This window comes from Streptomyces sp. H27-D2, from assembly GCF_035828615.1.
GTDB lineage: Bacteria > Actinomycetota > Actinomycetes > Streptomycetales > Streptomycetaceae > Streptomyces.
On record NZ_JAYMZR010000068.1, the window covers coordinates 1 to 41,486 of the forward strand.

At 71.4% G+C, this 41,486-nt stretch carries 38 protein-coding genes and 1 pseudogene; 16 read left to right on the forward strand and 23 right to left on the reverse strand.

Translation table 11 applies throughout. The features are described 5' to 3' along the window. Window positions 1–1,030, reverse strand: a pseudogene (locus tag QMK28_RS23595) (hypothetical protein); the annotation flags it as partial. A gap of 465 nt (window positions 1,031–1,495) precedes the next feature. Here QMK28_RS23595 and QMK28_RS23600 point away from each other — a divergent pair. After that, a complete protein-coding gene (locus QMK28_RS23600) occupies window positions 1,496–1,885 on the forward strand; it encodes a VOC family protein (protein WP_326441253.1) in 390 nt (129 codons plus the stop codon). A gap of 206 nt (window positions 1,886–2,091) precedes the next feature. Here the strand turns inward: QMK28_RS23600 and QMK28_RS23605 are convergent, their stop codons facing one another. After that, a complete protein-coding gene (locus QMK28_RS23605; protein WP_326441255.1) occupies window positions 2,092–3,468 on the reverse strand; it encodes a helix-turn-helix domain-containing protein in 1,377 nt (458 codons plus the stop codon). 199 nt (window positions 3,469–3,667) lie between these two features. Between QMK28_RS23605 and QMK28_RS23610 the strand changes: the two genes are divergently transcribed. From QMK28_RS23610 to QMK28_RS23620, 3 genes are read left to right on the forward strand one after another with little or no spacing between them, the layout of a single operon-like run. Next, the gene (locus QMK28_RS23610) at window positions 3,668–4,669 is read left to right on the forward strand and encodes a Gfo/Idh/MocA family protein (RefSeq protein WP_326441257.1); all 1,002 of its coding nucleotides are present in this window, start codon (window positions 3,668–3,670) and stop codon (window positions 4,667–4,669) included. Beyond that, complete coding sequence (locus QMK28_RS23615) at window positions 4,666–5,922, forward strand: DegT/DnrJ/EryC1/StrS family aminotransferase (protein WP_326441260.1); 1,257 nt, start codon at window positions 4,666–4,668, stop codon at window positions 5,920–5,922. The genes QMK28_RS23610 and QMK28_RS23615 overlap by 4 nt, the downstream gene beginning before the upstream one ends. Continuing rightward, window positions 5,919–6,389: an NUDIX hydrolase gene (locus tag QMK28_RS23620; protein ID WP_326441262.1), complete on the forward strand. Its 471-nt coding sequence runs from the start codon at window positions 5,919–5,921 to the stop codon at window positions 6,387–6,389. The genes QMK28_RS23615 and QMK28_RS23620 overlap by 4 nt, the downstream gene beginning before the upstream one ends. 112 nt (window positions 6,390–6,501) lie before the next feature. On the opposite strand, the gene QMK28_RS23625 is transcribed toward QMK28_RS23620, so the two are convergent. Further along, on the reverse strand, window positions 6,502–6,747 hold the full coding sequence (locus tag QMK28_RS23625; RefSeq protein WP_326441323.1) for a DUF397 domain-containing protein: 246 nt from the start codon (window positions 6,745–6,747) through the stop codon (window positions 6,502–6,504). Beyond that, complete coding sequence (locus QMK28_RS23630) at window positions 6,743–7,645, reverse strand: helix-turn-helix domain-containing protein (RefSeq protein ID WP_326441264.1); 903 nt, start codon at window positions 7,643–7,645, stop codon at window positions 6,743–6,745. Before QMK28_RS23630 ends, QMK28_RS23625 begins: the two co-directional genes overlap by 5 nt. Window positions 7,646–7,925: 280 nt before the next feature. On the opposite strand from QMK28_RS23630, the gene QMK28_RS23635 reads away from it, so the two are divergent. Continuing rightward, the gene (locus QMK28_RS23635; RefSeq protein ID WP_326441266.1) at window positions 7,926–8,420 is read left to right on the forward strand and encodes an ATP-binding protein; all 495 of its coding nucleotides are present in this window, start codon (window positions 7,926–7,928) and stop codon (window positions 8,418–8,420) included. A gap of 83 nt (window positions 8,421–8,503) precedes the next feature. On the opposite strand, the gene QMK28_RS23640 is transcribed toward QMK28_RS23635, so the two are convergent. From QMK28_RS23640 to glgX, 3 genes are all read right to left on the reverse strand, one after another. Next, window positions 8,504–9,043 carry a GNAT family N-acetyltransferase gene (locus QMK28_RS23640; protein WP_326441268.1) on the reverse strand — a complete coding sequence of 180 codons (540 nt, stop codon included), beginning with the start codon at window positions 9,041–9,043 and terminating at the stop codon, window positions 8,504–8,506. A 375-nt stretch (window positions 9,044–9,418) separates the two neighbouring features. Beyond that, window positions 9,419–11,956 (reverse strand): malto-oligosyltrehalose synthase, encoded by a 2,538-nt coding sequence (gene treY / locus QMK28_RS23645; protein ID WP_326441270.1) that lies wholly within the window; start codon window positions 11,954–11,956, stop codon window positions 9,419–9,421. A 63-nt stretch (window positions 11,957–12,019) separates the two neighbouring features. Further along, entirely contained in the window at window positions 12,020–14,257 is a 2,238-nt protein-coding gene (gene glgX / locus QMK28_RS23650; RefSeq protein ID WP_326441272.1) for a glycogen debranching protein GlgX, read from the reverse strand. Window positions 14,258–14,687: 430 nt separating this feature from the next. Between glgX and QMK28_RS23655 the strand changes: the two genes are divergently transcribed. The 4 genes from QMK28_RS23655 to QMK28_RS23670 all read left to right on the forward strand — a co-directional run bounded on the left by QMK28_RS23655 (window position 14,688) and on the right by QMK28_RS23670 (window position 19,292). Beyond that, the gene (locus QMK28_RS23655; RefSeq protein ID WP_326441274.1) at window positions 14,688–15,530 is read left to right on the forward strand and encodes a Tat pathway signal sequence domain protein; all 843 of its coding nucleotides are present in this window, start codon (window positions 14,688–14,690) and stop codon (window positions 15,528–15,530) included. Between the two features lie 189 nt (window positions 15,531–15,719). Next, entirely contained in the window at window positions 15,720–17,048 is a 1,329-nt protein-coding gene (locus QMK28_RS23660) for a copper amine oxidase (protein ID WP_326441276.1), read from the forward strand. A gap of 94 nt (window positions 17,049–17,142) precedes the next feature. After that, window positions 17,143–18,390 (forward strand): SAV2148 family HEPN domain-containing protein, encoded by a 1,248-nt coding sequence (locus tag QMK28_RS23665; protein WP_326441278.1) that lies wholly within the window; start codon window positions 17,143–17,145, stop codon window positions 18,388–18,390. A gap of 203 nt (window positions 18,391–18,593) precedes the next feature. Continuing rightward, window positions 18,594–19,292, forward strand: coding sequence for a 3'-5' exonuclease (locus tag QMK28_RS23670; RefSeq protein WP_326441280.1), 699 nt, complete (start codon window positions 18,594–18,596; stop codon window positions 19,290–19,292). A 34-nt stretch (window positions 19,293–19,326) separates the two neighbouring features. On the opposite strand, the gene QMK28_RS23675 is transcribed toward QMK28_RS23670, so the two are convergent. Together QMK28_RS23675 and QMK28_RS23680 are read right to left on the reverse strand one after the other, a co-directional pair. After that, window positions 19,327–19,644 carry a hypothetical protein gene (locus QMK28_RS23675; RefSeq protein ID WP_326441282.1) on the reverse strand — a complete coding sequence of 106 codons (318 nt, stop codon included), beginning with the start codon at window positions 19,642–19,644 and terminating at the stop codon, window positions 19,327–19,329. A gap of 147 nt (window positions 19,645–19,791) precedes the next feature. Beyond that, entirely contained in the window at window positions 19,792–20,769 is a 978-nt protein-coding gene (locus tag QMK28_RS23680; protein ID WP_326441284.1) for a phosphotransferase enzyme family protein, read from the reverse strand. Between the two features lie 155 nt (window positions 20,770–20,924). On the opposite strand from QMK28_RS23680, the gene QMK28_RS23685 reads away from it, so the two are divergent. The 6 genes from QMK28_RS23685 to QMK28_RS23710 all read left to right on the forward strand — a co-directional run bounded on the left by QMK28_RS23685 (window position 20,925) and on the right by QMK28_RS23710 (window position 28,555). Beyond that, entirely contained in the window at window positions 20,925–21,851 is a 927-nt protein-coding gene (locus tag QMK28_RS23685) for a carbohydrate ABC transporter permease (protein WP_326441286.1), read from the forward strand. Window positions 21,852–22,018: 167 nt separating this feature from the next. Next, entirely contained in the window at window positions 22,019–22,810 is a 792-nt protein-coding gene (locus QMK28_RS23690; protein ID WP_326441325.1) for a carbohydrate ABC transporter permease, read from the forward strand. Next, window positions 22,810–24,132 carry an ABC transporter substrate-binding protein gene (locus tag QMK28_RS23695; protein ID WP_326441288.1) on the forward strand — a complete coding sequence of 441 codons (1,323 nt, stop codon included), beginning with the start codon at window positions 22,810–22,812 and terminating at the stop codon, window positions 24,130–24,132. Before QMK28_RS23690 ends, QMK28_RS23695 begins: the two co-directional genes overlap by 1 nt. Before the next feature lie 115 nt (window positions 24,133–24,247). Continuing rightward, window positions 24,248–25,495: a macrolide-inactivating glycosyltransferase gene (gene mgt / locus QMK28_RS23700; protein WP_326441290.1), complete on the forward strand. Its 1,248-nt coding sequence runs from the start codon at window positions 24,248–24,250 to the stop codon at window positions 25,493–25,495. An 85-nt stretch (window positions 25,496–25,580) separates the two neighbouring features. Further along, complete coding sequence (locus tag QMK28_RS23705) at window positions 25,581–26,693, forward strand: CDP-alcohol phosphatidyltransferase family protein (protein WP_326441292.1); 1,113 nt, start codon at window positions 25,581–25,583, stop codon at window positions 26,691–26,693. A 623-nt stretch (window positions 26,694–27,316) separates the two neighbouring features. Continuing rightward, the gene (locus tag QMK28_RS23710; protein ID WP_326441295.1) at window positions 27,317–28,555 is read left to right on the forward strand and encodes a S8 family peptidase; all 1,239 of its coding nucleotides are present in this window, start codon (window positions 27,317–27,319) and stop codon (window positions 28,553–28,555) included. A 136-nt stretch (window positions 28,556–28,691) separates the two neighbouring features. Here the strand turns inward: QMK28_RS23710 and QMK28_RS23715 are convergent, their stop codons facing one another. The 14 genes from QMK28_RS23715 to QMK28_RS23780 form a co-directional block, all read right to left on the reverse strand. After that, window positions 28,692–28,880 carry a DUF4236 domain-containing protein gene (locus QMK28_RS23715; protein WP_326441297.1) on the reverse strand — a complete coding sequence of 63 codons (189 nt, stop codon included), beginning with the start codon at window positions 28,878–28,880 and terminating at the stop codon, window positions 28,692–28,694. Between the two features lie 208 nt (window positions 28,881–29,088). Next, window positions 29,089–29,793, reverse strand: a complete 705-nt coding sequence (locus QMK28_RS23720; protein ID WP_326441299.1) for a HalD/BesD family halogenase — start codon at window positions 29,791–29,793, stop codon at window positions 29,089–29,091. A gap of 148 nt (window positions 29,794–29,941) precedes the next feature. After that, on the reverse strand, window positions 29,942–30,724 hold the full coding sequence (locus QMK28_RS23725; RefSeq protein ID WP_326441301.1) for a sirohydrochlorin chelatase: 783 nt from the start codon (window positions 30,722–30,724) through the stop codon (window positions 29,942–29,944). A 14-nt stretch (window positions 30,725–30,738) separates the two neighbouring features. Then, the gene (locus tag QMK28_RS23730; RefSeq protein ID WP_326441303.1) at window positions 30,739–31,662 is read right to left on the reverse strand and encodes an ABC transporter permease; all 924 of its coding nucleotides are present in this window, start codon (window positions 31,660–31,662) and stop codon (window positions 30,739–30,741) included. Further along, window positions 31,649–32,443: an ABC transporter ATP-binding protein gene (locus QMK28_RS23735; protein ID WP_326441305.1), complete on the reverse strand. Its 795-nt coding sequence runs from the start codon at window positions 32,441–32,443 to the stop codon at window positions 31,649–31,651. The genes QMK28_RS23730 and QMK28_RS23735 overlap by 14 nt, the downstream gene beginning before the upstream one ends. Before the next feature lie 54 nt (window positions 32,444–32,497). Next, window positions 32,498–33,604 (reverse strand): aliphatic sulfonate ABC transporter substrate-binding protein, encoded by a 1,107-nt coding sequence (locus QMK28_RS23740; RefSeq protein WP_326441307.1) that lies wholly within the window; start codon window positions 33,602–33,604, stop codon window positions 32,498–32,500. A 212-nt stretch (window positions 33,605–33,816) separates the two neighbouring features. Then, the gene (locus QMK28_RS23745; RefSeq protein ID WP_326441309.1) at window positions 33,817–35,163 is read right to left on the reverse strand and encodes a sulfate adenylyltransferase subunit 1; all 1,347 of its coding nucleotides are present in this window, start codon (window positions 35,161–35,163) and stop codon (window positions 33,817–33,819) included. Between the two features lies 1 nt (window position 35,164). After that, on the reverse strand, window positions 35,165–36,115 hold the full coding sequence (gene cysD, locus QMK28_RS23750) for a sulfate adenylyltransferase subunit CysD (RefSeq protein WP_326441311.1): 951 nt from the start codon (window positions 36,113–36,115) through the stop codon (window positions 35,165–35,167). Further along, complete coding sequence (cysC, locus tag QMK28_RS23755; protein WP_326441327.1) at window positions 36,112–36,657, reverse strand: adenylyl-sulfate kinase; 546 nt, start codon at window positions 36,655–36,657, stop codon at window positions 36,112–36,114. Before cysC ends, cysD begins: the two co-directional genes overlap by 4 nt. Window positions 36,658–36,686: 29 nt before the next feature. Beyond that, on the reverse strand, window positions 36,687–37,445 hold the full coding sequence (locus QMK28_RS23760; RefSeq protein WP_326441313.1) for a phosphoadenylyl-sulfate reductase: 759 nt from the start codon (window positions 37,443–37,445) through the stop codon (window positions 36,687–36,689). Further along, a complete protein-coding gene (locus QMK28_RS23765) occupies window positions 37,442–37,624 on the reverse strand; it encodes a hypothetical protein (protein ID WP_326441315.1) in 183 nt (60 codons plus the stop codon). The genes QMK28_RS23760 and QMK28_RS23765 overlap by 4 nt, the downstream gene beginning before the upstream one ends. Then, window positions 37,621–39,318, reverse strand: a complete 1,698-nt coding sequence (locus QMK28_RS23770; protein ID WP_326441317.1) for a nitrite/sulfite reductase — start codon at window positions 39,316–39,318, stop codon at window positions 37,621–37,623. Before QMK28_RS23770 ends, QMK28_RS23765 begins: the two co-directional genes overlap by 4 nt. Before the next feature lie 244 nt (window positions 39,319–39,562). Beyond that, window positions 39,563–39,646 (reverse strand): putative leader peptide, encoded by an 84-nt coding sequence (locus QMK28_RS23775; RefSeq protein WP_326441328.1) that lies wholly within the window; start codon window positions 39,644–39,646, stop codon window positions 39,563–39,565. A gap of 186 nt (window positions 39,647–39,832) precedes the next feature. Beyond that, window positions 39,833–40,402 (reverse strand): GNAT family N-acetyltransferase, encoded by a 570-nt coding sequence (locus QMK28_RS23780; protein ID WP_326441319.1) that lies wholly within the window; start codon window positions 40,400–40,402, stop codon window positions 39,833–39,835. Between the two features lie 43 nt (window positions 40,403–40,445). Between QMK28_RS23780 and QMK28_RS23785 the strand changes: the two genes are divergently transcribed. Continuing rightward, the gene (locus QMK28_RS23785) at window positions 40,446–41,387 is read left to right on the forward strand and encodes a carbohydrate kinase family protein (RefSeq protein WP_326441321.1); all 942 of its coding nucleotides are present in this window, start codon (window positions 40,446–40,448) and stop codon (window positions 41,385–41,387) included. Window positions 41,388–41,486: the final 99 nt, after the last annotated feature.

Sequence of the window (41,486 nt, forward strand, 5' to 3'; positions counted from 1 at the left end):
GCCCGGCCTCCAGCGAGACCTCGACCTCGTCCAGATCGCGCAGCCGCACCGGGTACCACCAGTCCGACGGCGGGGTGCCCGCCCGCTGCCGCCAGTCGGCGTAGCCGGCGCGCCGCGCGGCCTGGATGTGCGGGTCGCGCGGACCGCCGTCGGCCGGTCCGGGGACAGCGCGGGCGGTCGCGCTGGTCGCCACCAGCAGCAGCGGATCGAACGCGCCGGAGCGGGCCCGCCGGGTGCGCAGCATCAGCAGCGTCTCCAGGAAGCGGGCGCCGTCGTTGTGGTCGATGTTGTCCAGCAGCCCGAGGCAGTTGTGCGCCCGGCGACCGCGCGCGTAGCCGGCCCGCAGGTCGTCCAGGAACGCTTCGCAGAGCCGGCTGTCCACGAACACGGTGTCGGCCTCGGCGCGGCTTCGGCCTCGCCGGTTGAGCTCGATCAGCTCCTGTACGGCGTCGGTCGCGCTGCCCGAGCCGTACGAGGCCAGCGCCCGGTTGAGGAAGGTGCCCGACGGCATGTACTCGAAGCCGCGCAGCAGCACGCCGACGATCAGCTCCATCCCCGGCACCGGCGACAGCCCCAGGGTGTCGACGAGCCCGGCGATCCCCTCGCTCGCGTCGACCGCCGCGCTCCGGGTGCGGGCCTGCCGCAGCGCTCCGCGCAGCTCGCGGGTGGCCCGGGTGCGGTCGGTCAGCGAGATGTCCGGCTGTACGGCCAGCAGGCCGAGCAGCAGCCGGGGGAAGCGCAGCGGCTTGCTGCCGGGGTGCTTGCGGGCGAGCAGGAAGGCGAGGTGCAGGGCGACCTCGTGCGGACGCTGGACGGCGTTGCCGGCGAAGTCGATCCGGGCCGAGGGCGCGCCGCGGGTGACGGTGTCGAAGTGATCGAGCGCGAACGTCTTACCGCTGCCGGGGCGGCCCAGCAGCGCGATCACCGGAAGAGCGCGGTCCGCGCCGCCGGAGGGCCGCAGCCAGCACTCGTGCACCAGCGAGTCCACCTCCGCCAGCCCGGAGGGCGGCGCGTGCGAGGAGTGCGGCATGCGGTTCCCCTCTCGGCACGCGGGTCGCGTCGGGTGGTGGCGGGGCGGGCGGTGACGGAACGGCGGTGGCGGGGCGGGACCGGCGGGTCGCGCGCGTGATCGCGAGTACAGCATCGTGCCACGAATCGACGCGGTGAACACGGGGAATTGATGTGCTGCCGCTGATGCCCCCGGCAATTCCTTGGCGGGTCGTCAGATCGTGTCAGGTGGTGTCGTCCGATGCCAGACGGCGTCTGCCGGAGGGCGTCAAGGGGGGAGCAGTTGGCGGGGCGGGGCGGGGCGGGGCGGGGCGCTGGTCCGGGCCGAGGTGAGGCGGCGGAGCTGGTACGTCGCGGGAGGCAGCGGCGGTGGACGCTCCGGCGGCGGACCCTCCGGCGTAGGACAAAAGCCCGATGCCGACACGTGTCGTTCCGACGTAGCGTCAAGGCGTGCATTTCCAGCGGAATTCACTCCACAGGAGGTCTTATGCCCGCCAAGCTTGACCACACCATCGTGCACAGCACCGACCGCTTCGTCGCCGCCCGGTTCCTGACGGACCTGCTCGACGCGCCCGAGGCGAAGCCGAACGGCCCGTTCGCCGCCGTGCCGCTGGGGAACGGCGTCACCATCGATTACGCGGACTCGGTGGTCACCCCTGACCGGATCGTCTTCCAGCACCTCGCCATGCTGGTGTCGGAGGAGGAGTTCGACGGGATCTTCGAGCGCATCGGCAAGGCTGAACTCCCCTACTGGGCCGGGCCCGGTCACCGGGGGCGCAACGAGATCAACCACCGGTTGGGCGGTCGCGGCGTCTACGTCGACGACCCCGACGGAGTCGCGATCGAGTTCCTCACCCGGACCGAGGGCGAGGCATAGGTTCCAGGTCGTCGCGTCCGTGGCCTACGTGATGTACGGCCAGGCTGAGGTGTATCGACGACATCCGGAAAGCCGGGGATCAGTGCCGTGACGGAGTAGAGACCGGCGGCCCCGAGCACCGCCCGCCGGGATGGATCCATGTCCACGCTCCCCAGTTCGATCAGGCCGGCCGCGGTGTCCGGGGCAGCAGGAACGGCCGGACGTCGTCAGGTGAGGGCGCCGACGCGGGTGGCGAACGCGCGGACGCCGGGGAGGGTGCGGTCGTGCCGCATCAGGCCCTTGGTCATGTCCCGTACCGCGCCGCGGCGGACTTCCTGGGGCGCGGCGTGTTCGGCGGCCAGGAGGGCGCGGTAGCAGCGGTCGGGCTTGCCCCATTGGTCGAAGGCGCGGGCGACGTCGATCCAGTACCGCGCCTGGCGTTCGGTGGTGGGCAGGCGGACTGCGTCGACGCGGCGGGCGTGCTCGATGGCCTGGCCGGCGTCGCCGAGCAGGTGGCAGATGGAGATCTGGTGGAGGATCACCTGGCTGGGGCCGAAGACGGAGCCGTGCAGGGTGCTGTCCCGGCCGAGCCGTTCGGCGGTGCCTTCCGCCTCGGCGATCAGTGCGTGGGCGGTGTGGCGGTCGCCTTGTTTCGCCGCGGTGTAGGCGGCGGTCGCGTACAGGTCGCCCTGCACACTGAGCCGTTCAGCTTGGGGGGCGGTGCGGTCTGCGGCCAGCTGCTGCGCGGCGCGGACGGCGACCTCGGTGGCGCGGGTCAGGTGGCCCTGACGCCGCCAGGCGCTGGAGACCATGCGGTGGGCCTCGGCGACAGTCAGCGCGTCGGTGCCGCCGAGCGCGGCGGTCAGGGCCCGGTCGGCGGTAACGGCGGCCAGGCCGTCCTCGCCGAGCTTGATGCACAGCCTGGTCGCGGTGTTGTACAGCTCGGCGACCGCGGCGGCGGACTGCTCGGCTGCGCCTTGAGCGCCGAGGGCCTGGGCGAGGGCGATCCGGGAGGGCAGGGCGCGGGCGAGGCGAGTGTAGCGGCAGGCGCCGAAGTCGCGGCGGGAGGCGTCCACCGCGGCCGTCACCGCGGCCGGTGCGGGATCCGGGCCCGGGAGGGTGCCGGTCTGTCGGTACAGCAGCAGGTCTTCCAGGCCGGACAGGCTCGGCCGGGCGGCGGCCGGGGCGGGGCTGAGGGCCGTGCTGAGGGTGACCCCGGCCAGGCCGGCCAGAAGATTGCGGCGTCGCACCGGGTCCTCACCCTCCTCGCCGATCGGCTCTGCGGCCAGCGTAGTGGCGTCGAAGGCGAGGGGAGCGGCGTTCGGATACGGCATCGCCCGTTCGTGTCGCGGGGCGATGCCGAGCAACTGGGGCGGGATGCCCAGTGCGGCGGCGACCCGTCGGAGCAGGATCACGTCGCGCAGCGGCTGTTTGCCGCGCTCCATGCGGGAGATGGAGGCTGCGGTGTAGTCGACGGCCGCGCCGAGCTGGGACTGGGTGAGGTCGGCCGCACGGCGGGCCAGCCGGATCATCGCTCCCGGGTCGCTCCGGGCGATCGCGTCCCGCATGGGGGCCGAGCGCCAGATCGGATGCGCGGCGTCCATGGGCCTCACCTCCTACCGCTGTGATTCCCGCCGACGCCCCGAAAGACACGAGTAGTTGCACAGCGTTTACGCCGCGTGCAAACGGTGTGCGCGCTGCGGGGCCGTCCATGGCGCGGCTCTCACCGGCGCGGTGCCCTCGAAGAGAGCGGGCGGCCCGGACAGCGGGCTGCCCCTCTGGTGGACGAGGGGTGTGAACGCGATGAGTGTGCTGAAGAGGGCCGCCGTGGTGGGACTGGGCGGCCAGGCTCAGGAGGACCACCTGCCGGGGTTGGCCGACTGCCAGTTCGCCGGGCTCGTGGCGGTCTGCGACACCGATCCGGACCGGGCCGCCGCCCAGGCGGCGGCGTACGCGGTGCCCGGCTTCACCGATCTGAAGGTGCTGCTGGACGAGGCGCGGCCGGACTTCGTGATCGCGGCGGTGCCGCACCACGCCGGGCGGGAGGTCATCCAGGCGTGCGCGGCGGCGGGGGTGCACGTGATGAAGGAGAAGCCGTTCGCCACCGACCCGGGTGAGGCGGCCGAGCTGGCGGCGCTGTGCGCGTCTGCGGGCATCGAGCTGATGGTCACCGTGCAGCGGCGCTTCCACCCGATCTACACCGCCGCGCTTCAGCTGCTGGAGCAGATCGGCACCCCGTACCTGGTGGAAGGCCGCTACACCTTCCACTGCCCGGACCCGGCCGCCGGCTGGCGGGGCCGGGCCGAACTCGCGGGCGGCGGCTGCCTGATGGACATGGGCTACCACCTGATCGATCTGCTCTTCTGGTACCTCGGCCTGCCGGACCGGGTCCTGGCCGACACCTCCGCCCGCGCGGCGCCGGGCGTGGACTACGACGCCGAGGACACCGCCCTGGTTCACCTCGCCTACGACTCCGGCCTGTACGGCTCGCTGCTGATCTCCCGTTCGGCCGGCCCGAAGACCGAACGGCTGACGGTGACCGGGCCGCGCGGGGCGGTGGTCGTCGAGCGCGGCGCGGTGCGCTGGCTGGACCCCGCCGGAGCGCTCATCGAGTCGCTGACCCGCGAGCCGGCCTGGCCTGCCGCAGCCGCCGCGCAGATCGACTGCTTCTGCCGCGTCCTGGACGGGCAGCGGCCCAATCCCTCCGGCCCCTCGGCCCACTTGGCGCACGCCGCGTTCCTGGCCGCCGCCTACGCCTCCCGGGCCACCGCGACGACCTGCGACCCCAAGGAGTTCCTGGCATGAACGCCTCCCCGCTCGCCCTGCTGGGTGGCGAACCGCTGATCTCCACGGCCGGCCCCCACTTCAGCTGGCCGCCGATCACCGAGCAGGACCGTGCGGCGGTGGCCCGCCAGCTGACCGAAGCGGTCTCCATCCCGGACCGCTCCGGCGTCGTCGCCGACCTGGAGGACGCCCTGACGTCCTGCCTCGGCGTCCGGCACGTGATCACCACCTGCACGGGCACCGCCGCACTGCACTCGATGTACGCCGCCTGCGGGATCGGCCCGGGAGACGAGGTCATCGTGCCCGCCCTCACCTTCCACGCGACGGCGACCCCGCTGTTCCACCTCGGCGCCCGGCCCGTCCTGGCCGACGTGGACGAGCACGGACAGCTCGACCTCGACGACGCCGCACACCGGCTCACCGCGCGCACGAAGGCGGTGATCGCCGTCCATCTGTGGGGCCTTCCCGAAGACATGGACGCCCTCACCGGCTTCGCCGACCGCCACGGCCTGCTGCTGCTCGAAGACGGCTCGCACGCGCACGGGGCCACATGGAACGGAAAGCCGGTCGGGTCTTTCGGCGCCGCGTCTGCGTTCAGCCTCAACGGGCCAAAGCCGCTCTCGGCTGGGGAAGGCGGCTTCGTGGCCACCGATGACACCGACCTGTACTACCAGGTCCTGCTGCACGGCCAGTACAACAAGCGGTGCCGCTCCGAGATCCCCGCCGCCCACCCGCTCGCCCGCTTCGCCGTCACCGGCATGGGCCTCAAACTGCGCATCCATCCGCTCGCCGCCGCCCTCGCTCTGGCCCAGCTGCCTCGGCTGGAGGGCTACCTGAAGGGACGGCAGGCGATCGCGGAGCGGATGCTGGCCGCCCTGGAGCAGGTGCCCGGTATCGGGGTGCCGCAGATCGCGGCCGGTGCCCGCCCGTCCTGGTACGGGCTGCCGCTCCGGTACGATCCGGCCGCCCTCGGCGGCCTGCCGCCGGCGCGGTTCCTGGACGCGGTCCACGCCGAGGGCGCCACCGCAACGGACCGGCCGGGCTCGACCTGTCCGCTCAACACGCACCCGCTGTTCCAGCGTCCCGGGGCCCTACTGCCCGGCTACGCTGACCATCAGGGCCCCGGCGAGAGGGACTTCCCCGTCGCCGGACAGGTGCACGCCGGCACGGTGAAGCTCCCGGTATGGCACCGCGACCGGGACCAGCCCCTCGCCGACGCCTACACCGCGGCCCTCGCCAAGGTCGCCCGTCACCACAAGGACCTACTGCCGTGAACGCACCCGTCGACACCGCCCTCCTCGAAGACCTCGCCCGCGCCGCCGCACGCGAGGGCATCACCAAGACCGTCGTCGGCGCGGTCATCACCGAAGGAGACGGGAAGGTCCTGCTGCTGCACCGCACCGCGGACGACTACCTGGGCGGACTGTGGGAACTGCCCAGCGGCGGCGTCGACGGGGGCGAGACCCTCCTGCAGGCCCTGCACCGGGAAGTCCAGGAGGAGACCGGCCTGAGGGTCACCGAGGTCGGCGACTACCTCGGACACTTCGACTACCTCTCCCGCAGCGGCAAGCCGACCCGGCAGTTCAACTTCACCGCCACCGCCACCGCCACCGCCACCGGCACGGCGGTCACCCTCACCGAGCACGACGCCCACCAGTGGGCCGACCGCAGCCAACAGGACCAGGTGTCCAGCGCGGTGCGGACCGTACTGGACACCTGGCGTGGCCGCCGCGCCGCGTAGTCACCCCGGGGCACTCCCGGCGTTGAGATCCCGCAGAAGACGCTCTGTATCAGCACACGAATCGGACCTCCTCAATGTGGCTGAAGAGGTCCGCTTCGTGCGGGTGGCGCTGTCAGATGTCGACCATGCCGAAGTCAGCGCGCCCGGACTGGGCGAGGCCCACAAACGCTGACCAGGCAGCGGGAGACACGGTCAGGGCCGGTCCCGACTTGTCCTTGGAGTCGCGGACCGCCACTTCATCGCGCTCCGCGACGAGGTCCGCGATCTGAATGCAGTTGTTGCCGGTGTCGCCGCTGTAGGACGACGTGACCCAGGCGTCCTCGGGTGCGAGCTCGCTGGCTGGGATGTGAGTGTTAATGGCTCGTCAACTCTCTACTTAGCTTCTGCATGATCTCAGCGGTGTCCTCGGGCGGGAGGGCTGAGGCGGTCATGGTTTCGAATCGGCGGTTGAAGCGGCCGACCTCGCGAGGCTTGTCGGACGTCGACACCGCGCCCCACGGTGTGTCGATCTGCACCATCGGCGGCAGTCGCTCGCCCAGGTCCAGGATCGTGAAGTCGCTGGCGGATCGGTACCCGCCCCTGCTCCTCACCGGGAGCACCTGCACCTTGACGTGCGTGAGAGCCGACAGCTTCACGATCTCTTCGTACTGCTCGGACATCACCTCGGTGTCGCCAACCTGGTAGAGCAGCGCGGCTTCGGCGAGGATGACCCACAGCCTGACCGGATCGGGATCCCGGTGAATGATGGCTCTGCGCTCCATGCGCAACTCCACGTTGCGGACGATGGACTCGCTCGTCGTCTCCTCGACCGGCTTCCCGAGTTCCATGAGCGCCTTGGCGTAGTTCTCGGTCTGGAGCAGGCCGTACACGACGGTCGGGTGGTAGGCGCGGATTGCGTGCGCCTCCGTCTCCACCCCGACGAAGTTGGGCATCCCGGAGGGCATGAACGGGCGGAATTGCGTCAGCCAGTCCTGGCCTGAGGCGTCGCGGTTCAGCTCGACCAGCGATTCGACGAAGTCGGGGTCGTCGTCAATCCCGTACTTTTCGAGCAGCTTGCGCAGATCCCCGACGTTGCGGAAGTTCAGCGCGCCGGTCTCGATCCGCTGCAGCGTCGCTTCGGAGATCTTGAGGCCGTGCACCGCCTGCTTACGGGTGAGACCGCAGCCCCGTTCGCTGTTCTCGCAGTTCTCGCGCAACTTCCTCAGTTGCAGACCGAGTTGCAGACGTCGCCCGCTCCCTCCGCGCTTTGCTGCCACCTGTGCGCCCTCCTCGAAGCTCTGTGTCTGACGCGTGCCGCCGTGTGCAGAGTGTGGCACCCGCTGCGCCGCCTCCGCAGCCCCCTGTGCACGCGTCGGACTATGCCATGTTTATTCGTTTGAATATTCATGGGTGATTCAGTTGCAGATGAACCTGCCCGCACGACACGGTAGTTGAGTCAGCGTAAAGAAGCGGGCGAACGACGCGATGAACCCGGGCTCCCGGATCAAGGGGAGTTGACCGCGTCCTACCCCCAATGAGCTGCGAAGGACTCGGACTATGGCTCTCACTGCACCGGATAGGACCTTCAATGCGAGACGGCTCGGTGAGGGCGCAGACATCGCCCGGCTGCGGGTGTACGACGGGGTCGAGGTCAGCCTCGAACGCACCTCCGCACCCGGTGCGGAAATGGCCCGCGACGAGATGCTGTGGCCCGGACGAATGCGACGCATCAGCCACGCGCGACTGTGCTGGTGGGGCCTTCCCCATCTCACGGACAGTGCCGGCTTGCTGCTGACCGAACTGGTGACCAACGCCTTCCGATACGGGCAGGGCGCAGAGGTCGGCGTCCGGCTCTCCCGCAACGCCGAAGGGGTCCGCATCGAGGTGGCCGACGGATCGCCGACACGACCCCACGTGCGCATGTCTGCACCGGACGACGAAAACGGCCGGGGCATGTTCCTCGTGTCACAGGTCGCTGACGACTGGGGTGTCAGCGACGACGGCACCCGCACGTGGTGCACCATCACGGTCCCTGAGAAGCAGCCGCGATGACGGCCGCACGCCGGCTGGCCGAGGGCATAACGGAACTGCGGGATCCGCTCCGCGCATGGTTCGCGACGGGCGGTGGCACGAGATCACTCCGCGCAGAACTGCTTCTCCAGCAGCGTGACGCCGTACGTCTTCCCGCCGTCGCCGCTCTTCGAGGGCTGTTCGCCGACCACCGTGTATCCCGCGTCCTCGTAGTAGCGGCGGAGCCGCGTGTTGTCAGCCAGGCAGTCCAGCCGACACATTGCCCGGCCGGAGTCGGAGATCCGCCGCTCGGCTTCGGAGAGCATGATGCGTCCCGCGCCGGGCGGCGCTGTCTCTCGGTCGGTCATCAATCGGTGGACGTAGCCGGCGATCGGCGGTTGCTGTCCCCATGCGGCGGGGTCGTCCCACCACAGTTCCCACGCCCCGACGGTCGGCCCTTCCGGCCCCAGGGTGGCGATCCACACCTCCCCGCCGTGCAGGCGTGCCCGGAAGTGCGATGGTCCCAGCTCGCCGGGCTTCCATTGATCGATGCCGTGCTCGATCTGCCACTGGGCGGCAGCATCTCGGAGGCGCACGAGTTCGGGAAGATCACTTTCGTCGGCCTGCCGGAACGACACGAGCAGATTCGGGGCGGTGTTCGTCATGGGACCAATCTTGTCTCATGCCCCCTGGGGCGCGGGTTGCTCCTCTGGCTCGGTCTATCCGTGCACGTGCATGCGGTTCAGCAGGGCCCGATCGCGGTGCTCGATGGCCTCCCGGACAGGGTGCGGAGTCGGCGGATCTCCCCATTGACGGCCTCCTGCCCCTCGTCGCCATGGCCGCACTCGGCGTGGTCATCGGAGCGGCCTGGCGGCGCGGCCAAACGCCTGGGAGTCAGGGCAGGAAGACAATTTGTCTTCCGCAAGCGCGGCGGCCTTCCCGAGCCCCTCGGGTAGGCCGCCGTCCCCCGAACGGCGCGGTGTGGCGCATCGGGCGGGTCGTGTGCCGTGGCCACCCGCAAGGCCCGCAGAGAGCGCTGTTCACACGCGCCGCAGCAGCGCCACCGGGTAGCGCGCGAACAGCTCGCCCAGCCGCACCGGGCCCTCGCTCTCCGCACCGGTCAGCAGCTCCCGCCAGCGGCCGTCCGCCGGGAGCGGCAGCCGGGTTCCGCGCCAGCCGCCGGACCGCTCCAGGCTGCGCGGCAGCCGGGTGACGGCCGAGACGAGCTGTCCGGAGCGGACGAAGGCGGTGCAGTGCGCGGCGGCCGGACCGCTCGCGAACAGCGGCTCGTACGAGGCGGCGGCGCCGAACCAGCCGGGCCGCTCGCGCCGCAGTCGCAGCGCGGTCGCGGTGAGCAGCAGCTTCTCGGGGACGAGGTCCCCGGACGGCTGCGCCCGCCCCGTCGTACGGGTCGGGTCGGCCGGAGGGAACAGCTCGGCGGGCAGCGGCGGCGCGAAGGCGGCGGGGCGGCGGTTGTCCGGGTCGACCAGCGCCGCGTACTCCCGTTCCGTGCCCTGGTAGAGGTCGGGCACGCCCGGCATCGTCAGATGCAGCAGAGCCGCGCCCAGGACATTGGCGCGGACATACGGGTCGATCCCGCGGTTGAAGCGGGCCAGGGCCGACAGCGGCGCACCGCACGGACCGGCCTCCACGAAGCGGGCCACGGCCTCCTCGTAGCCGGCGTCCCGCTCGGTCCAGCCGGTGCGCAGCGCCGCCTCGCGCGCCGCCTTGAGCAGCGCCGGGACCAGCCGTTCCGGATCCGGCACGCCCAGCCCGAGCGCGGTCTGCCAGCCGACCCACGCGACATGCGGATCGGGGGCGCGCACGCCGTCCACGCGCGCCGTCTGCTCGGTCACCTCCGCGAGCAGTTCGCCCCACCGCTCCGGGCACTCGCTCAGCGCCGCGATGCGGGCCCGCACGTCCGCGCTGCGCTTGGTGTCGTGGGTGGACAAGGCGGTGCCGGTGCCGGGCCAGTCGCGCTGGATACGGGCGCAGTAGGCGTGGAACGCCTCCGCGGAGACCGCCGGGTCATCCGGGTCCCCGCCCACCTCCGCGGCGGACAGCAGCGGCGCGTAGCGGTAACAGGCGGTGTCCTCCACGGATTTGGCCTGCAGCGCCGAGGAGGTCTGGGCGAAGCGCGCGCAGAAGTCCGCCCGGTCGGGGCCGCCCCCGAGCCGGCCGAGGGCCAGGTCCCGCACGACCTCCACGGCGTGCGCCTCCTCGGGAACCTGGAAGGCGGCGCGCGCGCCCTCGGCCGCGTCGGCCAGAAGCGTCACGTCCGTCCCGGAGACCGGGCCGCCGACGGTGGCGTACGGACGGTAGACGGGGATGCGGACCAGCAGTTCGCGGACGGCGGTCCGCAGCGCCCAGGGGGCGTGGTCGTGCAGCGCGGGAGTGGAGTCGCAGATCCGCGCCGCCGTGCGCACCAGCCGGTCCACCTCGGCGGCCAGCTCGTGTGTCACCACCTTGTGCGCGGCGCGGCGCACCGTCGGGGCCCACTCGCCGCCCCGGTCGCGCGCCGGGGCCGCGAAGTCGCGGTAGACGTGGGTGAGTTCGGTGAGCCCGGCCGGGTCGACGAACAGGCCGTCCAGCCGCCGGAGTGCGTCATAGCCGGTGGTGCCCGCCACCGGCCAGCTCGCGGGCAGCTGTTCGTCCCCGCTGAGGATCTTCTCGACCACGGTCCAGCGCGGGCCGCCCGCGGCCTCCCGTACCGCCGCGTCCAGCTGTTCCAGATACCCGCCGGGGTCCGCGAGGCCGTCGGGGTGGTCGATCCGCAGCCCCTCGACGACCCCGTCGCGCAGCAGTTCCAGCAGCTTGGCGTGGGTGGCCGCGAAGACTTCGGGCTCCTCCACGCGCACCCCGATGAGCTCGGAAATGGTGAAGAAACGCCGGTAGTTGAGCTCGGTACGGGCCAGCCGCCACCACCCGAGCCGGTACCACTGGGCGTCGAGCAGCTCAGGCAGCGGCAGCTTCTCCGTGCCGGGGCGCACCGGAAACTCGTGGTCGTGGTAGCGCAGCACCGCGCCGCCGCTCTTTACGTTCTCCGCGCCTTCCACGTCTTCCGCGCTGCCCGTCCGCTCGACCGAGAAGTGCGGCAGTTCGTCACCGAGCCGGCCGCCCAGCACCGGCAGCAGCACCCGTCCGCCGTTCTGCTCCCAGTCGATGTCGAACCAGCGGGCGTACGGCGAGGCCGGGCCGTCCCGCAGCACTTCCCACAGCGGCCGGTTCAACCGCTCCGGCACCGGCATCGCCATATGGTTCGGCACGATGTCCACGATCAGCCCGAGCCCGTGCTCACGGGCGGTCGCCGCCAGCGCGCGCAGCCCGTCCTCGCCGCCCAGTTCGGCCCGTACGGAGCTGTGGTCCACGATGTCGTAGCCGTGCGTCGACCCCGGCACGGCGGCCAGCACGGGGGACAGATGCAGATGCGAGACGCCGAGCGAGGCGAGGTAGGGCACGGCCGCCTCGGCCGCGGCGAACGGGAAGTCCGGCTGGAGCTGCAACCGGTAGGTCGCATCCGGCGCCACCGGCACACTGGACTCGTAAGCGGGCTGCGGCACGCCGCGATCTGGGGTCATGGGAACAGGTGTACCCGTTTGTGGGCTTTTTGCTTCCTCCAACGGGCAGCCGGGCCACAAAAACTACACCGGCCGCCGCAAAACCATCACGCTCCGGTCCACCAGCGCCAGCGTCTCGCCCGCCTTGAGCTTGCGGCCGGCGTCCTTCGGGACGCCCTCTTCGAGGGCGGTGTCCACCACGACCTCCCACTGCTTGCCGTGGTCGACCGGCACGGTGAACTCGCGGGACCTGCTCTGCGCGTTGAACATCAGCAGGAAGGAGTCGTCCACGATGCGCTCGCCGCGCGAGCCGGGCTCGGAGATCGCCCGGCCGTTCAGGAAGACGGTCAGCGACTTGGCCTGCTGGGCCTGCCAGTCCCGCTGCTCCATCTCCTCGCCCTCCGGCGTGAACCACGCGATGTCGGACAGTTCGTCGTGGGTGCCCTCCACCGGGCGGCCGTGGAAGAAGCGGCGGCGGCGGAAGACGGGGTGGTCGCGGCGCAGCCACACCATGGTGCGGGTGAACGCGAGCATCGCGCGGGCCGAGGCGTCGACGTCGGCCTCCGGACCGGCCGCCTCCGCCCCCTCGATCCCGCCGACGGTCTCGGGGCCCTCAGTGTCCTCGGTGTCCTCGGTGTCCGCCGGCTCGTCATCGTCGAAGCTGCTGCCCTCCGCCTTGGGCCACCGCACCCACGCGAGTTCGTTGTCCTGGCAGTAGACGTTGTTGTTGCCGTCCTGCGAGCGCGCGAACTCGTCGCCGTGGCTGAGCATCGGCACGCCCTGGGACAGCATCAGGGTCGCGATGAAGTTCCGCCGCTGTCGGGCGCGGAGCGCGAGGATCGCCGGGTCGTCGGTCGGGCCCTCCGCCCCGCAGTTCCAGGACCGGTTGTGGCTCTCGCCGTCCTGGTTGTCCTCGCCGTTGGCCTCGTTGTGCTTCTCGTGGTAAGAGACCAGGTCGTTCAGGGTGAAGCCGTCGTGGCAGGTCACGAAGTTGATCGAGGCCAACGGCCGGCGGCCGTCGTCCTTGTAGAGGTCGGAGGAGCCGGTGAGCCGGGAGCCGAACTCGGCGAGCGTGCGCTGCTCGCCGCGCCACAGGTCGCGGACGGTGTCGCGGTATTTGCCGTTCCACTCGGTCCACAGCGGCGGGAAGTTGCCCACCTGGTAGCCGCCCTCGCCGACGTCCCAGGGCTCGGCGATCAGTTTCACCTGGCTGACCACCGGGTCCTGCTGCACCAGGTCGAAGAACGAGGACAGCCGGTCCACCTCGTGGAACTGCCGGGCCAGGGTCGCCGCGAGGTCGAAGCGGAATCCGTCCACCCGCATCTCGGTGACCCAGTAACGCAGCGAGTCCATGATCATCTGGAGTACGTGCGGGCTCCGCATCAGCAGCGAGTTCCCGGTCCCCGTGGTGTCCGTGTAATAGCGCCGGTCGGCGGCCAGCCGGTAGTACGACGCGTTGTCGATGCCCCGGAAGGACAGCGTCGGACCGAGATGATTGCCCTCGGCGGTGTGGTTGTAGACCACGTCGAGGATCACCTCGATCCCGGCCGCGTGCAGCGCCCGTACCGCCGTCTTGAACTCCAGCACCTGCTCGCCCCGGTCGCCCCACGAGGCGTAGGAGTTGTGCGGGGAGAAGAAACCGACGGTGTTGTAGCCCCAGTAGTTCGCGAGCCCCTCGTCCACCAGCCGGTGGTCCTGGATGAACTGGTGCACCGGCATCAACTCGATCGCCGTGACGCCCAGCCGGGTGAGGTGCTCGATGACCGCCGGGTGCGCCAGGGCCGCGTAGGTGCCCCTGACCTCCTGCGGCAGGTCCGGGTGTCGCATGGTGAGGCCCTTGACATGGGCCTCGTAGATCACCGTGTGCTGGTACTCCGTGCGCGGCGGCCGGTCGTCGGCCCAGTCGAAGTAGGGGTTGATCACCACCGAGGTCATGGTGTGCGGCGCGGAGTCGAGGTCATTGCGCTTGTCGGGGTGCTCGAAGTGATAGCCGTAGACCGCTTCGTCCCAGTCGATGCGGCCGCTGACGGCCTTCGCACACGGGTCGATCAGCAACTTGGCGGAATTGCACCGGTCGCCTCTGCCCGGTTCGTACGGCCCGTGCACCCGGAATCCGTAGCGCTGCCCCGGCATGATGCCCGGCAGATAGGCGTGCCGCACGAAGGCGTCGGTCTCCCGCATCTCCACAGCGGTCTCCGACCCGTCATCCCGCAACAGGCACAGCTCGATACGGTGCGCGGCTTCGGAGAAGACCGCGAAATTCGTTCCCGCGCCGTCGTATGTGGCGCCGAGGGGGTATGCCTGACCCGGCCAGACCTGCATGATGTCGACTCTTCCATAGCGGAATCGGAATCCTTGCCCAGCAGAGGGCCCTGCGGGTGCCTTTCGCCAGATCTTCCTCAGAACGGGGGCGTGCACGCGTCATTTCTGTACGCCCCGGTACGCCTCCATACGCCTCAATGGGTGACAGTCCAGTACCCCGGCAGCCGCGTGCGCAGTCATGACACGCGTTTCCAGGCCCTGCGCGCCGTACAGCCCGCGCACCCGTCCCGCTGCGCGGCGTGAGTCCCGTCGGCCCCTCCGCGCGACCTGAGTCGCACCCGCCCCGCCGTACGGAGCGCGCCCCGTCCGTTCACGACCGCTGATCGGATTTTCCTCGGAACAGGGGGCAACCCCTTCATCGTTCCGCTCGTCTCAACCCATGGACACCGCATACTCCGTATGCGGTCGGGTGGGACAGCAGGGGGTGGATGTGCGGAGCTTGATACGCCGTCACCTGGGCAAATTGGTTGCGGGTTCGGCCATCGCGGTGACAAGCACCGCGGTGATGATCGGCGTGACACTGCCGAGCGATGCCGTAGGGGACCCGTCACGAGGACGTGGTGGCAGTAGCGACACCACGTCGGCCCAGGGGCGACAAGGGGCGCAGGGCGAAGAGGCCGGAGCGGACCGGGCGCAGCGCCCGCGGCCGGGCACCGTCGAGGAGGCGCCGCCGCAGGGGGAGACCGGCGTCGGCCGCGACGGACTGACGGACGACGAGTTGAAGCGGGCCGAACAGCTCGCGCTCAACCGGGGGTTCCGCAGTGCGAGCGAGGACGTCGAGGGGGACACCGGACCGGAGCGGCTGAGCACCAACCTCGCCGAGCTGGAGCCCTCGGAGGTCGACGACGCGAATCCGCCGCGCCGCGCCGACATCACGTACTACGACTACAAGGACGACACCTACGTCACCAAAACCGTCAACCTCACCAGCGGCAAGGTCGAGGCGACGGACACCCAGCACGGTGTCCAGCCGCCGCCCGGCCGCGAGGAAGTGGCGGAAGCCGTCCGGCTGGTGCTCAAGAGCCCGCTCGGCGACGGTCTGAAGAAGGACTACCGGGACGCCACCGGCAAATCGCTGGCCGGGCCCGAGCAGCTGAGGGTGACCGGCTTCGTCTACCGGGTGGACGAGGAGAACAGCGGTGCTGCCGACGTCCAGGACTGCGGACGGCACCGCTGCGTGCGGTTGTTCACCAAGGTGAAGGGCGGGCCGTGGATCGACACCCGGTCCCTGGTCATCGACCTCAGCGCGCGAAAGGTCAGCCGGCTCAGCTGAGTCCGGCCGGCGTCCGCGCGACCATGGCGCGGCAGCCGCTCGGCGCGACCACCGAACTTTCGGCGCTTCTCCAGGCCGAGCTCTGACGGACTGCTTCGCACCGCGTCATACGTGACGCATCGCAATGCACGCGATATGCGATGCACGCGATGTACGCGGTGCATGTGAAGGATCAAGGAGTTATCACCCATGCGTGAAAGAGCGTTGAGCCGCGCCCGGAAACGGGTCGCGGCGGCCATCGGAACAGCGGCACTGCTCGCCGTCGCGGGCGCGGCGGCCGGTCCGGCCGGCGTCGCCCAGGCGGCGTCCCCCGCCTCGGCCCGCAAGGCCCCGGCGGCGGCTGCCGACTGCAGCGCCGCGTCGAAGATCGAGCAGAAGCTCGACGGCGGCACCATCTGGCGGATGTGCTGGCACTACGAGAGCAACGCCGGGCTGGTGCTCGACAAGGTCTCGTACCAGCCCAAGGGCGAGGCGGCGCCGATCATGGTGCTCACCTCGGCCAAGCTCGCCCAGATCCATGTGCCCTACGACGACGGCAAGGTCGAGTACGACGACCTCACCGGTCAGGGCTTCGGCCAGGGGCTCCAGCCGATGGACCCGGCGGAGTGCCCCGGCGGCACCATCAAGACCGTCAAGGTGCCGGAGCCGTGGGACCCGGCCCAGGGGAACGTCAAGGGCCTGTGCACCACGACCCGCGCCCGCGGCCACGCCTACCGGATGGCGGGCGACCAGCCTGGCAAGGTCTGGCAGTCGCAGGGCAAGGACCTGCTCGTCTACACGGTGAACCAGGTCGGTTGGTACGAGTACATCACCGAGTGGCGCTTCTCCAGCGACGGCGCCATCAACATGCAGGTCGGCGCGACCGGCACCCTCGCGCCGGAGGACTACGACGCGGGCGACGGCCGCGGCTGGCCGATCGGCAAGGGCGCCAAGGACTACGCCACCAGTCACGCGCACAACGTCTTCTGGCGGCTCAACTTCGGCCTCGACGGCTCGTCGAAGGGCAAGGTCGAGCAGTACGACTCGAAGACCACCCAGCAGGCCGGCCAGCTGCCGAAGACCAAGACCACCCGCACCCCGGTGACCAAGGAGCTGGCGGGCGACGCCGCGCCGCTGCGCTGGTGGCGGATGGTCAGCGCGACGGGCAAGAACAAGGACGGCCACAAGCGCTCGTACGAGATCGTGCCCGGCCACACCAGCAAGTACGCCGGCCGTAGCTACACCAAGCACGACGTCTACTTCACCGACTACAAGAAGTGCGAACAGTTCGCGAGCCACAACCTGCCGAACTGCGGGGCCGGGGTCGGCAAGAGCGTCGACAAGTGGGTGAACGGCCAGACCCTCAAGCACCCCATCGCCTGGGTCAACATCGGCTTCCACCACATCGCGCGCGATGAGGACCAGGAGCCGATGCCGGTGCACTGGCAGGGCTTCCAGCTCTCCCCGCGCGACGTCACGGCTATGAGTCCGCTCACTCCGCCGGCGCTCGCGGGCCACAACGGCCATCAAGAACAGTAGAGTTGATGAAACACTGAACAGTTCCTGCTGCACCGCTTCCCGCCAGCACAGTACTCTGCCTTGATCGTTGGACGGGGCGGGAGGCGGTGCACAGGTGAGTTCGGGCGGGCGTGAGTTGCCACCGGGTGACGGATGTCATGAGGGCGGCTCCGTCGACGCACCACCCGGAGCGCTGTCCCTGGCCCGGCCGATGGAGATCGGGGCGGAACTGGACTGGGGCGCCGAGGCGTGGGCCGAGGTGCGCACCCGCGCCCGGCGGGCCGGGCGGGCCTATATCTGGCTGAACCTCGTCGAGCAGCGGCTGCGCTCGGTCGTCGGGGCGATACTGCGACCCGTCTACGAGCCGGTGCACGGCGACGAGTGGGTGGTCGCCGCCGCGGGCCCGGCCGGCCAGGAGTGGGTGCAGCGGGCCGTCGCCGTACGCGAGGTGAGCCGGCGCAAGGGCTATCTGCTCGACCCGGCCGACGACAACGTTCTCAGCTTCCTCACGCTGCCGCAGCTGCGCGAGCTGCTGGTGCAGCACTGGCCGTGCTTCGAGCCGTACCTCGCCGACCGGCGGGAGCTCGAACTCGCCCTCGACGAGCTGGAAGTGTCGCGCAACATCGTCTCCCGCAACCGGGCGCTGTCCGAGACCGTGCTCGCCCAGGCGGAGCGGGCCTGCGCGCGGCTCCTCGACATCCTCGGCTCCGGAACCGCCACCGCCCCCGGCCGGCCGCGGACCGCCGACCGGCTGCCGGTCGACGCCTTCGAGGACCTGGTGGGGGACCGGTACGCGGACGTGGTCGGCGTGCACCCCGACCGGGTCAGGCTGCAACGCCAGCTGCCCGCGGAGGACCTCTTCGGCGGCGCCCGGCGGCTCGACGCCATCGGCATCGGCCTCAATCTGCTGGTGCAGAACTTCTCCGGGCGGCGGATGGTCCGGCTGGCCGAGACGGGCTGCCGGGTCCGGCTGCTGTTCCTCAACCCGGCGAGCAGCGCGGTCCGCCGCCGGGAGCGCGAACTCGGCCTCAAGAAGGGCGAGCTGAGCCGCTCCATCGAGATGAACATCCTGCACATGCGGCGGGTCCGCGCCCGGCTGCGCGACGAGGCGGCCTTCGAGATCCGGGTCTTCGACGAGACGCCGCGCTTCACCGCCTACCTGGTGGACGGCGACAGCGCGGACGGCCTCGCGGTCGTCCAGTCCTATCTGCGCCGGGCGCGCGGCATGGAGGTCCCGGTGCTGGTGCTGCGCGGCGGCGGGCGCAATCTGCTGCGGGACGGCAAGGAGAGCGAACACGGGCTCTTCGAGATCTACCGCGAGGAGTTCGAGAACGAGTGGGCCGACTCGCGGCCGGTGTCCTGACCGGAGGGGAGCGGGCCGGAGTCCCGGCTGGGTGCTCCGGCCGGCCCGCGGCTGGTCCGACCGGGTCCGCCGGGTGTTCCGACCGGGTCCGCTGGGTGTTCCGGCCGGGCCCGCGGGGTGTTCCGACCGGGCCCGTGGCGCTGTCAGTGGTGCGTGGGAGGCTGGAGCCCAGTCGCGGGAACGGACCACGAAGGAGGGCCTCCATGGGGTGGCACCAGGAGCTGTTGATCGGCTTCGACCTGGAGACGACGGGTACGGACCCGAGCGCCTCGCGGATCGTCACGGCCGCCGTCCTGGAGGTCAAGGAAGGCGTGCCGATAGGCCGCCGCGAGTGGCTGGCCGATCCGGGGGTGCCCATTCCGGACGAGGCCGCGGCGATCCACGGGGTGACCACGGAGCGCGCCGCCGCCGAGGGCCGCCCGGCGGCCGAAGTGGTCGAGGAGATAGCGCGGGTCCTGGTCGGCTACTGGCAGACGGGGGTGCCGGTGGTCGCGTACAACGCCGCTTTCGACCTCACCATGCTGGCCGCGGAGTTGCGGCGGTACGGCCTCGCGTCCCTCTCGGAGCGGCTCGGCGGCGAGGTGGGACCGGTCCTCGACCCGTACACCATCGACCGCGCGGTCGACCGCTACCGCAAGGGCAAGCGCACCCTGGAGGCGACCTGCGCGGTCTACGGCGTGGCGCTGGACGGCGCGCATGAAGCGGGCGCGGACGCGCTCGCGGCGGTGCGGGTCGCCTGCGCCGTCGCCGAGCGGTACGAGCAGGTGGGCGGCGCGGACCTGTGGGAGCTGCACCGCTCGCAGATCGGCTGGTACGCGGACTGGGCGGCGGGCTACCAGCAGTGGCTGCGCAAGAAGGGCACGCCGGACGCGATAGTCGAGGCCCGCTGGCCGCTTCGCTAAGCGCGGGCAGCCTGAGCGCGGGCCTGCGGGGCGGTCAGGCGCGGATCTTGAGGACCCGGTCGTAGACGTGCAGGACCTCCACGCGGCGGTCCGGGCGGTCCGGGTCGGGGAAGGTGACGGCGAGCCGCCGGCCGTCGTCCGCGGCCTGCCAGTGGCCGGTCACCGCGTCGGGCGCGTCGCCGCGGCCGATGGGGTGGCCGGTGAAGGTGCCGTCCGCCGCCAGCTCCAGACCACGCCGTCCGCGCGCGGGGGGAAAGGGGAAATCGGCGGGGCGGTAGACCGCCACGCCCTCGGTGTCCTCCTCATAGGAATGCACCCAGCTCCGGAACAGGCCGGAGGGGAGTTCGCTCATGTCTCAACCGCCTCCCTGATCAACCCAGTTGTGACGACGGCTCGGGCCGGCGGGACCACCTGTCCCTGTACCGCCCCGGCACGGGCACGATCTGGATTCTCGAAAACCCGTGAGACCCGCCCGGCCGCCGGGCAGCCAGCCGCACCCTCAGAAAGGAAACCAACGAACCGTCGGGTCGTCGTCCCGCAAGGACGCGACCCGGCGCCGGAACTCGGCGAGAGCCCTGGCGTTGCCCGGCGCGTGCTGGGCGACCCACGCGCAGCTCGCCGTCTCCCGCGCACCGCGCAGCACCGTGCAGCCGGCCCACTCCCGTACGTCCCAGCCGTACGCGGCGGTGAACGCGTCGTAGGCGGCCGGGTCGAGACCATAGCGGTCCCGGCTCAGGGCCATCACCACGAGGTCGTGCTCGCGCAGATCGCTCGCGAAGGTCTCCAGGTCGACCAGCACCGGGCCGTCCGGTCCGACCTGCACATTGCGCGGCAGCGCGTCGCCGTGGATCGGGCCGGGCGGCAGTTGGGGCGTCAGCGTGGCGGCGGCCTCGGCGAAGCCGTCCCGGCGGCCCCGGAGGTAATCCGCGTCCGCCGGGTCGATGGCCTCGCCCGCGAGCCGCAGCCAGCGCTCGACCCCGCCCAGCAATTCGCGCCGGGGGAGGGAGAGCCGCGGCCGGGGCTCCGGCTCCGCGTCCGGCCCCGGCTGCGCAACCGTGCCGGCGTCCGCCCCCGAGTCCGGCCCCGCGTCCGGCTCCGGCAGCGCGTGCACCAGCCGGAGCAGCTCGGCGAGGTCGACCGCTCCGGCCGGCCGTACCGGATCGGGCAATTGCTCCCAGAAGGTGACGAGATGGCCGTCGAACGGGAGCGGCTGCTCCGGCCCGTACCGCCGGCTCGGCCGTACCGCCGGCAGGCCCTCCGCGGCCAGCCAGTCGGCGACCCGCAGCTCGCGCGCGGCCCGGTCCCACAGCTCCAGGTCCCGGCCGATGCGCACCACCAGGGACAGGCTGTCGAGCGCGAACACGGCGTTCTCGCCGAGCGCGAGCAGCCGCGCCTTCGCGGAGCCGTCGCGGTAGTGCGGCAGGGCGGCCGCGAGCACGGTACGAGCCCGTTCCTCGGTGAATGTCCTCTGAGCCACGCCGTGCCTTCCGCCGAATCGATCACCCCCAGTGTTCCACCCGCGTGCGGCACGCTTGACGCGCGCCCCGCTCGTCAGCACGATGACGGCGGCTGCCGACCGGACGCGTGCGGCCGATCCGATAGGACCGAGCCGCGCTTGAAGGAGCCCTTGCCGTGACCCTGGCGACCGCGACGAAGCGGTCCGGCGAACCCGCACCCGGCAGTCCGCGCAGGGCGCGCGACCCGGCCACCTGGTTCCTCGTGCTGCCCGCGCTGATCCCGATCCTGATCCTGAGCGTCGGCCCGCTGCTCTACGGCATCGCGCTGGCCTTCACCGACTCGCAGGCGGGCCGTACCGAACCCACCGAGTGGGTCGGGCTGCTGAACTTCTCCGACCTGCTGCACGACAGCCTGTTCTGGGACTCGTTCCGGATCGGGCTGCTCTGGGCGGTCGGGGTGACGGTCCCGCAGTTCGCGCTGGCGCTCGGCCTGGCCCTGCTGCTCAACGTGAACCTGCGCTTCCGCTGGCTGGCCCGCGCGCTGGCGATCATCCCCTGGGCGATGCCCGAGGTCGTCGTCGGCATCATGTGGCGGCTCGTCTACCACCCCGACGCGGGCATCCTCAACGAGTCGCTGCGCGACCTGGGGCTGGGCGACGGCAGAGCCTGGCTCACCGGCTTGGCCACCGCGCTGCCCGCGGTGATCGTCGTCGGCATCTGGGCCGGAATGCCGCAGACCACCGTCGCGCTGCTGGCCGGACTCCAGAACGTCCCGCGCGAGCTGCACGAGGCCGCCGCGATGGACGGCGCGGGCGCCTGGCGCCGCTTCCGTACCGTCACCTGGCCCGCCCTGAAGCCGATCGCGCTCGCGATCACCGCGCTCAATTTTATTTGGAACTTCAATTCCTTCGCCCTGGTCTATGTGCTCACCAGCGGCGGTCCCGGCGGGCGCACCCGGCTGCCGATGCTCTTCGCGTACGAGGAGGCCTTCCGCTACGGCCAGTTCGGGTACGCGGCGGCGATGGGCTGTGTGATGGTCGCGGTGATCTCCGTGCTGCTGGCCGTCTTCCTCGCGGGCCGGCTGAAGGGGGACGACCAGTGACCGAGCGACCTGATGCCGAGCGACCTGATGCCGAGCGACCCGGTGCCGGGCGACCGGATACCGAGCGATCCGCGACCGGGCCGACGCCGGGACGTAAGCCGGCGGGCCGGGCGCCGGCCGGCCGCGCCCTCAAGCGCCGGGCCGGCCGCACCGGCCAGTACGCCGCGCTGTTCTGCTACTTGGTCTTCCTCGCCTTCCCGCTGTTCTGGCTGCTCTCGACCGCCTTCAAGCCGCCGCGCGAGCTGGCGACCGTCCACCCGGGCTGGATTCCCGATCAGCCCACCCTCGACAACTTCCGGCAGGCCTTCGACGAGCAGCCGCTGTTGCAGGCCGCCGCGAACAGCCTGATCGCGGCGGCGAGCGCGGCGCTGATCTCCGTGCTGCTGGCGACGCCGATGGCGTACGTGATGGCCCGGCACCAGGGGCGGCCGGCGAAGGCCGCCACCGGGTGGGTGCTGGTCAGCCAGGCGTTCCCGTTCGTGCTGGTGATCATCCCGCTGTTCCTGGTCCTCAAGAACCTGCGCCTGATCGACTCGCTGCCGGGCCTGATCATGGTCTACGTCGTGTGGTCGCTGCCCTTCGCGCTCTGGATGCTCGCCGGGTACGTGAAGGCCGTGCCGCCCGAGCTGGAGGAGGCCGCCGCGGTCGACGGGGCGGGCCGGCTGCGCACCCTCGTGTCGATCGTCGCCCCGCTGCTGGCCCCGGGCATCGTCGCCACCGGACTGTTCGCCTTCATCACCGCCTGGAACGAGTTCTTCTTCGCGCTCGTCCTGCTCAAGTCCCCGGAGAAACAGACGATGCCGGTCGTCCTGACCCATTTCCTCGGTGCGGAGGGCGTCGCCGACCTCGGTCCGCTCGCCGCCGCCGCGCTGCTCGCGACCCTCCCCAGCCTGGTGATCTTCGCGCTCATCCAGCGCCGGATCACCGGTGGGATGCTGACCGGGGCGGTGAAGAGCTGATGCGCCGCCGCACCCTGCTGGCGGCGGCGCTGGCCGCGCCCGCCGCCGCGCTGCTGCCCGGCTGCGCCGCCGAGCGCAGGGGCCGGGACGCGGACGGCGGGATCACGCTGCGCTTCCAGTCGCTGGCCTGGCAGAAGGAGTCGGTCGAGGCCAACAAGCAGCTGGTGGCGGAGTGGAACCGCGCGCACCCCACGGTCCGGATCCGCTACGTCCAGGGCAGCTGGGACAACGTGCACGACCAACTGCTCACCTCCTTCGAGGGCGGCGAGCAGCCGGACATCATCCACGACGCCTCCGACGACCTCGCGGAGTTCGCGTACGGCGGCGATCTCGCCGACCTGACCGGGCTGCTCCCGCAGCGGCTGCGGGACGACATCCCGCAGCGCAGCTGGGGCACCGCGACCTTCGACCGGAAGATCTACGGGGTGCCGTTCCTCCAGGAGCCGCGCGTCCTGATCGCCAACCGCACGCTGCTGAGGAAGGCCGGGGTGCGGCTGCCGACCCCCGCGAAGCCGTGGAGCTGGCCGGAGTTCGAGCGGGTCGCGCGCGAGCTGAGCGGTGGCCGCGGCCGCTCGGGCAGCGGCGGCTCCGGGACGTACGGGGTCGCCTGGCCGCTCAAGGACCCGGTCTCGGCGACCCTCAACCTCTCCCTGTCGACCGGCGGCCGGATGTTCCACCGGCGGCCGGACGGCCGGACCGAGATCCGCTTCGACGCGGCCGACCGGCAGGTCCCGCGCGTCGTCCACGACCAGGTCAACCGGGACCGCAGTGCCTCGGGGAGCACGCTGGGCATGGGCGGCTCGGACACCCTGCCGGGCTTCTTCGCGGGCAGATACGCGATGGTGCCGCTCGGCTTCTCGTACCGCCAACAGCTCGACCAGCAGGCTCCCAAGGGCTTCGACTGGACCGTGCTGCCCGCGCCGGCCGGCCGCGCGGGCCTGGCGCAGGGCGTCAGCCCGCAGACCCTCTCCGTCGCCGAGGACTGCCCGTTCAAGAAGGAGGCGGTCGCCTTCATCGACTTCCTGCTGCGGCCACGCAACATGGTGCGGCTCGCGCTGGGCGACTGGATGCTGCCGACCGGCGCCGAGGCGCTGAAGGATCCGGCGCTGCACCGCGCCGAGCACGGCTGGGCCACTGGCACCGCGCTCGCGGGGCACCTGCGCCCGGCCCCCGCGCAGACCGTGCGGGGCTACCCGGAGTGGAAGGACAAGGTCGCGACTCCGGCGCTCCAGGAGTACTACAGCGGCGCCATCGATCTGGGCGAGCTGCGGCACCGGCTGGTGAAGGACGGGAATCTGGTGCTGGCGCGGTATCAGCGGTAGGGGGCGGGGCGCGGGTACCCCCGCGAGCGCGGCGTCGCGGAACGCGGTTACGTCGCGGAACGCAGATACCCGAAATGAGTTGAACGAGACGTCTCGTCTCGCATAGCCTGGCGGCATGACGCCACCGAAGCGCGCCCACATCGCCATGTTCAGCATCGCGGCCCACGGGCATGTGAACCCGAGCCTGGAAGTGATCCGCGAACTCGTGGTCCGCGGTCACCGCGTCAGCTACGCCATCCCCGAGTCCTTCGCCGAGACCGTCGCCGAGACCGGCGCGGAGCCGCGGATCTACACCTCGGTGCTGCCGACCGAGGGCGACCCGGAGGCCTGGGGGACGGAGCTGATCGACAACATCGAGACGTTCCTGGCGGACGCCGTCCAGGCGCTGCCGCAACTGACCAAGGCATTCCGGGGCGACGAGCCCGACCTGGTCCTCTACGACATCACGGCCTGGCCGGCCCGCGTCCTGGCGCACCGCTGGGACGTGCCCGTGGTGCAGCTCTCGCCCAACCTCGTCGCCTGGGAGGGGTATGAGGAGGAGGCGGTGGCCGAGGCGTACCGGGAGCTGAAGAAGACGCCGCGCGGCAGCGCGTACTACGAGCGCTTCAACGACTGGATCGCCGCCAACGGCATGACGATCGACCCCGACCGCTTCGTCGGCCGCCCCGATCGCTGCCTCGCGCTGATCCCCGGCGCGCTCCAGCCCCACCTGGACCGGGTCGACCCCTCGGTCTACACCTTCGTGGGCGCGTGCCAGGGCGACCGCGGACACCAGGGGGAGTGGCGCCGCCCGGCCGGCCTCGCGGCGACGGACAAGGTGCTGCTCGTCTCGCTCGGCTCCTCGTACACCAAGGAGCCCGGCTTCTACCGCGAGTGCCTCGAAGCCTTCGGCGGTCTCGACGGCTGGTATGTGGTGCTACAGATCGGCAAGCACGTCGACGTCGCCGAACTCGGCCCCGTCCCGGCCAACTTCGAGGTGCGCGACTGGGTGCCGCGGCTGGCCGTGCTCAGGCAGGCCGACGCCTTCATCACGCACGCCGGCGCGGGCGGCAGCCAGGAGGGGCTCGCCTGCGCGGTGCCGATGGTCGCGGTCCCGCAGGCCGTCGACCAGTTCGGCAACGCCGACATGCTCCAGAGCCTGGGCGTCGCCCGGCATGTGCCCAAGGAGGAGGCCACCGCGCGGACGCTGCGCGAAGCGGTGCTCGCGCTCGTCGGGAACCCCCGGGTGGCGGCGGCTTCGCGGGCGCTTCAGCGGTCGATGGCCGCCGAGGGCGGAACCCGGCGAGCCGCCGATCTCATCGAAGCCGAGCTGCTGGACATGTCACCGACACCCGCACTTCAAGAGACGGCTACCCCCCGGTAAAGGTTGTATGGCGTACACCTTGTTACTTGGTCAACAACCTTCTTAACGTCAGAGTGAACACTTTCCGGACGCCAGGAAGTTGACCATGCACCGACACATACCGCCCCTCGCAGAGGTGCGCCGCACCACCGAGAAGAAGCGCGACGCCTGGTGGACCGTGCTGCTCGTCGACCCGGTCGCCACACCGCTGGTGCGCTGGACCGCGATGCGCACCCGGATCACCCCCAACCAGATCACCTGGTTCGCTCTTCTTCTCGGGCTCGCGGCCGCCGCCTGCTTCGCGAACGGCAGCTGGGGCTGGCTGCTCGTCGGGGCGGCGCTCTACCACGTCAGCTTCATCCTCGACTGCATGGACGGCAAGCTCGCCCGGCTGACCGGCAACGGCTCGGTCTTCGGCGCCTGGCTGGACTACGTCTTCGACCGGCTGCGCGTGCTGGCCTGCGCGATCGCGCTGATGAGCGGCCAGTACAACCGCACCGGCGACACCGTCTACCTCTGGCTGGCGCTCGCCGTCGTCTTCCTCGACATGCTGCGCTACCTCGACGCCCTGGAGATCTTCAAGATCCGCCACGGCATGCGCAAGCAGATCAAGACCCGGGTCCGGCAGGCCCGCCGCGCGGACCGCCATGCGGAACTCTCCTTCATGGAGGACCTGCTGCGGGACAACCCCGAAGCCGACATGGAGCAGGACCAGGCGACGGCCGCGACCCTCGCCTCGGACCCGGACGGCATGGAGAACGCCGACGGCACGATCGGCGACGGCGCCGACGAAGCCGCCGCCGCGCTGACCGGCATCCCCAGCCCGCGCAAGCCCGCGGTCGTCGACCTGCACCAGGAGTTCCGGAGCCGCTTCCCCTGGTACACCCGCTTCCGCTCGCTGCTGCTGCGCCACCGCATCCGTACGCACCTGATCAGCGGCATCGAGTTCCAGATGGCCGTCTTCATCATCGCCCCCGCCGTGGACGCGGTCGCCCCGGTGACCATCGGCGCGGGCGTGCTGCTGCTCGTCTTCGAACTCGCCATCATCTACAAACTGCTGCTCTCCACCCGGGACTTCACCCGCACCATCAACTCCTTCGGGCCGCCCCCCGCGCCGTCGCCCGCGCTCGCCGCGGTGCCCGGTCCGGCGCTCGCCGAGCCCGTGGCCGAGCAGCCGCCGGCCGGCCGGCCCCTCACCGGCCCGGCCGTCAGACCCTGACGCGATCCGGCTGGTCCCCGCCCTCATGGGCGCGCGGCGGCGCGGAACCCGGCTCCGCTGCCGGGCTCCGCGCCGTCGTCCATCGGTGGCGCGCGCTCCAACCGCCCGCGCGGGCCGCGATCGCGCCTGGCCTGCTCGCGTGCGCATCGCTCCTGTGAGCGCCGTTACGGCGGGTCTCCGCCACGGTCTTCCCCCTCGTACCCGGCGGCGTTACCGCACCGCCGCCTCCTCCTCCTCGAAGTTACGGCGGCGAAGGGCCCGCATCGTCGTGCTGAGCGGTGAGCCGGTGCGCGGTGCTCTCCACCTTGGGGAGTGGGGGAATCCTCGGGAAGGCTGACCCAGGTCCCTTACAGGTAAAGGGAGTTGGGACATGTACGACACGTAAAACGTGTCAGCTCATGCCAAATGGGTGGCCAATTTAGCTGTTTTTAACGGTATTTGAAATTTCGCAGATCCGTTGCATATGTCACACCGGCCGGTATCCGTTGAAACGGCACCGGCGATCCGACAGGGTTTCGAGCCAGCCCGCTGACGATCTTTCCGTCGGCCGGGCTGAGCACAGCAGTGTTTCCACAGTTTCACCGTTTTCATCCCCCCACACCGCTAACGAGGAGAACCTCGTCATGGCAAGTCACAAGCGTCTCGGCAGACGACGGCTCATCGCGGCGATAACCGCGGTCGCGGCAGCCTCCGCCATCGGGGCCATCGCGGCCCTGCCGGCCGGCGCCACGCCCGCCGAAGGCACCATCTACGGTGCCGGCGCCAAGAGCGCCGTCGACGGCAGCTACATCGTCCTGCTCGACAAGGACACCCGCAGCGCCGGCGACGGCCTGAAGGCCGAGAAGGCCGACGGCGCCGACAACAAGGAACTGGCCGCGCGGTACGGCGGCAAGGTGAAGCGGAACTACACGGCGGCGCTGGACGGCTTCGCGGCCGGCGGCCTCTCCGAGACCGAGGCCAAGCGGCTCGCCGCCGACCCGTCCGTCGACAAGGTCGTCCAGAACAAGAAGTTCACCATCAGCGCCACCCAGGCCGACCCGCCGTCCTGGGGCCTGGACCGCATCGACCAGGCGGCCACCAAGGGCGACAAGAAGTACACCTACCCCGCCGCCGCGGGCACGGGCGTCACGGCGTACGTCATCGACACCGGCGTGCGGATCACCCACGACGACTTCCAGGGCCGCGCTGCCTCCGGCTTCGACGCCATCGACGGCGGCCCGGCGGACGACGGCAACGGCCACGGCACGCACGTCGCCGGCACCATCGCCGGCGCTCAGCACGGCGTGGCCAAGAAGGCCAAGGTCGTGGGCGTGCGGGTGCTCGACAACGAGGGCTCAGGCACCACCGAGCAGGTCGTCGCGGGCATCGACTGGGTCACCGAGAATCACCAGGGCCCCTCCGTCGCCAATATGAGCCTCGGCGGCGGCGCCGACCCGGCGCTCGACGAGGCGGTGAAGAAGGCAATCGCCTCCGGCGTGACCTTCGCGGTCGCGGCGGGCAACGAGAGCGCCGACGCGGGCAAGGGCTCGCCCTCCCGGGTGAAGCAGGCGATCACCGTCGCCTCCAGCACCGACGCCGACGAGCAGTCCGACTTCTCCAACTTCGGCAGCGTGGTGGACCTCTACGCCCCGGGCTCGGACATCACCTCGGACTGGAACGACAGCGACAGCGGGACCAAGACCATCTCCGGCACCTCGATGGCCACCCCGCACGTCGTCGGCGCCGCGGCCGTCTACCTCAGCGGCCACCCGGCGGCCACCCCCGCCCAGGTCGCCAAGGCGCTGACCGGGGGCGCGACCCCCGACAAGATCAGCAACCCGACCGAGGGCACCCCGAACAAGCTGCTGAAGGTCGTCAAGTAGCCGTCGGGTAACCTCCGCGCTCGCGACACCCCGGCCGCCGTGCCCCGCCCCCAAGGGGCACGGCGGCCGGTCTCGTGTCCGGGGCCGTGCGGCCGTGCCCGTGCTTCTGTGCCCGTGCCCGAGCTGTCCCCGGATGTCAGTGCCGCGAGCGCCGATGCCAGCTGAACCCGCCGGGCAGCCGCACCGAGGCCTCGCGCCGGCCGTGCGAGCCGAGGACGGCGTGCGCCCTGCGCGACCCGTACTCCAGTGACCAGCGGTGTCCGTTGATGGTGAGATGGACGAGCCTGGGGATGATCGTCACTCGCTTGTGGTAGTGCACCGACATGGCGGCCTCCTCGCGCGTCTACTGCCTCGCCCCATGGTGCGTCAGGATCGCCCGCGGACCGTTGCTCCTGGGGCGCCATGGCATACGAACGAGAAGGGGGAGGCGTGCTCGACCGGCGCGCACCCGGCTCACTCGCCGTCCGGCTCACTCCCCGTACACCGCCTCCCCGTACACCGCCTCCCCGTACACCGCCTCCCCGTACACCGCCTCACTCCCCGTACAGCAGCTCGGCCGAAGGCGTCGTGGCCGTCCGGATGCCCGGTGCGGTGTACGCGAAGTTCAGCACCACGCGGCGCAGCCCGGCCCGCCGCAGCGGGGTCACCCGGTGCGCGGTGGTGTCGCTGCGCAGCAGATACGCGTCGCCGGGCCGGTGGTGGGCGCGCAGCGCGCGGGCCGTGCCGAGGTCGTCCAGGCCGCGCGCGTGCGGTGCGTACTCCAGCAGCCCGCCGTCCCGCGCGGAGCGCGGCGCCTCAGCGAAGATCACCAGCGCGAACGGGTAGTCGTCGAAGTGCGCCCCGTGCGTATCGCCCCGCTCGTGCAGGTAGTTCGCGACATGCCGCTCCACCGGGTCCGGTACCCGCGTCACGTCGAGGCCCGAGGCGCGCCTGAGGAGTTCGGCGATCCGGTCGTCGGCGTAGAGGCGGGGGATGAACTCCGAGCGTGCCTCGATCAACCGCCCGCCGGCGGCGGTCATATGGCGCGAGGAGCCGCCGGTGCACTCCATCGCGAAGTCGCGCCGCCGCGCGACGCCCTCCAGCCGCTCCAGCTCGGCCCGTACGGTCGGGAGGCCGGAGCCGGTGAGCAGCCCGGGGAACCGGACGTAGCCGTACTGGTCGAACCGCTCGCGCAACTCCTCGGCGGGAGCGCTGATGACGGCCGGATCGAGAATCGCGAGTGCACTCTTCGTCGACATGACGCCCAGTCAACTGCGATCAGCCGCGCGGCGACAGAGGGCCTGCTGGAGCCTCGGCCGACGGGAGGCGGAGCCGCGGCTTACGGGAGGCGGAGCCGGGATGGAGCGGGCGCGCCGGCCGCAGCCGCGTACGGGGGTCCGCCGGCCGTCAAGCGCTGAGCGCGGCCAGCCGCCGCGGCGCCCGCGCCTGTTCGAAGCGCTCGACCAGCAGCCGCGCCACATCGCGCGAGGGGCCCAGGACCCCGGCCAGCACATCCGCGCCCGCCTCCCGCGCGCCGCGGGCGATGCGGTCGGGCAGGAAGCCGGGGGCGATGACGTACGGGGCGACGGCGACGCGCTCGATGCCGTCGGCACGCATCGCCCGTATCGCGTCCTCGGTCCGGGGAAGAGATGCGGAGGCGAACGCAGGCCGCACGGCGCACCACCCGGTGTGCCGCCACTCCCGCGCGATTTCTGCGATCGCTGCGATCGCCTCCGGGTCTGAGGAGCCCGCCGAGGCCAGCACGACCCCGGTCGAGCGCCGGTCGCCGGGCCGCACCCCGGCCTCGTACAGCCGCCGCTCCAGGGTCGCGGTCAGCAGCGGGGACGGGCCGAGTACGTCGGCCTGCCGGACGGAGAGCCGGGGCAGCCGGGCGGCGGCCTCGCGCAGCACGGCCGGGATGTCGGACTTGGCGTGGAAGGCACGGGAGAGCAGCAGCGGCAGCGCGACGACGTTGTGCCGCCCCTCCATCGAGAGCCGGGCCAGCACCTGCGGGACGCTCGGCGCGCAGAAGTCCAGGTAGCCGACCTCGACGCGCAGGCCGGGCCGCAGCGACCGGACGCGCTCGCACAGCGCGCCGACGGTCGCCGCGTGCCGCGGGTCGCGGCTGCCGTGGGCGATGAGCAGCAGGACGGGGGGCCGTCCGGGGGGCGGGCTGGTGCTCAGGTGCATGAGGATGGGTCCGTTCAGCGGTTGCTCGCGAGCAGGCCGCGGCTGCGCAGTACGCGGCGCTCGATCGGAGCGAAGATCAGCAGTTCGATGCCGATGCCGACGATCAGGATGAGCAGGATCGCGCCCATCACGAGGGACATGTCCGACAGCTCGCGGCCCTGTTCGAGGAGCTGGCCGAGGCCGATGCCCAGGTCGGGCGAGCTGGTGATGAGTTCGGCAGCCATCAGCGAGCGCCAGGAGAAGGCCCAGCCCTGCTTGAGCCCGGCGAGGTAGCCGGGCAGCGCGGCGGGCAGCAGTACGTGCCGTACGCCGTCCAGACCGGTCGCGCCGAGGGTGCGGCCCGCGCGCAGGAACAGCGGCGGGATCTGGTCGACCCCGGCGACCAGGCCGTTGGCGATCGAGGGGACCGCGCCGAGCAGCACCACGGTGTAGATGGTGGCGTCGCTCAGCCCGAACCAGATGATGGCGGCCGGCACCCAGGCCACTGACGGCAGCGATTGCAGCCCGGACAGGATCGGGCCGATCGCCGCGCGCACCGGCTTGACGCGGGCGACGATCAGGCCGAGCGGGGTGCCGATCGCTACGGAGGCGAGGAAGCCGAGGGCGCCGCGCGAGACGCTGGTCCAGACGTAGCCCAGCAGGGTGCCGTCCAGCCACTTGTCCTCCAGCGCGCCCGCGACCTCCAGCGGGCTCGGCAGCATGTAGTGCGGCTTGAGCTCGAAGTGGTAGGCCAGTTGCCAGAGCGCCAGCACGATGGCGACGGCGATGAACGGCGGCAGCGCCTTCTCGCGCAGCACCCGGCTGACCGGGGTCCGCTGCGCGGTGTGCGTCTCCAGTGCGTCGAGGCCCGCTTCGAGCCCTTCGAGGCTGTCGGCGGTCGGCGCGCTCCTGCCGCCGGGGGCCGTGCCCTCGGCCGGCCTGGTCTCAGTGTTGGCCATGTCGGCGGATCTCCCCCCGCAGTTGTTCGGTGATCTCGACGGAGAGGTCGGCGACGGCGGAGTCCTCGATCCGGCGCGGCTGCGGGATGTCGACCGTCCATTCGCGGGCGATCCGGCCAGGCCGGGACGAGAGCAGCACGACGCGCTCGGCGAGCCGCACCGCCTCGCGGACGTTGTGGGTGACGAAGAGGACGGACAACTTGGTCTCGCGCCAGATGCGGGTCAGTTCGTCGTGCAGCACATCGCGAGTGATCGCGTCGAGCGCGGCGAACGGCTCGTCCATCAGCAGCAGTTGGCTGTCTTGGGCGAGCGCGCGCGCCATCGCGACCCGCTGCCGCATACCGCCGGACAGCTCGTGCACCCGCTTGCCGTACGCGCCCTTGAGCCGGACGAGCTCCAGCAGCCGTTCGGCCTCGTCGCGGCGCTCGTCGCGCGGCACGCCCCGCATCCGCAGCGCGAGTTCGATGTTCCGGCCGGCGGTCAGCCAGGGGAACAGGGCGTGTTCCTGGAACATCAGGGCGGGCCGCCCGCCGGGGGTCTCGATGCCGCCCTCGGTCGGTCGGTCGAGGCCGGCGACCAGGTTGAGCAGCGTGGACTTGCCGCAGCCCGAGGCCCCCAGGAGGCAGACGAACTCGCCGGGGGCGACATCGATGCTGATGTCCTCCAGCACTTGCTGCTGCGCGCCGGGACGGCCGAACGACTTCGACACGTGGTCGATCCGTGCGGCGTAGGGCGCCGTGTCGTCCGTCGCGATGGGCTTGGTGAGAGTGGTGGTCGTCATCGGTGTCACCTCCTGGGGGCTCTTGTGCTGGCGTGGGCTGCGGTACAGGGCCTGTTACTCGGCGCCGAGGCCCGCGTCGTCGACGGCGGGCTCGCCCTCGGCCTTCAGCACCTTGTTGAGCGGGGCGAGGTCGTAGATGCCCTTGAGATCGGGCTTCTCGAGCAGGCCGGCCTTGACCGCGTGGTCGGCCTCGTCCTGGAGGGTGGTGGCCAGCGGGTCGTTGGTGACGTCGACGCTCTTGAAAGCCGGGTCGATCACGTTGGCGGGCAGCGGTTTGCCGGTCTCCTCCTCCAGTGCGGAGTTGACGACCTTCTTCGCCGCGTCCGGCCGCGCCTTGATCCAGGCGTTGGTCTTCACCGAGCCGCGCAGCAGCGCCTCGACCACGTCGGGGTGCGCCTTGAGGAACTTCTGCGAGACGATCACGTTCGTGATGACGAACTTGCCGTCCTTCCACAGCTTCTTCTCGTCGAGCAGCACCTTGCCGCCCGCCGCGACCAGCTTGGAGGCGGTGGGCTCGGGCACCCAGGCGCCGTCGATGTCACCCTGCTGGAAGACGGCCGGCGTGACCTTGTTGTCGGTGCGGGCGATCGTGACGTCGCCCTTGCCCGACTTGCCGTCGACCGTGAGGCCCTTGGTGGCCAGGTAGTTGAGCAGCGCCACGTCCTGGGTGTTGCCCAGTTGCGGGGTGGCGATCGTCTTGCCCTTGAGATCGTCCAGGCTCTTGATCTTCTTGGGGTCGACCACGAGCTTGACGCCACCGGAGGCGGAGCCCGAGATGATCTTCAGGCTCTGGCCCTTGGACTGGGCGTAGCCGTTGATCGAGGGAGAGGGTCCGATCCAACCGATGTCGATGGCACCGGAGTTGAGCGCCTCGATCTCGGCGGGGCCCGCGTTGAAGGCCTGGTACGAGGCCTTCGTGCCCTTCAGTTCCTTCTGGAAGAAGCCCTTGCGGTTGCCGACCAGCGCGGTGGCGTGCGTGGTGTTGGCGAAGTAGCCGATCTTCACCGTCTTCGCGGAGAGCGCCTTGCCCTCGGCGGAGACCTTCGTCTTGTTGTCGTTCTTGGCGTTGGAGCCATAGCCGCAGGCGCTCAGCAGCAGCGGGAGTGCGGCGACGGCGGCGACCGTGGCGGTGAGACGGCGGGTGATTCTGTCGGCAGACACGGGAGGTGGTCCTCTCGGTGGGCCGGTACGCGCGTCAGGGCGCGCCCGGCGAAGCAGCGGGTCTTCGTCTGTGCGGGGTGTACGGGCGGTGCGGTCGGGGTCCCGGCGTCAGCACGCACATCGCCCGACCCCGCCCGTCCCGCTGCCGAGCGCGCCGCTGCCGATGCGGCCGCCCGTCTGGTCGAAAGTGGAGAACGCTTCACCGGCCATGGCTAGAAGTCCCATCCCTCGTCCTCGCCGCGCACGGGTTCGGCCGCGACCTCGGCCGGGGAGTCGGCGAAGGCGGCGCCGGCCATGCCGGCCGTGAGCGTCGCGCCGTCGGCCGGGTCGATCAGCAGGAAGGAGCCGGTGCGCCGGGAGTCGGCGTACGCGTCGAGCGCGATCGGCTCGGCGGTGCGCACCACCACCCGGCCGATGTCGTTGGCGACGAGCTCGCCCGGCGCGGGGTGCTGGGAGAGGTCGTCGAGGGTCAGCCGGGACGGGATGTCCTTGACGATCGCCTTGACGGTGCGCGAGGTGTGCTTGAGCAGCACCCGGTCGCCGGTCTTGAGCGGCCGGTCGTGGACGTGGCAGACGGTCGCCTCGATGTCCTGGGTGGTGGCCGGGGCCTGCGAGGTCGGCACGATCAGGTCGCCGCGCGAGACGTCGACGTCGTCGGTGAGCTTGACGGTCACCGACTGCGGCGCCCAGGCGGCCTCGACGGCCTCGCCGAGCGCGTCGATCCCGCTGACGGTGCTGGTGCGGCCCGAGGGCAGCACGGTCACGGCCTCGCCGACGCGCAGCACGCCGGAGGCGATCTGGCCCGCATAGCCGCGGTAGTCGGGGTGTTCGGCGGACTGCGGCCGGATCACGTACTGGACCGGGAAGCGGCCCGGGTCCTCGGACGGGTCGGTGCTGACGGAGACCGTTTCCAGGTGCTCCAGCACCGTCGGCCCGCCGTACCAGTCCATGTTCGCCGACGGGGTCACCACGTTGTCCCCGGCGAGCGCCGAGATCGGGATCGCGGTGATCTCGGGGACGCCGAGCGAGGCGGCGTAGGCGGTGAACTCGGCGGCGATGGCGGCGAAGACGGGCTCGGCGTAGTCGACCAGGTCCATCTTGTTGACGGCCAGCACGACATGCGGGACCCGCAGCAGCGCGGCGACCGCCGCGTGCCGCCGGGTCTGCTCCACGACGCCGTTGCGGGCGTCGACCAGCACGACGGCCAGCTCGGCCGTCGAGGCGCCGGTCACCATGTTGCGGGTGTACTGCACGTGCCCGGGGGTGTCGGCGAGGATGAACCGGCGCTTGGGGGTCGCGAAGTAGCGGTAGGCGACGTCGATGGTGATGCCCTGCTCGCGCTCCGCGCGCAGCCCGTCGGTGAGCAGCGCGAGGTCGGGGGTCTCCTGGCCGCGGCCGCGGGACACCCGTGCGACGGCCTCCAGCTGGTCGGTCAGCACCGACTTGGAGTCGTGCAGCAGCCTGCCGACCAGGGTGGACTTGCCGTCGTCGACGGATCCGGCGGTCGCGAAGCGCAGCAGCGACGTGGCCGCCGCGGAGGTCTCGGCAATGGTGGTCATGTTAGAAGTACCCCTCGCGCTTGCGGTCTTCCATGGCGGCCTCGGACAGCTTGTCGTCGGCCCGCGTCGCGCCCCGCTCGGTCAGCCGGGAGGCGGTGATCTCGGTGATGACCTGCTCGATGCTCACGGCGTCCGAGTCGACGGCGCCGGTGCAGGACATGTCACCGACGGTGCGGTAGCGCACCATCCGGGTCTCGGTCCGCTCGTCGTCCCCGGGGCCGCCCCACTCGCCGGGGGCCAGCCACATGCCGGCCCGCTGGAAGACCTCGCGCTCGTGGGCGAAGTAGATCTGCGGGAGGTCGATCTTCTCCCGCTCGATGTACTGCCACACGTCCAGCTCGGTCCAGTTGCTCAGCGGGAAGACCCGGACGTGCTCGCCGGCGGCGTGCTTGCCGTTGTAGAGCTGCCACAGCTCGGGGCGCTGCCGGCGCGGGTCCCAGCCGCCGAACTCGTCCCGCAGCGAGAAGACGCGCTCCTTGGCGCGGGCCTTCTCCTCGTCCCGCCGGCCGCCGCCGAAGACCGCGTCGAAGCGGTTCTTCTCGATGGCGTCGAGCAGCGGCACGGTCTGCAGCGGGTTGCGGGTGCCGTCCGGCCGCTCCCGCAGCTTGCCGGAGTCGATGAAGTCCTGGACGGAGGCGACGTGCAGCCGCAGCCCGTGCTCGGCGGCGGTGCGGTCCCGGTAGTCGATGACCTCGGGGAAGTTGTGCCCGGTGTCGACGTGCAGCAGGGAGAAGGGAACCCGCGCGGGCGCGAACGCCTTGAGCGCCAGGTGCAGCATCAGGATCGAGTCCTTGCCGCCGGAGAAGAGGATCACCGGCCGCTCGAACTCGCCCGCCACCTCGCGGAAGATGTGGACGGCCTCGGACTCCAGCGCGTCCAGGTGCGAGAGCGCGTACGGGTTGCCGCCCTCCGGGCTCGAACCGGTCTCGGACAGCGTGGTGGCGGTCGTCATGCCAGGCCCCTCTCGGTCAGCAGTGCGTGCAGCGCGGCGGCGGACTCCCGTACGGTCCGGCCGTGCGCCTCCAGCCGGATGTCCGGGTCGGCCGGCTCCTCGTACGGGTCGTCGACCCCGGTGAGCCCGGAGATCTCGCCGGCCGCCTGCTTGGCGTACAGGCCCTTGACGTCCCGCTCGCTGCACACCTCCACCGGGGTGGCGACGTGCACCTCCAAGTAGCCGGTGCCCTCCGCCTGGTGGCGCTTGCGCACCGCCTCGCGGCTGTCCGCGTACGGGGCGATGACGGGGACGAGGGCCTTCACGCCGTTGGACGCCAGCAGTTCGGCGACGAAGCCGATCCGCTGCACATTGGTGTGCCGGTCCTCGCGGGTGAAGCCCAGCCCTGCGGAGAGGAAGGTGCGGATCTCGTCCCCGTCGAGCACCTCCACCCGGTGTCCGTCGGCGGTCAGCCGCTCCGCCAGCGCGTAGGCGATCGTGGTCTTGCCCGCGCTCGGCAGACCGGTGAGCCAGATGGTGGCTCCCTGGTCCGTCACGGTCATCTCGCGCTCCCTGGATATCTGTTCGCTCATCAGCCGTGCAGTCCGCACTCGGTCTTGTCGCTGCCGGCCCATCGGCCGGCGCGGGCGTCCTCGCCCTCCAGCACCCGGCGGGTGCAGGGCGCGCAGCCGACGGAGGCGTAGCCGTCGGTGAGCAGCGGGTTGGTGAGCACGCCGTGCTCGGCGACGTACGCCTCCACGTCGGCCTGTGTCCAGCGCGCGATCGGCGAGACCTTGACCTTGCGGCGCTTGGGGTCCCAGCTCACGACCGGGGTGCTGGCCCGGGTCGGCGACTCGTCCCGGCGCAGCCCGGTCGCCCACGCGTCGTACTCGCTCAGGCCCGCTTCGAGCGGCGCGACCTTGCGCAGCGCGCAGCACAGGTCCGGGTCGCGGTCGTGCAGCTTCGCGCCGTGCTCGGCGTCCTGCTCGGCGACGGTCCTGGTCGGGGAGAGCGTGATGACGTTGACGTCCATCACGGCGGCCACCGCGTCGCGGGTGCCGATGGTCTCCGGGAAGTGGTAGCCGGTGTCGAGGAACACCACGTCCACGCCCGGCAGGGCGCGGGAGGCGAGGTGCGCGACGACCGCGTCCTCCATCGAGGAGGTGACGCAGAACCGGCTGCCGAAGGTCTCGGTGGCCCAGCGCAGGATGTCGAGCGCCGGAGCGTCCTCCAGCTCCCGGCCCGCGCGCTCGGCGAGTGCCTCCAGCGCTTCGGCGTCGACTGCTTCCGCGCCAACGGCTTCGGCCTCAACACCTGTGTGCTGTTCGGTGGTTGTCTCGGTGGTCGTCATGCGATGGTGCCCCCTTCGCTGCGGTCGGTCCCGAGGCCCTGGGCCAGGAGTCCGAGGAACGAGAGGCGGAACGCCCGGTTGCACGACGCGCATTCCCACGCGCCGGGTCCGGCCTCGGACGGCCGCAGGTCCTCGTCGCCGCAGTACGGGCAGTAGAACGGTGCCGCGCGCTCACTCATACGAGCTGCTCCTCACCGGCACGGGCCGCCCACTGGGCGAACCGCTCGCCGTCCTCGCGCTGCTCGGAGAAGCGGGTCAGGACCCGCTCGACGTACTCGGGCAGTTCGGCGGAGGTGACCTTCAGCCCGCGCACCTTGCGGCCGAAGCCCGCTTCGAGGCCCAGCGCGCCGCCCAGGTGCACCTGGTAGCCCTCGACCTGGTTGCCCTCGGCGTCCCGGACCAGCTGGCCCTTGAGGCCGATGTCGGCGACCTGGATGCGGGCGCACGCGTTGGGGCAGCCGTTGAGGTTGATGGTGATCGGCTGGTCGAACGTCGGCATCCGGCGCTCCAGCTCGTCGATCAGCTGGGAGCCGCGCGCCTTGGTCTCCACGATCGCGAGCTTGCAGAACTCGATGCCGGTGCAGGCCATCGTGCCGCGCCGGAACGAGGACGGGGTGACCCGCAGGTCCAGCGCTTCGAGCCCGGCGACCAGCGACTCGACCTTGCTCTCCTCGATGTCGAGCACGATCATCTTCTGTTCGGCGGTGGTGCGCACCCGGCCCGAGCCGTGGTTCTCGGTCAGCTCGGCGATCTTGGTGAGGGTGCTGCCGTCGACCCGCCCGACGCGCGGCGCGAAGCCGACGTAGAACCGGCCGTCGCGCTGCCGGTGCACGCCGAGGTGGTCGCGCCAGGTGCCGACCGGCTGCGCGGGGGCGGGGCCGTCGATCAGCTTGCGCTGGAGGTACTCGTCCTCCAGGATCTGCCGGAACTTCGCGTGGCCCCAGTCGGCGACCAGGAACTTCAGGCGGGCCCGGTTGCGCAGCCGCCGGTAGCCGTAGTCCCGGAAGATGCTGATCACGCCGCCGTAGACGTCCGCCACTTCGCCGAGCGGGATCCAGGCGCCCAGCCGCACCCCGAGCTTGGGGTTGGTGGACAGGCCGCCGCCGACCCAGAGGTCGAAGCCGGGACCGTGCTCGGGGTGTTCGACGCCGACGAAGGAGATGTCGTTGATCTCGTGCGCGACGTCGAGCAGCGGTGAGCCGGAGACGGCCGACTTGAACTTGCGCGGCAGGTTCGAGAAGTCGGGGTTGCCGATGAAGCGGCGCTGGATCTCGTCGACGGCGGGGGAGCCGTCGATGATCTCGTCCTCGGCGATGCCGGCGACCGGCGAGCCCAGGATGACGCGCGGGGTGTCGCCGCAGGCCTCGGTCGTGGACAGGCCCACGCCCTCCAGGCGGCGCCAGATCTCCGGCACGTCCTCGATCCGGATCCAGTGGAACTGGATGTTCTGCCGGTCGGTGATGTCGGCGGTGCCGCGCGCGAACTCCTGCGAGACCTCGCCGATGACCCGCAGCTGCTCGGTGGTCAGCCGCCCGCCGTCGATGCGCACGCGCAGCATGAAGAACTTGTCGTCCAGCTCCTCCGGCTCCAGGATCGCGGTCTTGCCGCCGTCGATACCGGGCTTGCGCTGGGTGTAGAGGCCCCACCAGCGCATCCGGCCGCGCAGGTCGGCGGGGTCGATCGAGTCGAATCCGGCCTTGGAGTAGATCGTCTCAATACGTGTCCGGACATTGAGACCGTCGTCGTCCTTCTTCGTCTGCTCGTTCCCGTTGAGCGGCGTGAAGTGTCCGACGGCCCACTGGCCCTCGCCGCGGTGTCGTCCGACCTTGCGGCGGGTCGCGGCAGCGGCTGGCTGTTCGGGGGTAGTGGCCATGGCGGTACGTCCTTCTGGGCGGCTCAAGGAAGTGCGGATCGGGCAGGACCTGACTGAAGCTGCGGGAGGGCATCCCGGTGATCTGCCTCAGTACCGTCACTGACCTGCGGAAAAGCAGACAGCCGGACTGAACGCGGCGCGCGCCGGCGCACGGCTGCGCCCACTGGTGCTGTGTTCAGGAGATCAACGGGATTCACTCGTCCACCGCTACGGGGACGAGGAGAAACGCGGCGGTGCCGGGCTGTCAGCTCGCCGGACAGATGGCGCTGGACAGGCGGCCGAGGTCGACGTGCCGCCGACTCACCAAGGCAATTCCAGCTCTGGACATGACGGAAGCGTGGCACGGCGGTCTCCGGAGAGTCCACCGTTATCCATGATGTGGACGGAAGAGTCCCGCATGCTGAGATCGTGTGCTGTGGGTCACTTTTTCGGCGCGCTGCGGGCCGAGCTGCGGAGGGTGGTGCGGGGGTGGGTAGAGGGGCGGTCGGAGAGCGCTCCCTGGCCCCCGGCCAGGTCAGTACGCGCCGGGCCACGGGCCGGGCGTGGCCGTCTTCGGCTCGTCCTCGACCTTGGTGTCGATGAGCTTGAACCCGCGCCGCCGGTAGTTGTCGAGCGCGTGCGGCCCGTCCTTGGTGCAGGTGTGCACCCATACCCGCTTGGTGGCGGTCCGCTCCGGCCACCGCTCGGCGAGGTCCCACGCGCGGGCGGCGCCCTCCGAGAGCAGCGCCCCGCCGATCCGGCGGCCCCGGAACGCGGCGATCAGACCGAAGTAGCTGATCTCCACGACGCCCCCGTCCTGCGCGTCCAGTTCGATGTACCCGGCCGGGGTGCCCCGGTCGTACGCGACCCAGGTCTCGGTGCCCGGCCGCTCCACAAACGCCCGCCAGCGCGCGTAATCCCAGCTCAGCCGGTCCGTCCAGGTCACATCGGCGCCGACGGCCGTATAGAGGAACCGGCTGAACTCCGGGCTCGGCACTTCGGCCCGTACGATCCGTACCCCCGCTGCCGGGTCCAGCCCCGCGGCGGGGGACAGGTCCCCGGCAGAGGTCTGCTCAAGGGACCAGGTAGTCACGCTGATGCTCATAACGAGCAGCAAATCATACGGAAAAACGGAAAAGAGGCCCCGGATGAGCGCCGGCACCCCCGTCGCAGTTCTCGGCGAATGCGTCGCCGATGCCTTCGCGGCACCCCGTGAGCCCGGCCGGCCCGGGCTCGATCTGAGCGTCATGCCGGGCGGCGGCCCGGCCAACACGGCAGTCGCGCTGGCCCGGCTCGGCACCCGCACGAATTTCCTCGGCCGGCTCTCCGGCGACGTCTTCGGGCGGCTCTTCCGCGAGCGCCTGAGCGCCTCGGGCGTCGACCTGACCGGCTGCCCCGAGGCAGCCGAGCCCAGCACGCTGGCCGTCGCCGACCTCGATGAGCTGGGGCGGGCCCACTACACCTTCCACGCGGAGCACACCGCCGACTGGCAGTGGACCGAGGCCGAACTGTCGGCCGGGCTGCCGGCCGACGCGGCCTGCCTGCACACCGGATCCCTCGCGCTGGTACGCGACCCGGGGGCGGCCCGCATCGAAGCGCTGCTGGCCGCCGCGCGACCGCACGCCACGATCAGCCTCGACCCCAACGTCAGGCCGCTGCTCGTCGACCCGGAGCGCTACCGCGAGCGGATGCCCCACTGGTGCTCCCTCGCCGACATCGTGCGGCTCAGCGAGGACGACCTGGAGCACCTCTACCCGGGCCGGGAGGCCGCGGAGGTGTGCGACGACTGGCACCGCCTCGGCGTCCGGCTGGTGGTCGTCACGATGGGGCCCGGCGGGGCACTCGCCTCTCTCGACGGCCGGCGCATCCCGGTCGCCGGGGAGCCGGTCGAGGTGGTGGACTCGGTCGGCGCCGGCGACGCCTTCATGGCGGGCCTGCTGCACCGGCTGCACCAGGGCGGGCTGCTCGGCGGCCGGCTCGACGACCTCGACGAGGAGCGCACCCGCGCCGCGGTCGTCTTCGGCAACCGGGTCGCCGCCGCGACCTGCGCGGTGCGCGGCGCGGATTCGCCGTGGGGCGAGGATTTCTGAGGCGTGAGGGGCCGCCCACCCGGTGTCGTCCACCCGGTGTCGTCCACCCGTGTCGTCCCCCCCCCGCCCCCCCCCCGGGGGGACGGCCTGCTGCCGCCT

Bases quoted from the DNA above. Each gene is read 5' to 3' on its own strand.
- QMK28_RS23600 (WP_326441253.1), top strand. From the start codon at position 1,496: ATGCCCGCCAAGCTTGACCACACCATCGTGCACAGCACCGACCGCTTC.
- QMK28_RS23605 (WP_326441255.1), bottom strand. From the start codon at position 3,468: ATGGACGCCGCGCATCCGATCTGGCGCTCGGCCCCCATGCGGGACGCG.
- QMK28_RS23610 (WP_326441257.1), top strand. From the start codon at position 3,668: ATGAGTGTGCTGAAGAGGGCCGCCGTGGTGGGACTGGGCGGCCAGGCT.
- QMK28_RS23615 (WP_326441260.1), top strand. From the start codon at position 4,666: ATGAACGCCTCCCCGCTCGCCCTGCTGGGTGGCGAACCGCTGATCTCC.
- QMK28_RS23635 (WP_326441266.1), top strand. From the start codon at position 7,926: ATGGCTCTCACTGCACCGGATAGGACCTTCAATGCGAGACGGCTCGGT.
- QMK28_RS23640 (WP_326441268.1), bottom strand. From the start codon at position 9,043: ATGACGAACACCGCCCCGAATCTGCTCGTGTCGTTCCGGCAGGCCGAC.
- treY (WP_326441270.1), bottom strand. From the start codon at position 11,956: ATGACCCCAGATCGCGGCGTGCCGCAGCCCGCTTACGAGTCCAGTGTG.
- glgX (WP_326441272.1), bottom strand. From the start codon at position 14,257: ATGCAGGTCTGGCCGGGTCAGGCATACCCCCTCGGCGCCACATACGAC.
- QMK28_RS23660 (WP_326441276.1), top strand. From the start codon at position 15,720: ATGCGTGAAAGAGCGTTGAGCCGCGCCCGGAAACGGGTCGCGGCGGCC.
- QMK28_RS23670 (WP_326441280.1), top strand. From the start codon at position 18,594: ATGGGGTGGCACCAGGAGCTGTTGATCGGCTTCGACCTGGAGACGACG.
- QMK28_RS23675 (WP_326441282.1), bottom strand. From the start codon at position 19,644: ATGAGCGAACTCCCCTCCGGCCTGTTCCGGAGCTGGGTGCATTCCTAT.
- QMK28_RS23695 (WP_326441288.1), top strand. From the start codon at position 22,810: ATGCGCCGCCGCACCCTGCTGGCGGCGGCGCTGGCCGCGCCCGCCGCC.
- mgt (WP_326441290.1), top strand. From the start codon at position 24,248: ATGACGCCACCGAAGCGCGCCCACATCGCCATGTTCAGCATCGCGGCC.
- QMK28_RS23705 (WP_326441292.1), top strand. From the start codon at position 25,581: ATGCACCGACACATACCGCCCCTCGCAGAGGTGCGCCGCACCACCGAG.
- QMK28_RS23710 (WP_326441295.1), top strand. From the start codon at position 27,317: ATGGCAAGTCACAAGCGTCTCGGCAGACGACGGCTCATCGCGGCGATA.
- QMK28_RS23715 (WP_326441297.1), bottom strand. From the start codon at position 28,880: ATGTCGGTGCACTACCACAAGCGAGTGACGATCATCCCCAGGCTCGTC.
- QMK28_RS23720 (WP_326441299.1), bottom strand. From the start codon at position 29,793: ATGTCGACGAAGAGTGCACTCGCGATTCTCGATCCGGCCGTCATCAGC.
- QMK28_RS23725 (WP_326441301.1), bottom strand. From the start codon at position 30,724: ATGCACCTGAGCACCAGCCCGCCCCCCGGACGGCCCCCCGTCCTGCTG.
- QMK28_RS23730 (WP_326441303.1), bottom strand. From the start codon at position 31,662: ATGGCCAACACTGAGACCAGGCCGGCCGAGGGCACGGCCCCCGGCGGC.
- QMK28_RS23735 (WP_326441305.1), bottom strand. From the start codon at position 32,443: ATGACGACCACCACTCTCACCAAGCCCATCGCGACGGACGACACGGCG.
- QMK28_RS23745 (WP_326441309.1), bottom strand. From the start codon at position 35,163: ATGACCACCATTGCCGAGACCTCCGCGGCGGCCACGTCGCTGCTGCGC.
- cysD (WP_326441311.1), bottom strand. From the start codon at position 36,115: ATGACGACCGCCACCACGCTGTCCGAGACCGGTTCGAGCCCGGAGGGC.
- cysC (WP_326441327.1), bottom strand. From the start codon at position 36,657: ATGACCGTGACGGACCAGGGAGCCACCATCTGGCTCACCGGTCTGCCG.
- QMK28_RS23760 (WP_326441313.1), bottom strand. From the start codon at position 37,445: ATGACGACCACCGAGACAACCACCGAACAGCACACAGGTGTTGAGGCC.
- QMK28_RS23765 (WP_326441315.1), bottom strand. From the start codon at position 37,624: ATGAGTGAGCGCGCGGCACCGTTCTACTGCCCGTACTGCGGCGACGAG.
- QMK28_RS23770 (WP_326441317.1), bottom strand. From the start codon at position 39,318: ATGGCCACTACCCCCGAACAGCCAGCCGCTGCCGCGACCCGCCGCAAG.
- QMK28_RS23775 (WP_326441328.1), bottom strand. From the start codon at position 39,646: ATGTCCAGAGCTGGAATTGCCTTGGTGAGTCGGCGGCACGTCGACCTC.
- QMK28_RS23780 (WP_326441319.1), bottom strand. From the start codon at position 40,402: ATGAGCATCAGCGTGACTACCTGGTCCCTTGAGCAGACCTCTGCCGGG.
- QMK28_RS23785 (WP_326441321.1), top strand. From the start codon at position 40,446: ATGAGCGCCGGCACCCCCGTCGCAGTTCTCGGCGAATGCGTCGCCGAT.